Raw genomic sequence first — 56597 nt, 5'->3', positions numbered from 1 at the left:
CACGGCCCAGACTCCTACGGGAGGCAGCAGTGGGGAATATTGCACAATGGGCGAAAGCCTGATGCAGCGACGCCGCGTGAGGGATGACGGCCTTCGGGTTGTAAACCTCTTTCAGCAGGGAAGAAGCGAAAGTGACGGTACCTGCAGAAGAAGCGCCGGCTAACTACGTGCCAGCAGCCGCGGTAATACGTAGGGCGCAAGCGTTGTCCGGAATTATTGGGCGTAAAGAGCTCGTAGGCGGCTTGTCGCGTCGGATGTGAAAGCCCGGGGCTTAACCCCGGGTCTGCATTCGATACGGGCAGGCTAGAGTGTGGTAGGGGAGATCGGAATTCCTGGTGTAGCGGTGAAATGCGCAGATATCAGGAGGAACACCGGTGGCGAAGGCGGATCTCTGGGCCATTACTGACGCTGAGGAGCGAAAGCGTGGGGAGCGAACAGGATTAGATACCCTGGTAGTCCACGCCGTAAACGTTGGGAACTAGGTGTTGGCGACATTCCACGTCGTCGGTGCCGCAGCTAACGCATTAAGTTCCCCGCCTGGGGAGTACGGCCGCAAGGCTAAAACTCAAAGGAATTGACGGGGGCCCGCACAAGCGGCGGAGCATGTGGCTTAATTCGACGCAACGCGAAGAACCTTACCAAGGCTTGACATATACCGGAAAGCATTAGAGATAGTGCCCCCCTTGTGGTCGGTATACAGGTGGTGCATGGCTGTCGTCAGCTCGTGTCGTGAGATGTTGGGTTAAGTCCCGCAACGAGCGCAACCCTTGTCCTGTGTTGCCAGCATGCCCTTCGGGGTGATGGGGACTCACAGGAGACCGCCGGGGTCAACTCGGAGGAAGGTGGGGACGACGTCAAGTCATCATGCCCCTTATGTCTTGGGCTGCACACGTGCTACAATGGCCGGTACAATGAGCTGCGATACCGTGAGGTGGAGCGAATCTCAAAAAGCCGGTCTCAGTTCGGATTGGGGTCTGCAACTCGACCCCATGAAGTCGGAGTCGCTAGTAATCGCAGATCAGCATTGCTGCGGTGAATACGTTCCCGGGCCTTGTACACACCGCCCGTCACGTCACGAAAGTCGGTAACACCCGAAGCCGGTGGCCCAACCCTTGTGGAGGGAGCTGTCGAAGGTGGGACTGGCGATTGGGACGAAGTCGTAACAAGGTAGCCGTACCGGAAGGTGCGGCTGGATCACCTCCTTTCTAAGGAGCATATAGCCGACTGCGATCGAATGAATCGCACGGTTGCTCATGGGTGGAACGTTGATTAGTTGGCACAGTCTTCAAAGCCTTCTGTAAGTACTGCTTCGGCGTGGAACACGGAAGAGTGGCGGGGATTGTGCTTGGCACGTTGTTGGGTATCTGAGGGTACGGCCGATTTGGTCGAACCTTCGCGATGCCGGCCCCAGTGAACTCACTAGCTTGTCTGGTGGGGTGATGGGTGGCTGGTCGTTGCTTGAGAACTACACAGTGGACGCGAGCATCTGTGGCCAAGTTTTTAAGGGCGCACGGTGGATGCCTTGGCACCAGGAACCGATGAAGGACGTGAGAGGCCGCGATAGGCCCCGGGGAGCTGCCAACTGAGCTTTGATCCGGGGGTGTCCGAATGGGGAAACCCGGCAGTCGTCATGGGCTGTCACCCACTGCTGAACACATAGGCAGTGTGGAGGGAACGAGGGGAAGTGAAACATCTCAGTACCCTCAGGAAGAGAAAACAACCGTGATTCCGGGAGTAGTGGCGAGCGAAACCGGATGAGGCCAAACCGTATGCGTGTGATACCCGGCAGGGGTTGCGCATGCGGGGTTGTGGGAATTCTTTTGATCGGTCTGCCGGCCGGTCGGCGAGTCAGAAACCGTTGATGTAGTCGAAGGACATGCGAAAGGTCCGGCGTAGAGGGTAAGACCCCCGTAGACGAAACATCAGCGGCTTGCTTAAGAATCTCCCAAGTAGCACGGGGCCCGAGAAATCCCGTGTGAATCTGGCGGGACCACCCGCTAAGCCTAAATATTCCCTGGTGACCGATAGCGGATAGTACCGTGAGGGAATGGTGAAAAGTACCGCGGGAGCGGAGTGAAATAGTACCTGAAACCGTGTGCCTACAAGCCGTGGGAGCGTCGCGCATTGAGTTTACTCAATGCGTCGTGACTGCGTGCCTTTTGAAGAATGAGCCTGCGAGTTAGCGGTGTGTAGCGAGGTTAACCCGTGTGGGGAAGCCGTAGCGAAAGCGAGTCCGAATAGGGCGATTGAGTTGCACGCTCTAGACCCGAAGCGGAGTGATCTAGCCATGGGCAGGTTGAAGCGGAGGTAAGACTTCGTGGAGGACCGAACCCACCAGGGTTGAAAACCTGGGGGATGACCTGTGGTTAGGGGTGAAAGGCCAATCAAACTCCGTGATAGCTGGTTCTCCCCGAAATGCATTTAGGTGCAGCGTCGTGTGTTTCTTGCCGGAGGTAGAGCACTGGATAGGCGATGGGCCCTACCGGGTTACTGACCTTAGCCAAACTCCGAATGCCGGTAAGTGAGAGCACGGCAGTGAGACTGTGGGGGATAAGCTCCATGGTCGAGAGGGAAACAGCCCAGAGCATCGACTAAGGCCCCTAAGCGTACGCTAAGTGGGAAAGGATGTGGAGTCGCAGAGACAACCAGGAGGTTGGCTTAGAAGCAGCCACCCTTGAAAGAGTGCGTAATAGCTCACTGGTCAAGTGATTCCGCGCCGACAATGTAGCGGGGCTCAAGCGTACCGCCGAAGTCGTGTCATTGCAGCAATAGGGCCAACGCCCGCTGTGATGGGTAGGGGAGCGTCGTGTGCCGGGTGAAGCAGCAGCGGAAGCTAGTTGTGGACGGTTCACGAGTGAGAATGCAGGCATGAGTAGCGATACACACGTGAGAAACGTGTGCGCCGATTGACTAAGGGTTCCTGGGTCAAGCTGATCTGCCCAGGGTAAGTCGGGACCTAAGGCGAGGCCGACAGGCGTAGTCGATGGACAACCGGTTGATATTCCGGTACCCGCTTTGAAACGCCCAATATCGAATCAGGCGATGCTAAGTCCGTGAAGCCGTTCCGGACCCTTCGGGGAAAGGAAAGTGGTGGAGCCGACGAACCAGACTTGTAGTAGGTAAGCGATGGGGTGACGCAGGAAGGTAGTCCAGCCCGGGCGGTGGTTGTCCCGGGGTAAGGGTGTAGGCCGAGGGGTAGGCAAATCCGTCCCTCATTAAGGCTGAGACCTGATGCCGAGCCGATTGTGGTGAAGTGGATGATCCTATGCTGTCGAGAAAAGCCTCTAGCGAGTTTCATGGCGGCCCGTACCCTAAACCGACTCAGGTGGTCAGGTAGAGAATACCGAGGCGTTCGGGTGAACTATGGTTAAGGAACTCGGCAAAATGCCCCCGTAACTTCGGGAGAAGGGGGGCCATCACCGGTGATGAGTCTTGCACTCTGAGCTGGGGGTGGCCGCAGAGACCAGCGAGAAGCGACTGTTTACTAAAAACACAGGTCCGTGCGAAGCCGTAAGGCGATGTATACGGACTGACGCCTGCCCGGTGCTGGAACGTTAAGGGGACCGGTTAGTGACCTTTCGGGGTTGCGAAGCTGAGAACTTAAGCGCCAGTAAACGGCGGTGGTAACTATAACCATCCTAAGGTAGCGAAATTCCTTGTCGGGTAAGTTCCGACCTGCACGAATGGCGTAACGACTTCTCGACTGTCTCAACCATAGGCCCGGTGAAATTGCACTACGAGTAAAGATGCTCGTTTCGCGCAGCAGGACGGAAAGACCCCGGGACCTTTACTACAGTTTGATATTGGTGTTCGGTTCGGCTTGTGTAGGATAGGTGGGAGACTTTGAAGCAGCCACGCCAGTGGTTGTGGAGTCGCCGTTGAAATACCACTCTGGTCGTGCTGGATGTCTAACCTCGGTCCGTGATCCGGATCAGGGACAGTGTCTGATGGGTAGTTTAACTGGGGCGGTTGCCTCCCAAAGAGTAACGGAGGCGCCCAAAGGTTCCCTCAGCCTGGTTGGCAATCAGGTGTTGAGTGTAAGTGCACAAGGGAGCTTGACTGTGAGACCGACGGGTCGAGCAGGGACGAAAGTCGGGACTAGTGATCCGGCGGTGGCTTGTGGAAGCGCCGTCGCTCAACGGATAAAAGGTACCCCGGGGATAACAGGCTGATCTTCCCCAAGAGTCCATATCGACGGGATGGTTTGGCACCTCGATGTCGGCTCGTCGCATCCTGGGGCTGGAGTCGGTCCCAAGGGTTGGGCTGTTCGCCCATTAAAGCGGTACGCGAGCTGGGTTTAGAACGTCGTGAGACAGTTCGGTCCCTATCCGCTGCGCGCGTAGGAATATTGAGAAGGGCTGTCCCTAGTACGAGAGGACCGGGACGGACGAACCTCTGGTGTGCCAGTTGTCCTGCCAAGGGCATGGCTGGTTGGCTACGTTCGGGAGGGATAACCGCTGAAAGCATCTAAGCGGGAAGCCTGCTTCAAGATGAGTATTCCCACCTCCTTGAGAGGGTAAGGCTCCCAGTAGACGACTGGGTTGATAGGCCAGATGTGGAAGCCCGGTAACGGGTGGAGCTGACTGGTACTAATAGGCCGAGGGCTTGTCCTCAGTTGCTCGCGTCCACTGTGTTAGTTCTGAAGTAACGAACCGTGTCTATGCCCGGTTGGTCAACTTCATAGTGTTTCGGTGGTCATAGCGTTAGGGAAACGCCCGGTTACATTCCGAACCCGGAAGCTAAGCCTTTCAGCGCCGATGGTACTGCAGGGGGGACCCTGTGGGAGAGTAGGACGCCGCCGAACAATCATTGTGGGAAAGCCCCGCACCTTATGGTGCGGGGCTTTTCTGCGTTTACGGCCGTCTTCTCGCGGACGCGCAGCGGCAGTCCGCCCGTGACGCGGGCCGTGACACGGCCCGTGACTCCGCGCGGCGGAGCCGCCGAGGCCGGCGCCGGCAGAGCATGGGAGTTGGGCGTGTGATCCATCTACCCAGCAGTAGTGGTGGGGCCTACGCTGTGCCGCCATGACAGATGTGCGCCTGCGGCGCGGCCGGGGTTCCCTGGCTTTCAGCTTCTTCGTCCAGGGGGTCACCTTCGCCCTCCTCGTGACGCGGATCCCCGCCATCCAGGACCAGTACGGGATATCCGACGGCCTACTGCCGGCCTTCCTGGCTGCCGTGCCGATCCTGGCCGGGGTGGCGAGCGTCGGCACCGAGAAGATCGTGAAACGGGTGGCGCCCAGCACCGTGCTGCGGTGGTCGCAGCCGCTCGTGCTGCTCGCCCTGCTCGGGGTGGGCGCCGGCCGCGAGTTGTGGCACGTGGCGGTCGCGCTCGGCCTGTTCGGGCTGGCGGTGGGCGGGCTCGACGCGTCCATGAACATGCTCGGCGTCAGCCTGCAGAGGACGTACGGGCGCAGCATCATGCTCGGCTTCCACGCCACCTACAGCCTCGGCGGGATCGCCGGGGCGTCCGCCGCCTGGGCCGGGGCGCACTGGCACCTGTCGCTGTTCGTGTCCTACCTGCCGGCAGTGGCGCTGCTGCTGCCGCTCGCGCTCGCCGGCAGCCGGTTCTACGTCGACCAGGACGGCCGTCAGGCGCCGGACGGGGCACCTGCGGGCGCCGGAGCGGGCGGGGCAGGCTTCAAGCTGCTGCTGCCGCTGTGCCTGGTGATGGCCTGCGCGTACATCGGGGACTCGACCGTCTCCAACTGGAGCGCCAAGTACCTCCAGGACGTCCTGGGCAGCTCCGAGCAGGTCGCCACCGTCCCCTACAACATCTACATGGTGACCACCCTGCTCGGGCGGGCCGTGGGGGACCTCGGGGTGCGTCGGCTGGGTGCGGTGGCCGTGGTGCGGGGCGGGACGCTCGTCGCGGCCGGCGGGTTCGCGGTGGTGGCCGCGGCGCCCGGGCCGGGGGTGGGGATGCTCGGGTTCACGCTGCTGGGGCTCGGGCTGTGCGTGATCGTGCCGCAGACCTTCGCGGCCGCCGGCCGGCTGTTCCCGCACGACTCCGACACCGCCATCGCGCGGCTCAACATCTTCAACTACGTCGGATTCCTGGTCGGGTCGCCGCTGGTGGGGGCCGTCGGGGACGCGTGGAGCTACCGGGGGGCGATGCTCGTCCCGATGGCCCTGGTCCTCGTCACACTCGCCCATGCCCGCTCGTTCGGCGCGGAGCCCGCCCGATACGGTGGCGGGCATGAGCGGCCGCGGGTTGTTGATGTGGGACGAGGCGGTAACGAGGTATGACTTCGGACCGAGCCATCCGATGGACCCGGTGCGCCTGGCACTGACCATGGGCCTGGTGCGCGCCTTCGGGCTCGACCGCGAGATGGACGTACGGGCGGCCCGGCCCGCGGGGGACTCGACGCTGCGGCTCGTCCACCGCGAGGACTACGTGGCCGCCGTACGGGCCGTGTCCGCCGACCCCGGCACGGCCGACGGGTCGTACGGGCTGGGCACCATGGACGATCCCGCCTTCGCCGGGATGCACGAGGCGTCCGCGCTGATCGCCGGCCAGTCCGTCGCGGCCGCCGAGGCGGTCTGGCACGGGGAGGCCGAGCACGCGGTGAACTTCGCGGGCGGGCTGCACCACGCGATGCCGGGCGGGGCCGCCGGGTTCTGCGTGTACAACGACGCCTCCCTCGCCATCGCACGGCTGCTGGAGCTCGGCGCCGAGCGGGTCGCGTACGTGGACGTCGACGTGCACCACGGGGACGGCGTGCAGGCGGCGTTCTGGGAGGACCCGCGGGTGCTGACCGTGTCGCTGCACGAGCACCCGCGGACGCTGTTCCCGCAGACCGGCTGGCCCGAGGAGACGGGCGGGCCGGAGGCCGAGGGTTGCGCGGTCAACGTGGCGCTGCCCGCGGGGACCGGCGACGAGGGCTGGCTGCGGGCCTTCCACGCCACCGTGCCCGAGCTGCTGGCGGAGTTCCGGCCGCAGGTGCTGGTGACGCAGCACGGCGCCGACACCCACTTCGAGGACCCGCTCGCACACCTCGCGGTGTCGCTGGACGCCCAGCGGGCCGTGCAGGAGGCCTGCCACGAGCTGGCGCACACGTACGCGGACGGCCGCTGGGTCGCACTGGGCGGCGGGGGCTACGCGGTCGTGGACGTCGTACCGCGGTCCTGGACGCACCTGGTGGGGATCGCCGCGCACCGGCCGGTGGATCCCGAGTCGGCGGTGCCGGCCTCCTGGCGGGACGAGGTGTACGCGCGGACCCGGCAGCTCGCGCCGGCCCGGATGACGGACGGGCGCACCCCGCAGTGGCGGGACTGGGACGCCGGCTACGACCCGGCGGACCGCACCGACCAGGCCGTGCTCGCGACCCGGCGGGCGGTGTTCCCGCTGCGCGGGCTGCTCGCCTGAGCGTGCTGCGCGGCCGGCGGCCGGGCCCGTACGGGCGGTCCGCCGCCGGTGTCCGTTGTTAGGCCAAGTGTGGTGGGATTCGCGGGATCTGGTGCCCCGTCACCTCCGGTGCGGCAGCATCGGGAGGGTGTTGAGCACCGGCGCGCTGCGTGCGCATCTGCTGGCCGCCCGGTTGGCCGGCCCCGTGGCGACGTCCCGTGAGGAAAGCCTGCGGAGCTACCGGCTGTTCGCCGCGAGGGACCCGCGGGTGCTGCTCGGGCTCGACCCGGAATGGGGCTGGGGCGAGCGGGACCTGCTGGACCTGATGGCCGACAAGTGCGGGGTGTCCGCGGATCCCGGCCACGTCACCGGACCCGACGTGATCGACCCGGAGCGGACCCTCGCCGCGCTGGACGCCTTCGCGGGCCGGTTGCGCCGCGTGGTCGCCGCGGGGGCGCCCGTACTGCTCGGGACCGGTCATCCGCACCGGCTGCTGGGCTTCTACGCCGCGTTGGCAGACGCCCTGTCGGCGGCCGGATGTGAAGTCCTCACCCCCGCGCAGGGCAGCCATGTCGACATGACGACCCGCTATGGCGTACGTCCGTACACTCTCGATTACGTACGGGGCGTCGCATTGGTGCGGGAACCCGGCGCGCGGCAACCGGGGAGTGCCACCGGCGCACACACCCATTCTCCGCTGCCGGTCCGGCTCGCGCTGGGGGCTCTCGCGGAGGCCGGCAGGGCCCTTCCGGAGCTGGTCATCGGAGATCACGGATGGGTCTGCGGGGCAGGTCAGCTGGGCTTTGAGGCGATCGGCCTGGCCGACACCGACGATCCCGCGCTGTTCGTCGGCGAGGCCGAGGGGCGGGTGGCGGTCGCCGTGCCCCTCGATGACGCGGTGCGCTCGGACTACTACCGGCCGCTCACTCGCTATGTACTCAATCGGGCGAGTCTGTCGGGGTAATTCCGTGGCTGCTGCTCCTCTTCCCCACTCGTATCACCCGCCCCTACCCTGGGGAGTGAGCGTGCGACGACGGGGTGTAACCGGAGGGGGAAGCCGGTGCCCGTCATGCGCGGAAGGTCAAGGTGTGTCATGGCTGCTGGCGAGAGGCCTCTCAGTGAGGTTCAGTTCCTGACCGTGGCGGAGGTCGCCTCGGTGATGCGAGTGTCGAAGATGACCGTGTACCGCCTGGTGCACAACGGCCATCTGCCCGCGATCCGGGTGGGCCGGTCCTTCCGGGTCCCCGAGAACGCGGTCCACGAGTACCTTCGGGAGTCCTACGTGGGGGTGGAGTCGGCCTGACGGTGAACCCCGGATTACAGGCTCGGAGCTTGGGCGGGTAGGCTAGGCCGACGTAGGTCGTGTGGGCCCAGACGCCCCGCACCGAGATCCCCGCTGACGTGGGGGTTTTCCGAGAAGTGAGCGAGGGTAGTCGTGGGCTCTGTTATCAAGAAGCGGCGTAAGCGGATGGCCAAGAAGAAGCACCGCAAGCTGCTCAAGCGCACCCGCGTGCAGCGTCGTAACAAGAAGTAAACGGCAGCTGTACGTGTTCTCCGCAGCCCCTCCACCATCATTGGTGGGGGGGCTGCGGTGTATAAGAACGAGGTCGGTACAAGATCTCGGAGCGCGGTCCGGGACTCCTGCAGAGGGCAAGGGAAGGCGCTGATCGTGGGGAAGGTCGTGCTCGTCACCGGGGCTGCGCGGCAGCTCGGCAGCCGGTTCGTCCGCCGGGCCCAGCGGGATCCCGACGTGGACAGGGTGATCGCGGTCGACGCCCACGAGCCCGCCCAGCGGCTGGGCTCCGCCACCTTCGTGAGGGCCGACATCAGGCAGCCCTCGATCGCCCGGGTCCTCGCCGAGCACGCCGTCGACACGGTGGTGCACCTGGCGGTCACCGGCACCCCGCTCGGCAGCGCCGGCCGGACCTCCGTGAAGGAGGCCAACGTCATCGGCACCATGCAGCTCCTCGGCGCCTGCCAGAAGTCCCCGACGGTCCGCCGCCTCGTCGTGAAGTCGTCGACGAGCGTGTACGGGGCGGCCTCGCGGGACCCGGCCGTGTTCACGGAGACCACCCAGCCCAAGTCCCTGCCCGGCGGCGGCTTCCCGAAGGACGCCTCGGAAGTCGAGGGGTACGTGCGGGGCTTCGCGCGGCGGCGGCCCGATGTGGCGGTGTGCGTGCTGCGCTTCGCGAACATCCTGGGGCCGCGGGCGGACTCCTCGCTCGCCGACTACTTCTCCCTGCCGGTGCTGCCCACGGTGCTCGGCTACGACCCGCGGCTGCAGTTCGTCCACGAGGACGACGTCCTGGACGTGCTGTCGCTGGTGGCGGCCGAGCCTCGGCGCGGCACCCTCAACAGCGGCACCTTCAACATCGCCGGGGACGGGGTGCTGACGCTCGCGCAGTGCTCGCGGCGGCTGGGCCGGCCGACGGTGCCGCTGCTGCTGCCCGCCGTGCAGTGGATGGGGTCGGCGCTGCGCGCGGTGGGCGCGAGGGACTTCTCGCCGGAGCAGATCCGGCTGCTGACGCACGGGCGGGTCGTGCAGACCACGCAGATGCGCGAGGTGCTGGGCTTCACGCCGCTGTATACGACCGCCGAGGCCTTCGCGGACTTCGCGGCGAGCCGGGGGGCGGGGCTGCTGCCGCCGGCGGTGCTGTCGCGGACCGTGGAGCGGGTCGCGGGGATTCTGGACGTGGACCTGAAGGACCGGGTTGAAGAGGGAGCGCATCGATAATGGCGGACGCCAAGGTCATCCCGTTCGACGACGAGGACCGGGAGCGGGTGCGCGGCTCGGCCCAGCAGCGGTCGCAGCGGCGCCGGGGGCCCGTACGGCGGCCTGCGGCCCCCGAAGGCGCCCCGGGGGCCCCGGCGGTGGCCGCGGTCGCCGTGGAGCCGGAGCAGGCCGCCGAACGGGCGGCCCGGCCGGCGGGCGGGGCCGGGGCGGACGGGCCGGGCTGGGACCGGCGGCTCGCGGGCGGGCTGTCCTTCCTGCGGCGCCGGATCACCGGCGAGTACGAGGTCGACGAGTTCGGCTACGACAAGGAGCTCACGGACCAGGTCCTGATGTCCTTGATGCGGCCGCTGTACGACAAGTACTTCCGGGTCGAGGTGAAGGGCATCGAGAACATCCCGTCCGAGGGCGGGGCGCTGATCGTCGCCAACCACTCCGGGACGCTGCCCCTCGACGGGCTGATGCTCCAGGTCGCCGTCCACGACCGCCATCCCGCGCAGCGGCACCTGCGGCTGCTCGCCGCGGACCTGGTCTTCATGCTGCCGGTGGTGAACGAGCTGGCGCGCAAGGCCGGGCACACGCTGGCGTGCGCGGAGGACGCGCAGGCGCTGCTGCAGGCGGGGGAGTTGGTCGGGGTGATGCCGGAGGGCTTCAAGGGGATAGGGAAGCCGTTCGGTGACCGGTACAAACTGCAGCGTTTCGGACGGGGCGGATTCGTCTCCACGGCCCTGAGGGCGGGCGCGCCGATCGTGCCGTGCTCGATCGTCGGGGCGGAGGAGATCTATCCGATGATCGGCAACTCGAAGACGCTGGCGCGTCTGCTGGGGCTGCCGTACTTCCCGATCACGCCGACCTTTCCGTGGCTGGGGCCGCTGGGTGCGGTGCCGCTGCCGACGAAGTGGACGATCCAGTTCGGCGAGCCGATCCCGACGGACGGCTACGCGCCGGAGGCCGCGGACGACCCGATGCTGATGTTCAACCTGACGGATCAGGTGCGCGAACAGATCCAGCACACGCTCTACAAGCTGCTGGTGCAGCGGCGGTCGGTCTTCTTCTGACCGATCCGGCCGGCCGCCGCCGCACCAGAGCTAGTTCACGTCCTCGCCGGAGAGGCCGAGGCCCGGCAGGATGCCGGGGAGGAGCGGCGGGATCGTGATGTCCGGCTCGGCCTCCCCGCTGACGGACGGGCTGGGGTCCGGTTCGGCCGGCGGCGGGTCGAGGAGACCGCCGGTGCCGCCGCCCAGCAGGCCGTCGTCCCCGCTGTCGTCCTCGTGCGAGCCGCTGGGCTGCGGGCGCTCCGGTGCGCCGTCCCGGCCGGGTGCCGGGGACGTGCCGGGTACGGCCGGCGGCCTGCTGGCCTGCTGTCCGGTGCCGTCGTCCGTGGTGGTGGTCGCGGACTGCGACTGCCGGGACTTCTGCACGGGCTTGGGCAGCAGCGACTCCAGCGGCTGGACTTCGTCGTCTATGGCGTCGAAGACCGAATTCACCTGGTCGCCCACGTCGGTCAGCTGTGCGGGCAGCCGCTCGCGCAGCTTGCCCCACGCGTCCCGGTGGGAGCGGGAGAACGAGGACAGCGCCTGGATCGGGCCCAGGGAACCGTCCCGTTCGTACGCTGAGTAGAGAAGGCGGTGGCCTTCCTCGGCGTCGTGCTTCATGCCGGCGAGCGCACGCCGGATTTCGCCCAGGGATTCGTGGTCGAGGGCCCCCGCCTTGTCGCGCTCCATGAGGCGGCGTGCCTCGTGGAGCCGGGTCGAGGCGTGGTCCAGATACAGCTCGCCCCGGTCGCCGTCGCCGTCCGCCATGCCGAGGACGATGTCCTCCATGCCGCGCTTCACCGGGTAGAGCGAATCACCCGGCAGGGCGTCGGTGCTGGCAGCGGCCACCCCGCTGAAGGCTCCCGCGGCCACACCGACCGTGAGTCCGCCCGCTGCGATGCCCTTGGACCAGCGGGAACGGGGCCGCAGTTTCCGGAGCGGGGCCGCCCGGTGGGCGCCGCGGCCCGTCCGCTGTTCGGGCACCTGAGGGTCTGTCGGGGCACCGCCCAGCGTCCCCTCCATCACCATGGCCTCCATGGCGGCGACGAGCTGGGCTCGCTGCACCACTTTGACCTCGGGATCCAGCGCCGGGCGCGGCAGTTCGCCGAGCACATTCGCCAGGGCCAACAGCCTGTTGTGCTCGCCCGGTTCGGCTGCCTCGGCCGGCGCCTCGGACTGTTCGGCCGCCGTCTCTGGAGGATCAGACGGTGTCTGATCCTCCAGGGCCTGGGCGAAGGCGTTCGCCCGCCGGTGCGTCGAAACGTTCGCGATCACTGGCGGCACCTCCTCTCGTCATGACGATCGACTCCCCTGTGTGTCAGGAAGGTTGCCTTGCCCGAGTGCATCCACTCTTTCGAGTGAGTTGCCGCGGGCATGGCGTGTCCACAGGGAGCCTGCATTCCGCACAACGAGCGGCGCGGCACTTGGGTTACGGACGAAGGATGATCGGACCACAGCGTCATCGACGGGTCACCGGGTAGGGGTCGGGGGTCAGCGCGCGTCGTCCGGGAGCAGCCGGGCGAGCGTGCGTACGGCGCGGTACTGGAGGGTCTTGATCGCGCCCTCGTTCTTGCCCATCACCCGGGCCGTCTCGGCGACCGAGAGGCCCTGCAGGAAGCGCAGGGTCACGCACTCCTGCTGCTGGGGGTTGAGCTTGCGGACGGCTTCCAGCAGGGCCGCGTTGGACAGGGATTCGAGGACCGAGTCCTCGGGGGAGCGCTCGACCTCGTTGGCGTCGAGCATCTCGCCGGTGGTGACCTCCAGGCGGAAGCGGCTGGACTTGAAGTGGTCCGCGACGAGGTTCCGCGCGATGGTCACGAGCCAGGCGCCGAAGTCGCGGCCCTGCCAGGTGAAGGTGGAGATGCGGCGCAGGGCGCGCAGGAACGTCTCACTGGTGAGGTCCTCCGCCGTCGCCTTTCCGCCGACGCGGTAGTAGATGTAGCGGTAGACCGTGTCGCTGTACTGGTCGTACAGCCGGCCGAAGGCCTCGGCCTCACCGGCCTGGGCACGTTCGACGAGGTCCATCATGCGGGCGCTGTCGCTGTCCGCGGTGGGACGGCGGGCGGTTGCGGTGCTCGTCGGCCCTGCTGTGCTGCCGCGGCCCCGTCTGCCCACCGTCGCTCCGCCGTCGGTCAGGGCATAGCAGGGGCCGGCAGGGCCGAAGCCGGCAGGGACTGCGGCGAAGGCGGGGGTGGCGTACGCGGTGGGGACGAAACCGCGCAGGTGGTCGAGGACCGTTGCGCGGAGCGTAGCCAGGCCCGAGGCGTCAACCCCGACAGGTGGGTACACGGGACTCCCAGAGGCAGAGCTTCCATCACGTGCAGTGCGGGACCGTTGCCTCGTCGACCAGTCGTGCGGCGACGGAGGGGTGCCCGTATGCGTTTGAGGAGAATAACGCTTCGTACAGGCAGCACTACACCCAGTTGCGGAAATCACCGCTTCCGACACTTCTGTTTCGTGTCGAGGGCATATTCCAGCGCTGTTGGTGATCAGTTCCTGATCATTTCTGCGTGCGGAATGCCTGGTTCCAACGCTGGATGTGGCCGAGTCGGGGGTGCTCGAATGGCCCGCCGGAGCCGCGGGTAGAGCTTGGAGAATGCGCCCCGCTACTTGCGGCGGCGGTGCAGCGCGACGGCGGCGGCGGTGCCGCCCGCCAGGGCGCCCACCCCCGCGGCCGCGGGGATGCCGACCTTGGCCGCCTTGCGGCCGGTGCGATAGTCGCGCAGCCGCCAGTCGTGGGCGCGGGCATGCTTGCGCAGTTTTGTATCGGGATTGATCGCGTACGGGTGTCCGACCAGTGACAGCATCGGAATGTCGTTGTGCGAATCGCTGTACGCGGCGCAGCGCGCGAGGTCGAGGCCCTCGGCGGCGGCCAGGGCGCGGACGGCCTCGGCCTTCGCGGGCCCGTGCAGGGGCTCGCCGACGAGCCGGCCGGTGTAGATCCCGTCGACCGATTCGGCGACGGTGCCCAGGGCTCCGGTCAGGCCGAGCCGGCGGGCGATGATCGTCGCGGTCTCCACGGGGGCCGCGGTGACCAGCCAGACCTTCTGGCCGGCGTCGAGGTGGGCCTGGGCCAGGGCGCGGGTGCCCGGCCAGATCCGCTCCGCCATGTACTCGTCGTAGATCTCCTCGCCGATGGCCATCAGCTCGGAGACCTGGTGGCCCTTGACGATGGACAGGGCGCTGTCGCGCGCGTCCTGCATGTGCTCGGGGTCCTCGACGCCGGCCAGCCGGAACCAGGCCTGCTGCCAGGCGAAGCGGGCCAGCTCGCGGCGCTGGAAGAACTCGCGCTTGTAGAGGCCGCGGCCGAAGTGGAAGATCGCGGCGCCCTGCATGACGGTGTTGTCGAGGTCGAAGAAGGCCGCGGCCTCCTCGTCGCCGGCCACCGGGAATTCCGGCTCGGCCTCGGCTTCGGCGGTGTCCGGGGCCGGTGCGGCGACGGGCTCTTCGAGGTCCTGCGTGGTCTTGCGGGCGGCCTCGGCGGAGGCCTCGCCCGCCAGCACGCTCCGGGCAGTCGCCGGGCGCTTACCTGGGGTGAGCCATCTCAGAGCCGCCATGTGGCGAGCATAGCCACTGTGTTCGGTAAGTCCCGAAACCATCGGGATGCAGGTGCGTGAACACTGCGGGGCGGCGGTGTTACGCCCTCGGCGCGCGAGAATGGGGGCATGAGTCCGCTGCTGCGCCGCAAGGAAAAGAAGAGTCCCGCCGAGCGGATGGTGACGCTCGTGGGGAAGCCCGGCTGCCATCTGTGCGACGACGCCGAGCAGGTCGTCGTGCAGATCTGCGCGGAGACGGGCGCCTCCTGGGAGAAGAAGGACATTTCGCAGGACGAGGAGTTGTACCGGAAGTACTGGGAGCAGATCCCGGTGGTGCTCGTGGACGGCGAGCAGCACACCTTCTGGCGGGTGAACCCGGACCGGCTCCGCCGGGCATTGGTTGGTTGACCGGGGCACCGGTTACCATCATGGGCGATTTGAGCGGTCTCGGGGGCGTATGGATGAGGAGTGTGTTCCGTTTTGCCCCCGTCGGGATGTGGACGCGTGGCGATTGCCGGTAGTTCCCGCAGCGTGCACCACAGATGCGTGACCCCGGTCACTTTGGTCGGACAAAGCGGACACAATCTTTGTGCACGCGTTCACAAAGACATAGCCTGCATTCGACGGGGCGGTCCTGGGACAAGTGGCCGCCTGCAGCCCCGCTCATCCCGCAGGAGCATCGTGGCAACTGGCCGAACTCACCGACCGGCGACCCGCAGCCGAGGCATTCCCGAGGCCACTGTCGCCCGGCTTCCGCTGTACCTGCGGGCGCTCACCGCGCTGTCCGAGCGGTCCGTGCCCACCGTCTCCTCCGAGGAGCTCGCGGCCGCCGCCGGAGTCAACTCCGCCAAGCTGCGCAAGGACTTCTCCTACCTCGGCTCGTACGGCACCCGCGGTGTCGGCTACGACGTCGAGTACCTCGTCTACCAGATCTCCCGCGAGCTCGGCCTCACCCAGGACTGGCCGGTCGTCATCGTCGGCATCGGCAACCTCGGCGCGGCCCTGGCCAATTACGGCGGGTTCGCCTCGCGCGGATTCCGGGTCGCCGCACTGATCGACGCGGACCCGGCGATGGCCGGAAAGCCGGTGGCCGGCATGCCCGTGCGGCACACCGACGAGCTCGAGCAGATCATCGAGGACAACGGCGTCTCCATCGGCGTCATCGCCACCCCCGCCGGGGCGGCCCAGCAGGTGTGCGAGCGGCTCGTCGCCGCCGGCGTCACCTCCATCCTGAACTTCGCGCCGACCGTCCTGTCGGTGCCCGAGGGCGTGGACGTCCGCAAGGTCGACCTCTCGATCGAGCTGCAGATCCTCGCCTTCCACGAGCAGCGCAAGGCCGGCGAGGACTCCGCCGCCGCCACCGTGCCCCCCGCGGTCCGCGGCGGCGCCGCCACCCGCAAGAACGGCCCCGGCCCCGAGGGCGACCTGCCGGCGGTGATGCCGGCATGAGTCTGCTCGTCGTCGGACTGAGTCACCGCAGCGCGCCCGTCAGCGTGCTGGAACGCGCCGCGCTGACCGCGGACGCCAAGGTCAAGCTGCTGCACGACACGCTCGCGGCGGAGCCGGCGACCGAGGCCGCCGTGCTCGCCACCTGCAACCGGATCGAGCTGTACGCCGACGTGGACAAGTTCCACGCGGGCGTCGCCGAGCTGTCCACGCTGCTCGCGCAGCACAGCGGGGTCGCGCTCGAAGAGCTCACCCCCTACCTGTACGTGCACTACGAGGACCGGGCCGTCCACCACTTCTTCTCCGTGGCGTGCGGACTGGACTCGATGGTCGTCGGCGAAGGCCAGATCCTCGGCCAGATCAAGGACGCGCTCGCGCTGGGGCAGGAGCTCCACACCGCCGGGCGCCTCATGAACGACCTCTTCCAGCAGGCGCTGCGCGTCGGCAAGCGGGCGCACTCCGAGACCGGGATCGACCGGGCCGGGCAGTCGCTGGTGACCTTCGGACTGGAGCAGCTCGCCGTCGGCATGCCGGTGGAGGAGTGGGCCGCGGGCAAGCGGGCGCTCGTGATCGGCGCCGGGTCGATGTCCTCGCTCGCCGCGGCGACGCTGGCGCGGGTCGGGGTGGCCGAGGTCGTGGTCGCCAACCGGACGCTGGAGCGGGCCGAGCGCCTGGCGGCGATCCTCGCGGGTGGGGGGTCGGGCGTGGTCGCCCGGGCCGTTCCCATGGACTCCGTCCTGGACGAGCTGACACGAGTCGATGTCGCGGTGTCCTGTACCGGGGCCACCGGGTTGGTGCTGGGTGGGGACGACATCGCCGGGGCGGTGGGCCCTGCGGGGCTGATCCCCTCCCCGCCCCTTCCCGTCACCGGGGCTGCGCCCCGGACCCCCTCTCGGGGCTCCGCCCCGGACGCCGCGCCTCAATCTCCCCCGGACTCCGTCCGGGGGTACCCCCGGGCGAGGCTGGAAGTCGCCGATCTTGAGGCTGTCGCTCGGCTGGCCGAGGCGGCCCGGGTGCGCGGGCGGATCCCCGATGCGGGGGCCGCTCGTACGCTCGCCGCTCCCGTCGTCGTCGACGCGGACGGGTGCCCGGTCGGGCTCGACAACCTGACCGACGGGCGGTCCGCGCTGGCCGGGGTGGATGCCGGGTCGCTCGAACTGCACGGGGCCTGGGCCGACCAGGGTGAAGCCGCCGCGCAGCGGGGGCCGCGCAAGGGGGCCCGGGCGCAGCACAGCAACGGGGCGCCGGTGCGGCTCGCGCTGCTCGACCTCGCCATGCCCCGGGACATCGACGCCGCGGCGCACCGGATCCCCGGGGTGCGGCTCGTCGACATCGAGTCGCTCGCGGAGGCCTCCGCCGACGCGCCGATGGCCGCCGACGTGGAACTCGTACGCGAGATCGTGGCGGCCGAGGTCGCCGCGTTCGGGGCCGCCCAGCGCGCCGCGCACATCACGCCCACCGTCGTCGCGCTGCGCGCGATGGCCGCGGAGGTCGTGGCGAGCGAGGTCGCGCGGCTCGACGGCCGCGTGCCCGACCTGGACGACCGCCAGCGCGCCGAGGTCACCCAGACCGTGCGCCGCGTCGTCGACAAACTCCTGCACGCACCGACCGTGCGGGTCAAGCAGCTCGCGAGCGAGCCCGGCGGCGCCGGGTACGCGGAGGCGCTGCGGGAACTCTTCGACCTCGACCCGGAGACGGTCGCATCCGTCAGCCGGGCCGACCTGACCGACGGTGACGTACAGAGCGTCACGAACACAGGACGGGCATCATGAACTCAGGCCCTGCCCAGCAGCCGCTGAAGCTCGGAACGCGGCGCAGCAAGCTGGCCATGTCCCAGTCCGGGCACGTCGCCGAGGCGGTGCGTGCCGTCACCGGCCGGCCCGTCGAGCTCGTGGAGATCACCACGTACGGCGACGTCTCGCGGGAGAACCTCGCGCAGATCGGCGGGACCGGCGTGTTCGTGACCGCACTGCGCGACGCCCTGCTGCGCGGTGAGGTCGACTTCGCCGTGCACTCGCTCAAGGACCTGCCGACGACGCAGCCCGACGAGCTGGTGCTCGCCGCGATCCCGCGCCGCGAGGACCCGCGCGACGTCCTGGTCGCCCGGGACGGGCTGACCTTCGAGGAGCTGCCCGACGGTGCCCGCATCGGCACCGGCTCGCCGCGCCGGATGGCCCAGCTGAACGCCTACGCAAAGCAGCTCGGCAAGACCGTCGAGACCGTCGCGATCCGCGGCAACGTCGACACCCGCATCGGTTACGTGCGCGACGGTGAGCTCGACGCGGTGGTCCTCGCCGCCGCCGGCCTCAACCGCCTCGGCCGCGGTGCGGAAGCGACCGACTTCCTGTCGGTCGACCATGTTCTGCCCGCCCCCGGCCAGGGGGCACTGGCGGTCGAATGTCTCGCGGACAACGCGGAACTGATCGCCGCGCTCGGCGCGCTCGACGACCCGGACACCCGGGCCGCCGTGACCGCCGAGCGGTCCCTGCTCGCGGCTCTGGAGGCCGGTTGCAGTGCGCCCGTGGGCGCACTCGCCGACCTGCAGGCCGACGTGTCCGGCCACGGGCAGGCTGTCAACGAAATGCGCCTTCGGGGCGTCGTCGGCACGATCGACGGCTCCTCGCTGGTGCAGCTGTCCACCACCGGTCCCGTGCCCCAGTCGTACAACGAGGCAATGGCGCTCGGCCGCGAACTCGCGGACGAGATGCTGGCCAAGGGCGCGGCCGGTCTGATGGGGGAGCGAGCACTTTGAGCCCCACAAGGTCCACCACCTCCGCACTTCCGGCGTTCGCCGCGCACGGGCACGTCACCTTCCTCGGTGCCGGCCCGGGCGACCCGGGACTTCTCACGCTGCGCGCCGTCGAGGCCCTCGCCGCCGCGGACGTCCTGATCGCGGAGCCCGAGGTGCTCGACGTCGTACGCACCCATGCGCGCACGGGTGTCGACACGCCGCAGCTGACGGTCGCTGACGAGGCGTCAGCAGCCGCCGGGGTCCCGGTGATCCGGGATGCCGCCAATATTGTCATGGAGGCCGCACGCTCCGGCAGGCGGGTGGTACGTGCCGTGACGGGCGACCCCGGCCTCGACGGCAGCGCCGCCGAGGAGATGCTGGCGTGCGCATCGGCGGGCATCCCCTTCGAGGTGGTCCCGGGCGTCGCGACCGCGGTCGGCGTACCCGCGTACGCCGGTGTCCCGCTGCGCGACAAGAAGGGCACCGACGTGCGCTTCCTCGACGCGAAGACGGCCTCGGCGCGCTGCTGGGCCGAAGCGGGCGCCAGCGACGGAACGTTGGTCGTGTCGGCGACGCTGGAGACGGTCTCGGCCGCCGCCGCGGAGCTGGTGACGGCCGGCCGCAAGCCCGACACCCCGCTGACGGTGACCGTCGGCGGTACGACGACCCGGCAGCGGACGTGGAGCGCCACGCTCGGCTCCATCGCCCAGGTCTTCAAGCAGGGCAAGGTGCTGCCGTCGCCCGAGGGCCACCAGTCCGTCATAGCCGTGGTCGGTGAGCACAGCACCTCCGCGCGCCGAGACGAGCTGGCGTGGTTCGAGTCGAAGCCGCTCTTCGGCTGGCGGGTCCTGGTCCCGCGCACGAAGGAGCAGGCGGCCTCGCTCTCCGACCAGCTGCGGTCGTACGGCGCGGTGCCGCACGAGGTCCCGACGATCGCCGTCGAGCCGCCGCGGACCCCGCAGCAGATGGAGCGGGCGGTCAAGGGCCTGGTCACCGGCCGGTACGAGTGGATCGCCTTCACGTCGGTCAACGCGGTGAAGGCGGTACGGGAGAAGTTCGAGGAGTACGGGCTCGACGCGCGCGCCTTCGCGGGCATCAAGGTCGCCGCGGTCGGCGAGCAGACGGCCGCGTCGCTGGTCGAGTTCGGCGTGAAGCCGGACCTCGTGCCGAGCGGCGAGCAGTCCGCGGCCGGACTGCTGGAGGACTGGCCGCCGTACGACCCGGTCTTCGACCCGATCGACCGCGTCTTCCTGCCGCGCGCGGACATCGCGACGGAGACGCTGGTCGCCGGGCTCATCGAGCTCGGGTGGGAGGTCGACGACGTCACCGCCTACCGGACCGTGCGGGCTTCGCCGCCGCCGGCGGACACGCGCGAGGCGATCAAGGGGGGCGGGTTCGACGCCGTGCTCTTCACGTCGTCGTCCACGGTCCGCAACCTCGTGGGCATCGCGGGCAAGCCGCACAACGTCACCGTCATCGCGTGCATCGGGCCGGCCACCGCCAAGACGGCGGAGGAGCACGGGCTGCGGGTGGACGTGCTGTCGCCCGAGCCGAGCGTTTCGAAGCTGGCGGAGGCGCTGGCAGAGTACGGGGCGGCGCGCCGGGAGGCGGCGAAGGAGGCCGGGGAGTCCGTGTTCCGGCCGAGTGAGCGGCGGCCGGGGGCGCGGCGGCGCCGTACGACCTGACGGGTCGGGGGCTCGACGCTTCGAGCCCGGGGCTGCGCCCCGTACCCCGCGCCTCGAACGCCGGCGGGGCTGGATTCGGACCCCGGAGGGGTTTGGATGCCCAGCCCCGCCGGCGTTTCGTGCTCTCGGGTGGGCTCTAGGCTTGGGGCGACTGCTGTCGATGCTTCGAAGAGGCGACTGAAGATGAGCGTGTACGGATCCTTCCCCGGCTCGCGGCCCCGCCGGCTGCGCACCACGCCCGCCATGCGGCGGATGGTCGCGGAGACCCGGCTGCACCCCTCGGACCTGATCCTCCCGGCGTTCGTCCGGGAAGGCATCAGCGAGCCGATCGCGATCTCCGCGATGCCGGGCGTGGTCCAGCACACCCGGGACACGCTCCGCAAGGCCGCCGCGGAGGCGGTCGAGGCCGGGGTCGCGGGGATCATGCTGTTCGGGGTGCCCGCCGACGAGAACAAGGACGCGCTGGGCACGGCGGGCACCGAGCCGGACGGGATCCTCCAGGTCGCGATCCGCGACGTGAAGGCGGAGGTCGGCGACGAGCTCGTCATCATGTCGGACCTGTGCCTGGACGAGTACACCGACCACGGGCACTGCGGGGTCCTCGACGAGCACGGCCGGGTCGACAACGACGCGACGCTGGAGCGGTACGCGGAGATGGCGCAGGTCCAGGCCGACGCGGGCGTCCACATGGTGGGCCCCAGCGGCATGATGGACGGCCAGGTCGGCGTCATCCGTGACGCGCTCGACGAGACCGGGCACGAGGACGTGTCGATCCTCGCGTACACGGCGAAGTACTCGTCCGCCTTCTACGGGCCGTTCCGCGAGGCCGTCGCGTCGAGCCTCCAGGGCGACCGCAAGAGCTACCAGCAGGACCCGGCGAACGCCCGGGAGTCGCTGCGGGAGCTGGCGCTCGACCTCGAAGAGGGCGCCGACATGGTCATGGTGAAGCCGGCCGGCCCCTACCTCGACATCCTGTACCGGGTCGCGCAGGCCGTGGACGTGCCGGTCTCCGCGTACCAGATCTCCGGCGAGTACGCGATGATCGAGGCCGCCGCCGAGAAGGGCTGGATCGAGCGGGACCGGGCGATCATGGAGACGCTCCTCGGCATCAAGCGGGCCGGGGCGGACACCATCCTCACGTACTGGGCGACCGAGGTCGCCGGCCGGCTCAAGCGGCAGTAGTGCCGCGAGGCCCGGGACCGGCCGCCGCGAACGTGGTGCGGTAGGCGGTGGGGGAGACCCCGATGTCGGCGGCCAGGTGCTGCCGGAAGGCCGCCGCCGTGCCGAACCCGGCCCGCGCCGCCACCTGGTCCACCGGCAGGGCGGTCGTCTCCAGCAGCCGGCGGGCGTAGTCGAGGCGCTGCCGGGCCAGCCACTGGCCCGGCGGCATGCCCACCTCCTCCCCGAAGCGGCGGCAGAACGTCCGTACGCTCATGGCCGCGTGCCCGGCCAACTCGGCCAGCGACAGCGGCCGGTGGAGCTGCTCCAGGGCCCAGGCGCGGGTGGCCGCCGTCGTGGCCGCCTCGGGCGCGGGCACCGGCCGCTCGATGTACTGGGCCTGGCCGCCCTCCCGGTGCGGCGGTACGACACACAGCCGGGCCACCCGGTTGGCGACCTCGCTGCCGTGGTCGCGGCGCAGCAGGTGCAGGCACAGGTCGACCCCGGCGGCCACGCCGGCCGCGGTGAGCACCCGGCCGTCGTCGATGAACAGCACGTTCGCGTCCACCTCGACGTGCGGGAAGGCCTGTTGGAAGGTCGCGGCCTCGCTCCAGTGGGTGGTGGCGCGCCGGCCGTCGAGGAGGCCCGCGGCGGCCAGGACGTACGAGGCCGTGCAGATCGACACGATGCGGGCGTGCGGCGGCAACAGGGCGAGGGCGGCGGCCAGTTCGGCGGGCAGCCAGTCGCGGGGGCCGTCCGGGGCGCAGGCGAACGGCGGGATCACGAGGGTGTCCGCGGTGGCGAGGACCGGCGCGCCGTGGTCGACGGTGACGGCGAAGTCGGCGCTGGTGCGCACGGATCCGCTCTCCAGACCGCAGGTGACGACCTCGTACAGCTGCGCGCCGTCCGGGGCGGCCGCGGTGCCGAAGATCCTTACCGGGATGCTCAGTTCGAAGGGATAGACGCCTTCGAGGGCGAGGACGACGACGCGGTGCGGGGTCGCGGGCGCGGGCGCGGCAGGAGTGGGCGGGGCGGGCGTGGCGGGCATGGCAAGATCTTTGCATGTATTGACATTCTTGCCACTCGTGAGGGGGTGGGCCGCTGCGGAAATCTTCTTCCTGCGAGGCCGGTCCGGGAGGGGCCGGCCGCCACGGAGGGCGGCGGACATGCAGGCGGTACGGGCGACCAAGGCGGTAGCGACCATGCGGGCGGTCGGGCAGGACGCCCTCGGCGGGCCCGAGGTGCTGAAGGTCGTGGAGGCGGTCCGCCCGGAGCCCGGCTTCGCCGAGGTCCTCGTACGCGTCCGCGCGGCCGGCGTGAACCCGACCGACTCCTGGCACCGGGCGACCGGCGGCATCGCGGGCCTGTCCGGCGAGGCCGTCCCCCCGGTCCGGCTCGGCTGGGACCTCAGCGGCGTGGTCGAGTCGGTCGGGCCCGGCGTGACCATCTTCCGGGCGGGCGACGAGGTCTTCGGCATGCCCCGCCACCCCGTGCCGGCCGGCACCTATGCCGAGTACGTGGTCTCCCCGGCCCGCCACCTCGCGCACAAGCCGGCCGCGCTCACGCACACCGAGGCGGCGGCGCTGCCGCTGGCCGCGCTCACCGCCTGGCAGGCCCTCGTGGACACCGCCGGCGTCCGCCCCGGGCAGCGGGTGCTGATCCACGCGGCGGCCGGCGGGGTCGGGCACCTCGCGGTGCAGATCGCCAAGGCGCGCGGGGCGTACGTGATCGGCACGGCGAGCGCCGCCAAGCACGGGTTCCTGCGGGGCCTGGGCGCGGACGAGCTGGTCGACTACACGACGGCCGACTTCGCGGAGACCGTACGGGACGTGGACGTGGTCCTCGACGCGGTCGGCGGTGCGTACGGGCCGCGCTCGCTGCGGACGCTGCGGGCGGGCGGTGTGCACGTCGCGCTGGCCTCGCCGGCCGAGGCGTATCTGGCTGCCGAGGCGGAACTGCTGGGGCTGCGGGCCGGGTTCATGGCGGTGGAGGCGGACGGGGCGGGGTTGCGGGAGATCGCGGCGCTGGTGGAGCGGGGGTTGTTGCGGGCGGCGGTCGAGGCGGTGCTGCCGCTGGAACGGGTGGGGGAGGCGCACGCGTTGATGGATACGCGGCGGACGTCGGGGAAGATCGTCCTGACCGTGTCCGAGTGACGACACCCTTGGCCTCACGGCGGCCTGGGGCGTGACCGCCGGCTTCGCCGGTGCCCGGGGGTGCAACCCGCCCCAGCTTCGTCGGTGCCTGGGGCGCAACCCCCAGTTTCGTCGGTGCCCTGATGGGCAGTTCCCAGCTTTGCCGGTGCCGTGGGGTACAACTTCCAGCCTCGCCGGCGTTTGAGGCGCGGGGTTTGGGGCGGAGCCCCAAGACTGCAACCCGGCTGGCGCCGGGCACCGGGCTCTGCCCGGACCCGCGCCTCAAACGCCGGCGAGGCTGTAATGCCCCGGGCGTCAGCGGGGCTGGGGTGCCGACGGGCCGGGGGTGCGGGCCGAGGGTGCCGACGGGCCCGGGGTGCCGGCGGGGCGGGGTGTTACGTCAGGGTGTTGGTGAGGTGGTCGGCGACGTGGGGGAGCCAGTCCGGCTGCGCGTTGCCCAGGAGGTGGTCGCCGTGGGGGACGGACAGGTAGGCGGCGTGCGGGGCGTGGCGGGCCAGCGGTTCGCCGTTCGTCGCGCCGGGGATGACGTCCTGGCCGCCGTCCACCACCAGTAGCGGCGCCTCGATGCGGGGCGCCAGGGCGGCCAGGTCCACCTGGCGGGTGAACGCCCGGGCCGGACCGGTGCCGCCCGCCCGCTGCGCCAGGATGTCCCGTACCGGCTGGGGCAGTTGCTCCCAGTCGAGGCGGAAGGGGCCGCTGACGGTCGCGACGGCCGCCACGCGCGGGTCCAGCGCCGCGGTCCGGGCCGCGTAGTAGCCGCCCAGGCTGAGGCCGACGAGACCGATCCGCGGGACGCCGAGGGCGTCGACGACCCGGCCGACGACCCGGTCGTAGTCCGCCTGCACGACCGTCGTGGCCGTGAGGGCGCCCTGTCCGGGCCCGTCCATCGCGAACACCGCCAGCCCGCGGGCCAGCAGCGCGGACGCCAGGCCCAGGAACTCCTCCTTGGCCGAGTCCAGGCCGGGGACGACGACCACGGTGCCCGGCGCGTCGGCGGGGCCGCGCAGCCAGCCGGTGAACCCCTCGCCCCGCACCCGCCGGGCTCCGGGCTCCAGAACGGCGAGCGCGCGCCCCATGGCCTCGTCCGCCTCGGCCGCGGCGTGATGTGCCTGCGCGTACGGAGCCAGTGTGGCGAGGTGGTACCACCGGGCCGCCATCAGCAGGCTCTCACCCGCGGTCACGGCCGATCCCGCGTCCGCGGCCCGCGCGACGTACGCCCGTCCGGTCCGCCGGAACGACGGCCCCCAGTCGGCGACCGACCCGAGGCCCCCGGTGACGCGCCGGTACTCGTGCGGGTCGACCCCCGCGCCGGTGGCCCGGCGCCACTGGGCGTCGGCGAACCCGGCGGCCTCGGTGGCCGGCTCGGTGGCGATCTCGGTGGTGGCCGGCTCGGTGGCGCTCATCGCGTTGCCCCCGTTCCCGTATCCGTACCCGTTCCCGTTCCCGTACCCGCGCCCGTACCCGTCTCCGTTCCCGTTCCCGTCAGGAGGACGGCCTTGCCGCGGATGCGGCGTTCGCGCAGGTCGATCAGGGTGGTGGCGGTGTCCGCCCAGTCGGCGGTCCGGCCGATCTCCGGGTGCAGCCGGTCCCGTTCCACGAGCCGCACCAGCGTCTCCAGGTCGGCGCCGTAGTGCCCGCCGGCGTAGTGGAAGTGACGGATCGTGACGCCCTCGGGTCCGCCGAGGAGGTCGAAGAAGTCGAGGGTCGCCGGGGTGCGGCTCGCCTGCCCGAACCAGACGAGCAGGCCGCCCGGCCGCACCTTGGAGAGCGCGACAGGCAGGTCCGGCCCGCCCGTGGACTCCAATACGACGTCGAACTCCCCCCGGGCCGCCGCCACTTCGTGCACCACCTCGGCCCCCAGGTCGCCGAGCCGCGCACCGCGTTCCGGCGTGGCCGTGACCGCGGTCAGCTCGGCGCCGGCCGCGACGGCCAGCTCGGTGACGTAGTGGCCGACGCCCCCCGAAGCGCCGGTCAGCAGCACCCGCCGCCCGGCCAGGGCGCCCGCCGTGCGCAGCAGCCGCAGCGCGGTGATCCCGGCCAGCGGGAGCGCCGCCGCCCGTACGGAGTCGATGCCGTCGGGGAGGACGGCGAGGGAGTGCGTGGGCACGGCCGCGTACTCGGCCCAGCCGCCCTGCGCCGGATGCCCGACCACCCGGGTCCCGACGCGGGGACCCGAGCCGTCCGCGGCGGCCTGGACGACCAGCCCCGCGATGTCCTTGCCGGGCAGCAGCCCCGGACGGGGGCGTTCGAGGAGGAACGTCTCGCCCCGGTTCGGCGCGAACGCCTCGACCTTCACCAGCGCCTCGTCGGCCTCCGGAACCGGCTGGGGCACTTCGGCGAACGCGACCGGTCGCGCCGCGTCTCCCGTGGGAATCAGTCTTCGCATGACGAGGATGCAACCTCCCCGGCCACCCCGAGATCCAACAACGAGCGGGAGAATCCGACAACTTCCGGTTGTCGCCTATGGTGACAGCCATGGATCTGGACGGCGCACAGCTACGGGCGTTCGTGCGCGCCGCCGAAGAACTGCACTTCGGGCGGGCGGCCGGGACGCTCGCGATCTCCCAGCAGGCGCTGTCCAAGCGGATCGCGCGGCTCGAATCCCTGCTGGGGACCGCGCTGTTCCGACGCGGCGGCGGCCACGGCGTACACCTCACCGACGCGGGGCGCCGCTTCCTCGAACCGGCCCGCCGGACCCTGGCCGCCGCCGACGCCGCGGTGGCGGCGGCCATCGGCACGAGCCGCCCCCTGCGCGTGGACGTATGGGGCCACCTCTACGCCCCCATGCGGACCCTGGCCCAGGTCGCCGGCCGGGTCGCGGGGCGAGACGGACAGGACCAGAGCCCGCCGCCCGGGCCTGACGCGGGCCGGCTGCCCGGGTCTGACGCGGGCCGGCTGCCCGGGTCTGACGCGGGCCGGCTGCCCGGGTCTGACGCGGGCCGGCCGCCCGGCCTGGTGCCCGGCCACGGGCGCGACCTGCCGTCCGTCACGGCAGCCCTCCTGCACGGCGACATCGACGCCGCCTTCGGCCGGGTCCACCCGCCCCTGCCCGCAGGGCTGGCCCACCGCCTGGTCCGCCTCGAACCCGTCGACGCCGTCCTCAGTGCGGACCACCCCCTCGCCACCGCACCGGCCCTGCGGCCCGACCAGCTGCGCGACAGCGTCCTGTGGTCGCCCGGCGCGCTCGACCGCCTCGACTTCCTCCACCGCTTCGCCGACCACTTCGGCATCCGGGAACGCGCCGCCGGCGTCAACCTCGGGCTCGCCCACTTCCTCACCGAAGTCGCCCAGGACCCCCGCCGCTTCTCGCTCGTGCCCGCCGACGTGCCCCTCCCGGAGATCCCCGGACTGCGCACCGTCCCCCTGATCGACCCCACGCCGCTGTACGCCTGGTCGCTGCTGTGGAACTCCGCCAACGGCCACCCGGACCTGACCGCCCTCACCGCCGCCTGCGCCGCGGAAGCGGGGGCCGGTCGCTGGCTGGAATACGACCCGGCACGCGACTGGCTCCCCCTCCCGCCCGACGACGCCCCCGGCCCCGCCCCGGCCCCCGGCCCCGGCGCAACCCGCTGGTGACCTGGGTCAGCTCTCCAGCCGGACCGGCATCAGCAGCGAGAACGTCTCCTCGCTGTCGGTCCGCCGGACCGCCAGCGGAGCGGTCGGCGCGCCCAGCTCCAGCACCACCCGCTCCCCGCCCCCCGCGGCGAGCGCGTCCAGCAGGAACTCCCGGTTGACGGCGACCCGGTCCCCGCCGTCCCCGTCCCCGTCGCCGTCCCCGCAGACGGACACCACACCGTCGGCCGTCACCGCCAGCACGCTGAGGTCGGCGCCCCCACCGTCCCGCTCGCGCACCGGCCCGGTCTCCAGCGCCTCCCGGAAGGCCGGTACGTCGACCACGGCCCGGCGCCCTGCCGGCAGCCGGACCAGGCGCCGGTAGTCGGGGAAGTCGTGGTCGAGGCACCGGCCGGCCGTCTGCCGGTCGCCCGCCTCCAGCGCCACCCGGCCGTCCTCCACGGTCAGCCGCGCGGACGTGTCGCCGTCGGCCAGCAGCGCCCGCATCGCGTCGGCGAGCGGCGACGGCACGATCACCTGCACGCGCGGCCCGTCGTGCCCGGCCGTCACGGCGTGCCCGACGGCCAGCCGGTACCGGTCGGTGGCCACGACCCGCAGCGCGTCCCCCTCGATGTCGAACAGGACCCCGCCGAGCATCGGCAGCTCCGGGTCGGCACTCGCGGCGAAACGCACCGCGTCGAGCGCGGCGGCCAGCCCGGCCCCGGGGACGTCCACACGGGCGGCGGCGTCGGTACGGATCGAAGTCATGGTCTTCTCCCTGTGCGCGAGTAGTGCTCGGACCGCGGAGAACTCGCTGCGGGCATCGGCCAGCCCCGCTTCGAGGCGGCGCAGGTGCGCCCGGAGCAGCTGCCGCACCAGCACGGTGTCCTCACCGGACCAGCCGGCCAGCACGAGCCGGATGTCCGCCAGCGGCATCCCGGCCCGCCGCAGCCGCGCCAGCAGCCGCGCCTCCTCCAGCTGCTCCGGCCCGTACCACCGGTACCCGCTCACCGGATCCACCCGGTCCGGCACCAGCACGCCCGACCGGTCGTAGAACCGCAGGGCACTCACCCCGAGCCCGCTGTCGCGGGCCGTCTCGCCGATACTGCGCATCTCGCTCTCCACACCCAGGACTCTGAGCCCTGCACCAAGTCGAGGGTCAAGCCGAACGATCACGCCTCCTCCGCCGCCTCGCGGACCGGACGGGCCGGGCGCACCCTGGAGGGTAGAGAGGGCGACCTCCGGAGGTGATCCACGATGTCCACGCACGTGGGATGGCACGTAGAGAACGAATTCACGGACGAAGGCCACCGCACCACCGCGGCGTGCTTGCTCAGGCTGTCGGACGGCACGGAACTGAAGGGACGCGGCTACGCCCTGCGCCACCCTTCCGACCCCGATCAACTGCGGGTCGGCGAGGAGATCGCGGGCGCCCGCGCGCTCATGGACCTGGCGTCGAAACTCCTGCAGAAAGCGCACGCCGAGATCGACGAGGTGAGCGGCCGGCACTCGTACCCCATCAACCGCTGAGGCAACGAGGCGGGGAAGGAGCCCGGCCGGTCAGAGCCGGGCTCCCTCCGCGGCGGTCTCCGCTTCGGTGTCGGCGGTGTCGGCGGTCTCGGAGCTGTCCGTGCCGAGGTCGATCGTCGACGTCACGCTGCCGCCCTCGCGGAGGGCCACCGCGCCCAGCCCGTCGAGCAGCCGCAGCACGGCCGTGTTCTCCGGCTTGGTGCTGATGAAGAACGCGCCGAACCCCGCCGACCTCGCGAGCGAGATCATCCGCTGGAGCACCGCCCCGCCGACCCCCGCCCCGCGCTGCCCGCGCACGATCCACACGCCCGCCTCCACGGTGCCGGCGGGCTCGTCGAGCGGACACAGCCGGGCCGCACCGATGACATCCCCGTCAACGGCGATCACGTACGTGCACTCCACGGGCTCGACCGCGAGCGCCCGCGACCGGTGGAACGCGAGGAACGCGGCTTGACGTTGCTCGGTCCATCCCGGCGGCCCGTCCGGATCCACCGGCGGCATCACCTCGAACGGATCCGCGTCGGCAACGGCGGCGCCGAGCAGCGCCTGAAGGAGCCCCTCGTCAAGTGGGTGGAGACTGACGTCAGTTCTCACGATTTCCCCAGGGTCGAAGACACGAGCCCGCAGCATCGCACACCCCGCGCGCCGCATTTCGCCGGTCCGGCGGCCGTCACCTGGGACGGGGCGGCCGCGGCTTGCGCCCGGCATATGTCACCGGCTAGTCGAGTGGTCCTGCACGGAACAACGTGGTGTTGCCGACAGGCCGGTCACGGAGGGTGATCGGATGACCGCGGACCGGCCGCGAGGGGTGGCCGGCGACAGCGGCAGGAGTGTGTGATGCGGGCGAAGTCCTTGGCACGGGGCGCGATGGTGGCGGCGACGGCGGCGGGGGTGCTGCTGTCCGGGACGGGGGCGGCGTGGGCGGGCGCCAGCGCCCCGGACGTCGAGGTGACCGGGGTCGGCGTGCCGATCGGCGGGGGCTCGGTCCAGCTCGGGGTCCCCTACGCCAGCACCGGCACGATGCGGGCCAACACCACGGCCAACGAGATCCTTGGGAAGTCCCACCGCATGTGCATTCTGGAGGAGGAGGGGACGAGTTACGACATTCACCACTGCAGCATCACGTTCGTGTTCTCCAGCAGCGAATCGCAGATCTCGGTCGACATCCTGCTGAGCCTTCCGCACCCCGGTTCGGGCGCGGAGCCCAAGAGTTCCACGGGCGCTGTGACGGGCGGGAGCTTGGTGTACGCGGGTCACTCCGGGAATGCGAATTACACGCCGCTCAAGAACGAGGACACCGGAGCGTACGTGCCGAACGCTTACGTGGTGTCGTTCGGCGGCTGAGTACGGGAAGCGGAGTCATGAAATCAGCGAAGCGGGTCCTGGCCCTCGTCGTGGCGGGCATGGGCCTGATCGCAGCCCTGGCCGGCCCGGCCGCGGCCGACGAACCACCTGAAGAGACGGGGGCCGTGCTGCAGGCGGAGGCTGTGGAGGAGGAGCCGGAAGTGCTCGTCCCGGGCTTCACGGTGGACCCCGTGGGCAGGGCGCCGGTGTCCTGCGCCCTCGGCCTGCCCGGCGTCGGCGTTCCGTGCGGCAGCAACGGAATCATGACGTCCACGGTGCCCGGTACCCGCAAGCGGGCCGGCACCGTCTACCGGGTCTGCACCCTCCAGAAGGTGGGCGCGAAGTACGACACCTCGCAGTGCAGCCTCACGTTCGACTTCGACAGCGGCAGCCAGATCGGTGTGAGCGTGCTCGTGCCGGTTCCGCGCGCCAAGGTCGAGCCGAAGGGCTTCGACGGCTTCGTGACGGGCGGCAACGGCCTGTACGAAGGCCGGTCCGGCACGGTCCATTTCGCGCCGGTGACCGGCAAGGCGGGCCAGTACCACGTGTCCTTCCACTGACCCGCTGTCCGGGGCGGAGCTGCCGCGTCCGGCTGCTCCGCTTCGAGAACCCCGTACGGGTCGAGGTGCACGACAGCGGGCCGGGGTGGCCGGCCGTGCGCGCGCCGGTCGCGCACGGCGCGGAGGGCGGGCGCGGGCTGGTGGCCGTCGGCGCGCTCGCGGACCGGTGGGGTGTCGGAACGCGTCGGCTCCGGCAAGGCCGGTGTGGTGCGAGTTCTTCGATCCGCCGCTGGGAGGCTCGTACGAGGACCGGTTCGACGGCGCGCCTAGACTCCGCCGCATGACGGAGAACACGCAGATCAGCGCGGACATCGTGGCGGACCTGGCACCGAACGGGGTGCTGCGGGCCTCGATCAATCTCGGGAACCCGGTGCTCGCCCAGGGCACCCCGGAGGCGCCCGCCGGCATCACCGTGGACATCGCGCGGGAGTTGGCCGCCCGGCTCGGGCTGCCCGTCGAGTTCCTGTGCTTCGACGCGGCCCGCAAGTCCTTCGAGGCGATGGCCGACGGCCGCGCCGACATCTGCTTCCTGGCGGTGGAGCCGGCCCGCGAGGCGGAGGTCGCGTTCACGGCGCCGTACGTCGTGATCGAGGGCGTGTACGCGGTGCCGCGCGCCTCGGACATCAAAGCCGTGGCGGACGTGGACCGGACGGGCGTGCGGATCGGCGTCAAGGAGGGCTCCGCGTACGACCTGTTCCTCACGCGGACCCTGGAGCACGCGGAACCGGTGCGCGGGGCGGAGGGCGTGGACGTCTTCCGGGAGCGGGGGCTGGAGGTCGGGGCCGGGATCCGGCAGCCGATGACCGCGTACGCGGCCGCGCATCCCGAGGTGCGGCTGATCGACGAGGGCTTCATGCAGATCCGGCAGGCGCTGGGGACGACGGTCGGGCGGGCGCCCGAGACGGTGGCCTTCCTGCGGGCCTTCGTGGAAGACCTGAAGGCGACGGGCTTCGTCACCGAGTCGCTGCGCCGCGCGGGGCAGCCGGAGAACCTGGCGGCTCCGGGAGTCTGAGGGGACGTCGGCGGGGTCGGGTGCGGGGGTCTACCTCGGGAGGTCGGGACGGTGGCGGGTGGTCCCAGGTTCCCTGACCGACCCCGCCCCGCCGGCCTCCCGCCCCAGGCCCCGCCACCAGCCGTACCCCGTATCGCCGCATGCCCTCCGGGACGCTGCCAGCAGAATGCTTGCAATGCGACTAGTCTTGTTGCATGGCCACTCTCTACGTCCGCGACCTGTCCGATGAGGCGCTCGCCGAGCTGAAGATACGAGCAGCCCGCAACCGCCAGTCCCTCCAGGCGTACGCCCGCACGTTGCTGGAGGAAGAAGCCGCGACGCCCTCGATCGAGGACGTCGTCATGCGGATCCGCTCGCGCGTCTCGGCTCACCTGAGTGCTGACGAGGTCGTGGCGGACCTGGACGAAGGGCGGCGGCGCGGGTGATCGTGATCGATGCGAGTGCCGTCGTGATGCTCGTGGCCGATGCAGGGCCGGTGGGCGAAGCAGTCCGTGAGCGGACGCTGGGCGAACGGCTCGCGGCACCGTTCCTTCTCGACGTGGAGGTCGCACAGGCGTTGCTCGGCCGCCACCGGGGCGGCAAGCTGTCGGACCATCAACTTGACGTCGCATGGGAGCACTTCGCTGCCCTGCCGGTCCGCCGGATGGAGCACGTGCCGGTGTTGCCCAGAGTGCGTGAGCTGTACGCGAACCTGTCCGCGTATGACGCGACGTACGTCGCCCTCGCTGAAGGGCTTCAGGTCCCGCTGATCACCTGTGACGCCCGGATCGTCCGCTCGGGCAGTCCTCGTTGCAAGATCGACGTGTTTGGCTGACGCTTTGCGCTCCGGACGTGCCTTCCCCCGGGTGGGGCGCCGGGGGAGGTCACAGGGGTGCGGCGGTCAGCTCGGGTCGGGCTGCTGGGGGGCGTCGCTGGTCTTGATGACGGCGAAGACGGCGCCCTGGGGGTCGGCGAGGACGGCCATCCGGCCGACCGGCATGTCGAAGGCGGGGGCCAGGACGGTTGCTCCGGCGCGTTCGGCGGCGGCCTGCACGCTGTCCGCGTCGTCGACGTCGAAGTACACCATCCAGTGCGGCGGGGTGCCCTCCGGGTGCTGGTCGAGGCCCATGATCCCGCCCACCGCACGGTCGTTGACCTTCAGTTCGGTGTAGCCGTACTCCTCGGTGCCGGGAATCTCGGACGGCGCGGTACCGACCGGGAGGACCGCCTCGTAGTACGCGGCGGCGGCCTTCGTGTCGGTGGTGGCCAGCTCGTTCCAGATCATCGCGCCCGGCTCGTTGACGATCCCGGCGCCGGGGAACGTGCCCGCCTGCCAGACCCCGTACGCGGCGCCGGTCGGGTCGGCGAGGACGGCCATCCGGCCGAGGTTCATGACGTCCATGACGGGCATGACCGTGTTGCCGCCCGCGGCCGTGCTCGCGGTGGCGACGGCGTCCGCGTCGTCGGTGGCGAGGTAGGTGGTCCACGCGGCCGGGGGCAGCGGGTCCGGGACGGTGCCGTCGGGGTTCATCGCCTTCATGATCCCGGCGACGGGCTGCCCCTTGAGGGTGCAGACGGAGTAGCCGCCCTGCTCGGCGGGGCCGATCTCGCCCTGCCAGCCGAAGAGATCGCGGTAGAAGTCGAGCGCGGCCTGCTGGTCGGGAACCATCAGGTCGGTCCAGCAGGGGGTACCGGGCCGGTAGGAGCCGGACATGGTGGGCACGAGGCCTCCAGGATCGGGTGGGTACTACGGGGGAAGGACGGCCCGTCCCCTACCCGTGCCCAGGGCCCGGAATCGGGCCGTTCGGGTTAAGCATCGCCGGACGCACCTGAACTCATACCGGTGCGGGAGAACCTTTCCGGATGGTGGTCCCGCCGGATCACTGACGAACACCGCCTCGTGTACCGGGTCAGAGACGAGGCGGTGGAGATCGCCCAGGCTCACTACCACTACTGAACGCTGAAACGGGACGGCCCCCGGGGCGGGTGCGCCGGGGGCCGTTCTCGTGGTGCCGGGAGCGTCAGAGGCGCTCGGGGGTGCGGATGCCCAGGAGGGACATGCCCTTGGAGAGGGTGCGGGCGGTCAGGTCGCACAGGAACAGACGGTTCTCCACCTGCTCCGCGGTGTCGGCCTTCAGCACCGGGCACTCGGCGTAGAACGTCGTGTACAGCGACGCAAGCTGGTACAGGTACGCGGCCAGCTTGTGCGGGGCGTACTCCGCGGCCGCCTCGGCGATCAGTTCGCCGAACGCGTCCAGGTGCAGGCCCAGCGCCCGCTCCGACGGGGCCAGCTCCAGCTCGGGGTGCGCGGTCGGGCTGCGGTCGCCCGCCTTGCGCAGGATCGACTGGATACGGGCGTACGCGTACTGGAGGTACACGGACGTGTCACCGGTCAGCGACACCATCTGGTCCAGGTCGAACTTGTAGTCGCGCGCCGCCGACGTGGACAGGTCCGCGTACTTCACCGCGCCGATGCCGACCTGCGCGGCCCGCTCGGCGATCTCGTCCTCGGTGAGGTCCTGGGCCTTCTCGCGGACCACGGACGCGGCCCGCTCCACCGCCTCGTCCAGCAGGTCCACCAGCCGTACGGTCTCGCCCTCGCGGGTCTTGAACGGCTTGCCGTCCTTGCCCAGGACGGTGCCGAAGGCGAGCTGGACGGCCTTGGTGTCCCCGGTCAGCCAGCCGGCCCGGCGGGCCGTCTCGAAGACCATCTTGAAGTGCAGCGACTGGCGGGCGTCCACCACGTACACCAGGTCGGTCGCCTTCAGGTTCCCGACGCGGTCGCGGATCGCCGACAGGTCGGTGGCCGCGTACCCGAAGCCGCCGTCCGACTTCTGGACGATCAGCGGGGTCGGGTTGCCGTCCGGGCCCTTGTACTCGTCGAAGAACACGCACAGCGCGCCGTTGGAGCGGACCGCGACACCGGATTCCTCCAGCAGCTTGCAGGTCTCCACCAGCATGTCGTTGTAGCCGGACTCGCCGACGACGTCCGGGTCCTGGATGTCCATGTCGAGCTTGTTGAAGACGGAGTAGAAGTAGATCTTCGACTCGTCGACGAACCGCTGCCACAGCGCGAGGGTCTCGGGGTCGCCGGCCTGGAGGTCGACCACCCGGGCGCGGGCCCGCGTCTTGAACTCCTCGTCGGAGTCGAAGAGCGCCCGCGAGGCCTTGTAGAGGCGGTTCAGGTTCGACATCGCCTCCTCGCCGGAGACCTCCGCGTCACCCTCCGTGCCGTCCGCCTTGTGGTCCAGCTCGTGCGGGTGCTCGATCAGGTACTGGATGAGCATGCCGAACTGGGTGCCCCAGTCGCCGATGTGGTGGCGGCGGACCACCTTCTCGCCGGTGAACTCCAGGATCTCGACCATCGCGGCGCCGATCACGGCGGACCGCAGGTGCCCGACGTGCATCTCCTTGGCCACGTTCGGCTGCGCGTAGTCGATCACCGTGGTGCCGGCCGACGCGTTGACGGGCACACCGAGCCGGTCGTCGGCGGCGCGGGCCGCCAGCGTCTCGATGATCGCCTTGTCGGAGACGGTGATGTTGAGGAAGCCGGGGCCCGAGACCTCGATCTCGGCGATCACGTCGCCCTTGTCGAGGCCGTCGAGGACGGTGCCCGCCAGCTCGCGCGGATTGGCCTTCGCCTTCTTCGCGAGCGCCAGGATGCCGTTGGCCTGAAAATCGGCCCGGTCGCTTCGTCGCAGCAGCGGGTCGGCGGCCCCGGCCTCCGGCAGAGCGGAGGAGAGGGCGGCGGAGACGCGCTGTTCTACGGCGGAAGCGAGGGAAGGGACCGAGGCCATGAGCTGCCGTTCCTGTGAGACGTCGTGGGTGGTGCGGCCGGAGCATGGGTATGCGCGCGGCCCGACGAGTATCCCACGCGGGACCAAGGACCATCCCGTGGATAAAAGCAACCCCGGAGCGGCTGCTTCCGTCTGGGAGAATGTTTCAGCCAGCATTCGAGCAGAAGGACGTGACGTGGCTCAGAGCGCCCAGAGCAGCACCGAGACCGACTGGGTCTCCCGTTTCGCGGACGAGGTCATCGCCGAGGCGGAGCGGCGTGCGCCGGGCAAACCTGTCGTCGTCGCGTCCGGCCTCTCCCCCTCCGGCCCGATCCACCTCGGCAACCTCCGCGAGGTCATGACCCCGCACCTGGTCGCCGACGAGGTCCGCCGCCGCGGGTACGAGGTCCGCCACGTGATCTCGTGGGACGACTACGACCGCTACCGCAAGGTCCCGGCGGGCATCGCCGGCGTCGACGAGAGCTGGGCGCAGCACATCGGCCGCCCGCTGACGGCCGTCCCCGCGCCCCCCGGCTCCCCGTACCCGACCTGGGCCGAGCACTTCAAGGCCGCCATGGTCGAGTCGCTCGCCGAGCTGGGCGTCGAGTTCGACGGCATCAGCCAGACCGAGCAGTACACCTCAGGCGCCTACCGCGAGCAGATCATCTTCGCGATGAAGCACCGCGGTGACATCGACGCGGTCCTCGACCAGTACCGGACCAAGCAGAAGCCGGGCGGCAAGAAGCAGTCGCAGAAGCCCGTCGACGAGGCCGAGCTGGAAGCCGCCGAGGGCTCCGGCGCCGCCGCCGAGGACGACGGCAGCAGCAGCGAGTCGGGCTACTTCCCGTACAAGCCGTACTGCGGCGCCTGCAACAAGGACTTCACCACGGTCACGTCGTACAACGACGAGACCACCGAGATGACCTACGTCTGCACCGAGGACGAGTACACCGAGACGGTCAAGCTCAGCGAGTTCAACCGCGGCAAGCTCGTCTGGAAGGTCGACTGGCCGATGCGCTGGGCCTACGAAGGCGTGATCTTCGAGCCCTCCGGCGTCGACCACTCCTCGCCCGGCTCGTCCTTCCAGGTCGGCGGCCAGATCGTGCACATCTTCGGCGGCGAGCAGCCGATCGGACCGATGTACGCGTTCGTCGGCATCAGCGGCATGGCCAAGATGTCCTCCAGCAAGGGCGGGGTCCCCACCCCGGCCGACGCGCTGAAGATCATGGAGCCGCAGCTGCTGCGCTGGCTGTACGCCCGCCGCCGCCCCAACCAGTCCTTCAAGATCGCCTTCGACCAGGAGATCCAGCGCCTCTACGACGAGTGGGACAAGCTGGAGGCCAAGGTCGCCGACGGCACCGCGCTGCCCGCCGACGCCGCCGCCCACTCGCGTGCCGCCCGCACCGCCTCCGGCGAGCTCCCGCGCACCCCGCGCCCGCTCCCGTACCGGACGCTCGCCTCGGTCGTCGACATCACCGCCGGCCACGACGAGCAGACCCTGCGCATCCTGACCGACCTCGACCCGTCGCAGCCGATCGGCTCCCTCGACGAGGTCCGCCCCCGCCTGGACCGCGCCGAGAACTGGATCACCACCCAGGTCCCGGCCGACCAGCGCACCCTGGTCCGCGAGGAGCCCGACACCGAACTCCTCGGCTCCCTCGACGAGCAGGGCCGCGAATCGCTGCGCCTGCTCCTGGAGGGCCTGGACTCGCACTGGTCCCTCGACGGCCTCACCACGCTCGTCTACGGCGTGCCGAAGGTGATGGCCGGCCTGGAGCCCGAGGCCAAGCCGACGCCCGAACTCAAGGTCGCGCAGCGGACGTTCTTCGCCCTGCTGTACACGCTGCTCGTCAGCCGTGAGACCGGCCCGCGGCTGCCCACGCTGCTGCTGGCGGTCGGCGCCGACCGGGTGCGCAAGCTGCTCGCGGTCTGACGCGCCCGAAGCGAAGGAGGGCCGCCGCCCCGGACCGATCCGGGGCGGCGGCCCTCCCTCTTCGGGCGCCGGTCTCTAGAACAGCGCCTTGTACGCGTTGAGGCCGATCATCGCCTTCGTGCGGGCGGCGAAGGTGCCCTTGCCCGTGCCGAGGTACCGGTAGAGGTTCCCGGCCGTGTCGCGGGCGAGCATGTCGGCCTTGCCGTCGCCGTTCAGGTCGCCGGGGCCCAGCAGCAGGTTGTACGAGGAACCCCAGTCGTCGGCGAGCTTGACCCGGGTCTTGAACGTGCCCGCGCCGGTGCCGTCCAGGCGCCACAGCTCGTTCGACTTGTCCTGCGCGATCAGGTCGCCCACGCCGTCGCCGTTGAGGTCGCCGGTGCCGATGACCTTCTTGTAGCCGCGCCAGTCCGCGAACAGCTTCACCCGGGCGGCCAGCTTGCCCTCGGCGGTGCCCTTGTACAGGTACACGGCGCCGGTGGCTGCGGTCCGGGCGAGCATGTCCGGCCGGCCGTCCTTGGTGACGTCGCCGACCGCCGTCATCACGTCGTACTGCCCCCACCCGGCGGTGCCGAGCACGGTGTACGCCGTGTTCGTCGTCGGAGCCGCCCCGCAGGCCGGCTTGTACAGCCGCAGGCTCTCGCCCGTACGCACCAGCAGGTCGTTGCAGCGGTCCCCGGTCAGGTCCCCGAACGGCACGACCTTGATGGAAGAGGACCAGCCCGTACCGGACTTGCCCACCTCGAAATCGCCCTTGGGCAGCTGGCCGTACAGGTACTCGAGCTTGCCCGTCGACGTCAGCGTGAGGATGTCGCCCAGGCCGTCCGGGACGTCGTTGTGGCCGCCGAAGTCACGGAAGACGGCCGCGCCGCCGGTCACCGACAGGGGGCCGGTCGCCACGGTGGACGAGACGCCCGAACCGGCGTGGACGGCCTTCAGGGTCCAGGTGTGCCGGCCGTTGGGCGCCAGGGTGCCCGAGGACGTACGGCCGTTCCAGGCCGCGGCGATGGTGGTGGTGCCCGCCGCGCCGGTCAGGGTGCGCAGGGTCTTGCCCGCCGGGTCGGTGAGGGTCAGGGTCCACGAGGAGACGGGGGTGTTCATCGTCCAGGTGGGCTGCCACACCAGGCTGGTGCTCGTGGAGCCCTTGAGGTCCGCCGTCGGCTGGACGAGGGAGTACTCCACGGCCAGCTTCGGCCAGGCGGTGCGGGCCGCGACGATGACCCGCGTGGACTGGCCCGCGTGCCGGGGGTCCCACACGGCGGTGACCTTGTCGGCGGTCACGGCGGCGATCTCACCGTGCAGGGCGTCGCCGTCGCCGCCGCTGCCGATGGCCGGGAGCTCCTTGGCGGCCGACCACGAGCTGCCGCCGCGCACGGCGTGCAACAGCTCGGTGATCGACGAGCTGGGACTGGACTGCGGCCACACCACGTGGACCGAGCCGTCCCGGGCCATCGACACGTCGATCTGCTGGTTGGGGAACGCGGTGTTCAGGTTCTGCGGACCGCCCCACGTGCCGTTGCTCGACTCGAAGCTCGCCGCGCGGACGCCGCGGTTGGCGGAACTCCGGTCGAACCACACCAGGCTGATGTCACCGTCGGGCGCGAGCAGCGGCTCCGGGGTCTTCAGCGGGTCGCCGACCCCGGAGACGACCGTCTGCGGCTGCGACCAGTCGGCCCCCGCCGAGCTGCGGTGCGTCATCTGGAAGGTGCCCGCGGCGTCCCTCCACACCATGTACGTCCAGCCGAAGGGGTCCGTGGCCAGGGTGGGCTCACGGGTGCCGGTCGAGGGCGTGGTGAAGCGGGCCGGCGTCCCCCACGCACCGGTCTCCGCGGCCCGGCTGTTCGTCATGACGGTCGCGTTCGCCGACTCGTTCATGGTGTACGCGACCACCGCGCCGCCGTTCGCGTCCAGCGTGATCTGCGGAGCGGACGCGACCGCGCCCGGGTACTGCGCGATGTTGCTGACCACGCCCGCCGGCGTCCAGGTGCCGTCGGTGCCGCGGGTGGTGGCGACGACCTCGGCCCGCATCGTCTGGATCGTCGGGATCGACAGCCAGGTCGCGCCGAGCCGGCCGCCCGGGCCCTCGACCAGGTCCACGGAGGAGATCTGCACGCCCGCGTGCTGCGGGCCGATCAGGTCGTAGGGCGCGGACCAGCCGGTGGTGGCACCTGCGGGCAGCGTGGCGGTCCGGACCAGGGTCTCCTTGGTGCCGGTGTACTCGGACGGCTGGTTGGGGCGCTCCGTCCACAGCGCGAGCACGGATCCGTCCGCGCGCGCCAGCAGCTTGACCTCGCGCCCGGTGATCTTGGAGGTGCCCAGCTCCGTGCGCGGGCCCCAGGTGTCGCTGTCGGCGGGCCGGGCGGCCACGTACAGGCGGTACAGCCCGGCGGTGGCGTCGTACTCGTCCCACGCGGTGACCGCGATGCCCGAGGTCGCGACCACGAGCTCGCGCATCACGGAGTTCGCGGAGGACAGGCTCTTCACGCCCGACCACGGGGCCGGCGCGGCGGCGGCGTGGGCCGTGCCCGCCGGGAGCACGGCGGCGGCGCCGAGGACGAGCGAGGCGGTGACGAACGCGGCTGCCCCACGGTGGTGGCGGCGCTGCGGGCGGGCTGTTCTGCCCATGCTGGAGATCCCCCTTCTCGGAGGGCACCGTGCCCCCCGACGACAGCAGCACGGGGAGGCGGACGTCACGCGGCTCCCCCCGGCGCTCCTGTGACTCCCGAGATGATCGAACGCATGCGCCCGGAAAGGCAAGAGCGTTCCATTTGGGGCGTGTTCGGGCGCGGAGAGGGCGCAGGCGTGGGGCGCGCCGCGGGCGCGCGCCCGCGGTTACGCGATGTGCTCGGCTTCCAGCTCCGTCTGGTGGCGCTGCTTCAGCGCCGGGAGCATCGACCGCAGCAGGGAACCGCTGCGCGGGTGGTGGATGCCGTGCAGGTCGGCCAGGTATATGTCCAGCTGCTCGGCGTTCGGGAAGCTGTTGCGCTCCTCCACGTACGAGCGGAACACCGCGTACGCCGCCTCGAAGAAGCTCGCCTCGTCCAGGAGGTCGCCCTCGTCCGTACGCTGCCCCGGTATGGGCAGCTCGGTCTGTGCGGGCTGCGCGGCCGGCGCTGCGGCGTACGGGATGTCCGGCTGCTGCGGGTCCTCCGGACCGGCCGGCGCCATCACCGGGGTCGGCTCCAGGCCCTCGACGAACTGCGGTGCGTACGCCGCCTCACGGGTGACCTGCGGATCCGCGTGCGCCGCGAACCAGGAACTCGGGTGCGGGCCGGGCATCTCCGTCGGCGCGAGCGGCTCGGGCGCCGGCTCGGCGGCTACGGGCGCGGACGCCATGGCCTGGAGACCGGTCTGCTGCGGCTGCTGACCCTGCGGCGGCAGCTGCTGGAACGGGTGGGCGCCCGCCTGCTGGGGCTGGGCCAGGGGCGAGCCCTGGGCCTGGGCCTGCGGTTGGGGCTGGGCCGGGGCCTGGATCTGACCCTGGGGCTGCGGGTGGCCGTGCGCGGCCTCGGGGGCCGGGAAGCCCGCCGCGCCGTGATCCTGGGCCGCGGACTGAGCCTGGGCCTGCTGGTGGGACTCGGGCCCGGCCGCGCCCTGCGCGTGGTCACCGGCCTGCGCAAGAGCCTGCGGGGCCTGCTGGGACTGCGGGGCCTGCCGGGCCGGGGACTCCGCCGCGGCCGCCGCCAGTGCGGGCGCCTCGGATCCCGCCGGCACGGCCGGGGGCAGCAGCAGCGGTTCGATGCCGGCCGCCGCCAGACCCGAAGGCCCGGTCTGCGCCAGCGGCACACCGATCCGCGCCAGCCGCAGCGGCATCAGCGCCTCCACCGGTGCCTTCCGCCGCCACGCCCGCCCGTACCGGGCCTGAAGGCGTGCCTGGTAGATCAGCCGGTCCTGCTCCATGCCGACCGCCTGCTCGTACGAACGCAGCTCCCACAGCTTCATCCGCCGCCACAGCTTGAACGTGGGGATCGGGGAGAGCAGCCAGCGGGTGATGCGGACGCCCTCCATGTGCCGGTCCGCGGTGATGTCCGCGATCCGGCCCACCGCGTGCCGGGCCGCCTCCACCGTGACCACGAACAGCACCGGGATCACCGCGTGCATGCCCACGCCCAGCGGGTCCGGCCAGGCCGCCGCACCGTTGAACGCGATCGTCGCGGCCGTCAGCAGCCACGCCGTCTGACGCAGCAGCGGGAACGGGATCCGGATCCACGTCAGCAGCAGGTCCAGCGCGAGCAGCACGCAGATGCCCGCGTCGATGCCGATCGGGAAGACCAGCGAGAAGTCCCCGAAGCCCTTCTTCAACGCGAGCGCCCGCACGGCGGAGTACGACCCGGCGAAACCGATGGCCGCGATCACCACCGCACCGGCCACCACGACGCCGATGAGTATCCGGTGCGTACGCGTCAGCTGCATCGCGGCCACCCGCGATCCCCTCCCACTTATCCAGCTCTGGCGGGCACAGCCTGGCACATGCCCGCCAGAGGTGTGCCGTGCGGGGACTACTTCCCGGCTAGGCCGTCTTGTTGGCGGCCGCGATCGCGGCCACCGACTCCTTGGCCGCGGCGATCGCGTCCGCGAGCAACTCGGCCACGTCCGGAGCCTTCGCACCCTCGTACGCGGCGCCGTTGTAGTCGAGCGTGATCACCACGTTCTCGGTACGGGCCACGACCGTCTGGTTGAAGAACTCCACGTCCTTCTTCACGCCGTACGTCAGCGTCGTCGCCTGGTTGCCGATCCCCGCCGCGGGCGCGACCTTCAGGTTCTTCGCACCCTGCGTGGCCTTCGCCGCGTCGACCTGCTTCGTGTACTGCTCCTCGGCGCGCTTGTTGCCGCTGCCCAGGGACTCGTGCGAGTCGTAGCGGGCCAGCGAGACCGCCAGCCAGCGGTAGTCCGAGCCCTTCAGACCGTTCTCGTCGAGACCGTTCCAGGAACAGGTGGCACGGCTGGACAGGTCGTTCGACTTGGCCGCCGTACCGTCCTCGTCCTTCGCCTCCGCGACCAGCTTCTCGATCGTCTTCTGCGTGACGACCTTGCAGGGCTCGGGCAGCTTGGCGAACGCCGCCTTCTCCAGGGTCGGCGTCGGCTTCGGGGTCGGCGTCTGCGACGCCGCCGAGGAATCCTTGGACGTACCGCCGCCCGAGGACGAACCCGAACCCGAACCGGAATCGCTGCCGGAGTCGGAGGAGCAGCCGGTGGCGACAAGGATCACCGGGACGGCTGCGCAGGCGAGAACGCGGGTGAGGCGCGAGGCTGAACGGTGCATGGTTCCTTCTGTCGGTCGTCGGCGGGACCGTGCAACGGTAGCCCGGACGAGTGGTGCACTGCTGTGCGAGACGTCACGCGCGGACCCTCGCGGGCCCGCGCCCGACCCCTGTCAGTCCTCGAACTCCTCGGCCAGCCCGGCCGCCAACTCCTGTGCGCTGACCTGCGTTTCCTCGCTGTCCGGGGTCACCCCGCGCTGCGTCGGCTGCACGGTGTACTCGACGGTGACGATCACATTGGATGTGCGGAACACGATACGGACGGTCCGCGCCTGAGCCGTCGGACCGGCCGCGCCGAGCTTGTCCTCCAGGAAGGCGGAGTCGGCGAGGTTGTCGAGACGGCGCGAGCCGAGCGGGGGCGCGCCCGGACCCGTGGAAGAGGACGGGGAGCCGCCGGGGGTGCCGGCGGCCCCGCTGCCGGGCGCGCCCGAAGCCGGGGCGCCGGAGGCCGGGGCGCCCGAAGCCGATGTCGTCGCAGCGGTCGGGGCGGACGCCGCGCCCGACGAGGGAGCCCCCGAAGCGCCCGTCGCGGGCGGGGTCGTCGCCGCGGCGACCGGCAGGTGAGCGGCTTCCAGCTGGCGCTCGTACACCTCCCGCGCCCGGTCGTCGTCGCTGACCGCCGAGTCGTACGAGACCACCCGCTCGTAGCCGACGTACAGCAGCCGGGTCGCGTCGGAGGTCTCCGACTTCCACCGGCAGCCGACCCGCCGGTCCGCGTCGTACGACGGGTCCGCCTTGCCCGCGTACAGCTGCTCGACCTGCTCGGTGGTGAGGGCCGGGGACGCCGGGAGCATCTCCTTCAGCCGCTTGGAGCCGACGGAACGGCAGGGCTCGGGGAGGCTGCGGTACTTGCCGGGCGGCGCGACGGCGGCGGTGCCGCCGGCCTTGTTGTCGGTCTGCTGCCCGTCGGCCCCGGAACCGGCACTGCAACCGGTCACGAGGGCCGCGAGCACCACCGCGATGCCCGGCAGGACGACTGCCTTCCGCTGCACGCTGCACGCTCCTTCGACCCGAAAACCGTTTGCCCCGCCTGGGCGGTGGCCGGACACAATGTCTATCGCACGCACTGCTGCTGACGCCGGTCCGATGTCTCTTTCGGCCCCAAGAGCGAGGCTTTTGCGTTTCAAGGCTTTTGATCTGATTCCGGGGGAATGGGTTAGTTATGTCGTATGTAGAGGTACCGGGGGCGGAAGTCCCGATCCGGATGTGGACGGATCCGTCCACGGTGGACGACGGCGCCATGCGTCAGCTGCACAACACCGCGACCCTCCCGTGGATCAAGGGCCTGGCCGTCATGCCGGACGTCCACTACGGCAAGGGCGCGACGGTCGGCTCGGTCATCGCCATGAAGGACGCGGTCTGCCCGGCGGCGGTCGGCGTCGACATCGGCTGCGGCATGACGGCGGTCAAGACCTCCCTGACGGCGAACGACCTGCCGGGGGACCTGTCCCGCCTCCGCTCGAAGATCGAGCAGGCCATTCCGGTGGGCGCGGGCCTGCATCGCGACCCGGTGGATCCGGCGCGGCTGTACGCCTTCCCGACGGCGGGCTGGGGCGGGTTGTGGGAGCGGTTCGACTACATCGCGGACGAGGTGAAGTTCCGGCGGGACCGGGCCGCGAAGCAGATCGGAACGCTCGGTGGCGGCAATCATTTTGTTGAATTCTGTACGGACTCGTCCGGTTCCGTGTGGCTGATGCTGCACTCCGGGTCCCGGAACATCGGCAAGGAGCTGGCCGACCACCACATCGGGGTCGCGCAGAAGCTCCCGCACAACCAGGGGCTGGTCGACCGTGACCTCGCCGTCTTCATCGCGCAGACCCCGCAGATGGCGGCGTACCGCAACGACCTCTTCTGGGCGCAGGAGTACGCCCAGTACAACCGGGCGATCATGATGGCCCTGTTCAAGGAGGTCGTCCGGAAGGAGTTCCGGAAGGCGAAGGTGCAGTTCGAGCCGGAGATCAGCTGCCACCACAACTACGTGGCGGAGGAGCGGTACGACGGCATGGACCTGCTGGTCACCCGCAAGGGCGCGATCCGGGCGGGGAGTGGGGAGTACGGGATCATCCCGGGCTCCATGGGCACGGGTTCGTACATCGTGAAGGGTCTCGGCAACGAGAAGTCCTTCAACTCGGCCTCGCACGGCGCCGGCCGCAAGATGAGCCGGGCGGCCGCCAAGCGGAACTTCTCCACGCGCGACCTGGAAGCCCAGACGCAGGGCGTCGAGTGCCGCAAGGACTCGGGCGTGGTGGACGAGATCCCGGGCGCCTACAAGTCCATCGAGCAGGTCATCGACCAGCAGACCGACCTGGTCGAGGTCGTCGCCAAGCTCAAGCAGCTCATCTGCGTGAAGGGCTGAGCCGCGCCCCGCGTGCGGGGTCGTCGGGGGGACGGAGGAGCCCGGACCGATACGGTCCGGGCTCCTCCGTGCGTGTGGGGTGTGTCAGTCGGCGTCCCCATCGAGGAGGAGGTCCACCGGGAGCTCCAGTGATACTCCGAGGTACTCGGGGACGGTGATCGAGGTGCCTCGCTTGTAAGTCCTGCGGACGCGGTACGTGCCGTTGCGGGGGTCGCAGCAGAGGACGGCCTCGTCGTGGTGGCGGTCGGCGATGATGTAGACGGGGACGTCGGCCTTCGCGTAGCTCACCACCTTGACGCCGATGTCGTCCGACCAGTTCGACGAGGTGACTTCCAAAACCATGCGGAAGACGTCTGCTGCGTAGCAGTTCTTCACGACCTTGTGGTCCAGGAAGTCCGCGGTGACGAGCGAGAAGTCCGGAACTGCGAAGTCGTCCTCGCCGGTGGGCAGCCAGATCCCGATGTTCTGGACGTAGCGCAGGCCGGCCTTTTTCGCGCCGGCGTCGTAGAAGCGCTCAGTCAGCCACGTGAGCGACAGTGCATGCTCGCCGTCGGCCGGTGGTGTCGCAGTGAGCCTCCCCTGGAGAATCTCCACGCGATGTCCGGGAAGCTCCCTGGAGAGACGATCGGCGGCCTCCGCGATCGTGGTCTCGTGCTGCATCACGGCCATGGCTCCCTCCCTATGAGGGCTCACGCTTCCGGAGCGTAGCGGGGCCGGGTGGCATTCCGCACTCATTCACCCATATGGGGTCGTGGGGCGGGCGGCCCGTCAATTGGCGGGCCGTGCACGGGGGTTGACGGGTGAAGTTGGTCTAGACCAAGGTGTGCGGCATGTGGAGATCTCGCGTTGTGATTGGCATGCTCGCGTCACTTTCGTTGGCGTTCGGGGCGGCTGGGTCCGCCTCGGCGGGGGTCGGGCTGCCGCCCGTCGTGGCGCAGGTGCCGACGTCGGAGAAGGTCGTGTTCATCACGATCGACGACGGCTGGTTCCACGACCCCGAGGCGGCCCGGACGCTCGTCGACAAGCGGGTGCCGGCGTCGCTCTTCCTGCTGCCGGGGGCGACCGCGTACGACACCTCGTACTTCACCGACCTCGTCCACGACGGCCGGGCCACGGTGGAGAACCACACCGTCAACCACCCCGACCTGACCACGCTCGACGCGGCCGGCAAGGACGCCGAGGTGTGCGGGGCCGGGGAGCGGCTGGCGGCCGTCTTCGAGCGGACGCCCAAGCTGCTGCGGCCGCCGTACGGGGCCGTCAACGACGACGTCCGGCTGGCCGCCAAGGCCTGCGGGGTGAAGGCGCTCGTCACCTGGACGCACGACTTCACGACGTGGGGCGACGCGCCGCCCGCGACCCCGCGGCTGCGGGCCGGCGACATCGTGCTGCTGCACTTCACTCCGACGCTGGGCGCCGACCTGAAGCGGGCCCTGGACGCGGCGAAGGCCGCGGGCCTGAAGCCCGCGGCCCTGATGCCGCACCTGAAGGCGGCCGGACTCGTCTGAGTTCGGCCGGCCGGCCGCCCGTACGGGTCCTACAGCTCGCGGTGGACCTTGGTGTTGGAGGCCTGGGCGCGCGGGCGGACCACCAGCAGGTCGATGTTGACGTGGGAGGGCCGGGTGACGGCCCAGGTGACGGTGTCGGCGACGTCGTCGGCCGTGAGCGGCTCGGCCACTCCCGCGTAGACCTTGCCGGCCTTCTCCGTGTCGCCGCGGAAGCGGGTCTTCGCGAACTCCTCGGTCTTGACCATGCCGGGGGCGATCTCGATGACGCGGACGGGCTGGCCGACGATCTCCAGGCGGAGGGTCTCGGCGAGGACGCGGGCGCCGTTCTTGGCGGCGACGTAGCCGGCGCCGCCCTCGTAGGCGGAGTGGCCGGCGGTGGAGGAGACGACCACGACGGTGCCGTCGCCGCTCGCGACGAGGGCGGGCAGCAGGGCCTGGGTCATGTGCAGGGTGCCGAGGACGTTGACCTCGTACATGGTGCGCCAGTCGGCGGGGTCGCCGGTGGCGACGGGGTCGGCGCCCAGCGCGCCGCCGGCGTTGTTGACGAGCACGGTGAGGGTGGGGAAGCGGTCGAGGGAGGCGGCGAGGGCGTCGACGGCGGCCCGGTCGGTGACGTCGACGGCGTGCGCGGAGGCGCTGTGGCCGGCCGCGGTGAGCTCCTCGGCGAGGGCCTCGATGCGGTCCTTGCGGCGGGCGGTCAGGACCACGTGGTAGCCGGCGGCGGCGAGCTGCCGGGCGGTCGCGGCGCCGATTCCGCTGCTCGCCCCGGTGACGACGGCGGTACGGGCGGGGGCGGTGGCGCTGCTCATGGGGGCTCCTCGGCGGGTGCGCGGCGGGGCGGATGTGCGTTCGGTACGGCCAGGATAGGCGGGCGTACGGGGGAGCGGCTCGTCCTCGATCGGGTGGTGATCCGATGAGCGGATCATGTGCGTGCGTACGGTGCGGCCATGTGGAAGAGGCTGATGGCGGCTGCTGCCGCGGCGGCGGTGCTGGGCGGGCCGGGGGCCGCGTCCGCAGCCGGTGACGGGGTGGCGGCGGACGTGGCGTACCACGGCCGGCTCACGCTGTCGGGCGGCCGGCTGGGGGTGTGGCTGGTGCCGGAGAACCACGGGCCGGCCGCGCTGCCGAACGTGACCGTGCGGCTGACGCTGTCGGTGGACCTCGCCGACGCGCAGGAGCTGGACGCCGGGTGTGCGCGGACCGCTCAGCGGGTGATCGTGTGCGAGACGGGCGCGCTGCCGGTGCGCGGTTCGGGGCGCCACATCGCGCTGGTGCTGCCGCTGAAGGTGCCGACCACGGAGGTGGTCGTACGGATCGACACCCTCTGGAACGGCGGGGCGACCGACGGGAACCCGGCCGACAACCAGCACGCGGTGCTGGCCCTGGACACGGGCGACGCGTACGCGTTCTGAGCGGTACGCGCCCTGCGCCCGCCGCGCGGCGGGGGCTTGGGCGTCAGCGGGTGCGGGTCGTGGTGTCGCCGAACTCCTCGACGGCTTCGCTGACGATCCGTTCCAGGCGGGCGTGGTGGGCGCCGCGCCAGTAGACGCGGGCGCAGTCGGCGCACTGGGCGAAGACGTCGTACGAGCGGTGGGTGCCGTCCTCGATGCGGTCGACGACGGTGTCCTTGGCGGCCCGGCTGAGCGGGCCGTTGCAGGCGGTGCAGCGGGTCCACGGGCGCAGCTCGGGGGCGAACCGGCCGAGTACGTCGCGGAGCTGCTCGTCGGGGCGGTCGCTGTAGACGTACCCGCCGGCGAAGATCTCGCGGCGGCGCAGGAGACCGCGGTCGCGGGAGAGCAGTACGCGCTGCTCGGCGGCCGAGCGGGTGGCGAGGGCCGGGTCGCCGATGTCCTCGCTCTCGTACGCGGCGTCCACGCCGAGGAGGCGGAGCCGGCGGGCGAGGGTGCCGAGGTGGACGTCGAGGAGGAACCGGAGCGGGGCGCCGGGGACGTGCTGCGGGCGGGCGACGGGGAGGACCTCGACGGATTCGCCGCCGTGGGGCACGTGGGAGACGGGGACCTCGTGGCCGTCGACGAGCATGCGGCCGACCTCGGTGAGCGGGACGCCGGCCGATTCGACGACGTGGCCCAGGCTGGAGGTGCCGTCGATGACGGTGCGGGCGTGGGCGGTGCGGCGGTCCGGGGCGGCGAAGAGGCGTAGCTCGGGGGCGAGGGTGAGGTGGATTTCCGGTCGGGCGTTCACGCGGCCAGCATGCCACCGTTCCCCGACCCGGCCCGAACATTTTCCCCCGCCCGCCCCCGACGCCCCCGGGCCTTGCCGGTGCCCTTGCGGGCAACCTCCAGCCTTGTCGGCGCTGCGTGCGGCAAATCCCAGTCTCGCCGGTGCCCCGGGTGCGCAACTCCCGGGCTTGTCGGCGCTGCGTGCGGCAATTCCAGCCTCGCCGGCGTTTGAGGCGCGGGGTTTGGGGCGGAGCCCCAAGGCAACCCGGCTGGCGCCGGGCACCGGGCCCTGCCCGGACCCGCTCCTCAAACGCCGGAGGGGCTGGAGTTGGCCACCCGGGCGCCGGAGGGGCCGGGGGTCAGGGTGGCGGGGGTGTGGAGCGCCAGTTGTGGGTGGGGTGCCAGTGGCCCGGGGGGTATTCGAAGTCGGTGGTGCCGAGGAGACGGAAGCCGGCCGCCCGGCAGACGGCGTTGGACGCGGCATGGTCCACCGACGGAAACGCGTGGACCGCCCGCGCCGCATCCAGCGCGCCCACGTGCGCGACGACCGCACGGGCCGCGGCGACCGCCACCCCCCGTCCCTGGAATTCGGGCAGCACGCCCCAGCCGGTCTCGTAGACGTCCTCGCCGTCCCACACCCGCGGCCAGTATCCGACCGAGCCGGCCGTCTCGCCGGTCTCCACCAGTACGACCTTGAACATCCGCCCGGCCTCCGGCGCGCCCGCGCTCATGGCCGCGTACCGGCGCTGCCGGGAGGCCAGCTTCTCGGCGGTTTCGGGGCCGCCGAGGTGCGCGGTCATCTCGGGCGTGTTCTTGCGCTCCAGGAGCCAGAAATCGTCTTCTCCCCAGGGCTCAAGTCGTACGTGTGTGTCCATACCGGGCAACTTAGCCCGCGGGGCCCGGCGGGGACATGCGTTTTCGGCACCCGCCCGACAGCGGTTCGTCGGCCATCCGGATGATGACCTGCATGTCGAACAACACCCGCCCTGCCGGTACCTCCCGGCGCAGCCTGCTCACCGCGCTGACCGCGACCGCGGCCACCGTTCCCCTCGCTTCCCTCTCGGCCGCCCCGGCCAGCGCCGCCCCGGCGGCCGCCCCCGCGGCACCTGCCGGTCTCGCCGTACAGCCTCTTGCCGCGGGCGCGGGTGCCGGCCTGACCAGCCCCCGCTCCGCCGTGACCATCACCGACCTCGGCGCCGACTGGTTCGCGGGCGTGGCCCTCGGCCCGCTCGGCACCAACGTGCTGTCCGGCACCCCGGCCCGTACCGAGGTCACCTCCGGCGGCAAGCGGGTCGCGCTCCTGACGCAGGGCGCGCGCACCGTGGTGCTGACCGGCCCCGAGCGGACGTTCACCGAGAACAAGCGGCCGTTCGCCGACGACTTCCAGCGCACCCTCCCGGACCTGGCGCTGCCCGTGGCGGACCGGGTGTACTGGGGCACCGCCCCGGCCGGCGGTGGCTGGACCACCCTCGGTGGCGCGGACACCGACTTCTCGGTGACCCCGGGCGCCGGTGTCATCAGCCTGACCACCGACTTCGCGAGCCGCCACGCCAGCCTCCGCGACGGCGAGATCACGGACGTGGACGTCCGCTCGGTGGCCAAGTTCGACAAGGTGCCCACCGGCCAGGCGTGTTCGTACGCGCTGTCCTTCGGCTACCAGGACACCCACAACAACTACCGGGCCCGGCTGTCCTTCACGACCGCCGGTGCGGTCGAGCTGCGCGTCGAGAAGGAGGTCGCCGACACCGTCACGCAGCTGGTGCCGACCGTCGCGCTGGCCACCGGCGTGCCCGCGGGCACCAACTGGACGATCCGGGTGCGCCGCGAGGGCTCCCACATCCAGGCCAAGGCCTGGCGCTCCGACCTGGCCGAGCCGGCCGCCTGGTCCGCGGAGGCCGACGACACCACCTTCGCCAAGGGCCGGGTGGGCCTGCGCGCCCTCGCCAACAACGGCGTCACCAACCTGCCGGTCAAGCTGACCGTCAGCCGCTTCGAGGTCACCGCCGCGACCTGGGAGACCCTGCCGACCGTCACCCACACCGACTGGGTGCGCGTCCTGGACCAGCCCTTCGACGGGACCTGGACCCCGGCGCTGGAGACGCAGATCCGTGCCTGGGCCGGCTCCACCGCGCCCGACGTGCTCGCGTACGCGGCGATGTTCCTGCCGGGCGCCCCCGCCGTCACGGCGGGCACCGGCAAGGCCGCGGGCAAGCAGGTCCTGGGCCGGGCCGGCTACGGCTACCTCGACCCGCAGGGCAACCGCTACGAGGGCGCCGACTTCCACGAGTACATGAACCTCGGCTGGACCTTCCCCGACGGCACGTACACCGGCCCGTCGAGCAAGCAGGTCGGAAACCTGGACTGCTCCGGCTACACCCGCATGGTGTTCGGTTACCACCACGGCGTGCCGGTGGCCGCGGGCTCCGACACCTCCAAGACGCGGCTGCCCCGCAAGTCCCGCGACATGGTCGACTACGCGCCGGGCGTCCGGATCGACCAGACGAACGGCACCACCCCGCCCGCCGCGGCCCTGCTGCAGCCCGGCGACCTGGTGCTCTTCAACGCGGACTCGGGTGACGACAACCCGACGATCACCGTCGACCACGTCGGCATCTACCTGGGCAAGGACACCGAGGGCAAGCGCCGCTTCGTGTCCAGCCGCAAGACGGGCCACGGGCCGACGATGTCGGACCTGGCGGGTGCCTCGACCCTCGACGGCACGGGCACGTACGCCACCAAGCTGCACACCGTGCACCGCATCTGACGCACCGCATCCGACGCTCCACAGCCGAAATGCGCCGGGCGGGTGCGTACGGACATCCGTACGCACCCGCCCGGGTGCCGATCAGGCGGGCAGTACGAGGACGTACTCGTCGGTGTCCGCGGCGCGGGCGTGCGCCCAGTTGGTCTCGCGGCCCGTGACCTGGAACCCGCACCTGTCGAGCACGCGCAGCGACCCCGCGTTGTCGGCGGCCGCCCGCGCGTGCAGCGGCCGCTCGGTCACCTCGGCGAGCAGCGCGGCGAGCGCGGCCGTGGCCAGCCCGCGGCCCCAGTGCGCCCGGACGATCCCGTACGACACCGTGCGCTCCTCGGCGGGCCCGTGCACGGCGGTGTTCCCGACGACCTCGCCGTCCGTGTCGACCACGGTCCGCAGCACGATCGACGCGTCGGCGCGCAGCCGCGCCCAGTGCGCGTCGAAGCCGGCCCGGTCGTACGGGTCCTTGGTGGTGAAGGCGGCCATCCGGTTCGCCTCGGGGTCGCTCGACATTCCCCAGAAGACGTCGAGATCGCCGTCCTCGACGTCCCGTAGCCGGATGCCCGTACCCGCGCTGGTGTCCATGTGCGTGCCGTCCCGTCCTCGGGCGCGCTCGGCGAGCGCGGCGACCCCCGACCAGCATGCCCTGCGGCCGGGGGCGGGAAGGATCAGGGCCAGACCAGGCAGTACGGCTGGTGGCCGGCCTCGTGGAGGCGGATGGAGAAGTCCTGCCACTCGTGGAGCGAATGACGGGCCCGTGGCCCTGACCTGGGGTTTCCCGGTGGAATGTGTGCTGACCAGCGAAAACGCTCCTCGGTAGTTCTCACAGGTCCGCGCCTCTTCCCGCGCTCATGTGCCCTGGATGTGCCCTCCTGTGGAGGGGCGGGGCACCATCCAGACCGATGAGCGACCGGCCGAATAGGAGAGGAGGGTGCTGCACGCCGGTACGGCGTGCAGCACCCTCCCCTATGAGCCATTCCAGCGCATCACACGGTCTGCTCAAGCAGAAGCCAGGAGACACTTTCGGGCCGATCGCCCGTACGAGTCCGGCAGAACTCTTCAAGGGCTTCGCGGACCTGCGCCACGGGAATGGCAGCCTCAGGCGGGTAATAGCTGGGCGTACCGGAATCCGAGATCAACTTGGGACTAAACGACGGAGGGTTCGGGTTACCAGAGGTCCAGATGAACCTGGACACGTGGTTATCGTCTGCACCCTCAGGCGTGTCCGAAGTCCACCACTTGAGTGCCCCGTATCCGTTCCCGGTATTCACGCTCACATACAGAAAATTCCTTGCCCACCTCTCGTCGGTCTCCTCAGGATATTTTCCCTTGACGATACTCACCACGGCCTTTTCAGGCATGACGGCGAATCCATCTGGAGTCGTCGATCCTTGGGGCAGGTCGTTCATAATGTGATCGACGAGGGCGCCGATCTCATCGTCAGTCCTAGCGTATGTGGGACCTATGTGCGTGGTGCCGAGGACAATCATGCTGCTACATCCATCCTTACGGCTTCCGCTTGGCCGTGCCCTTGAGTGGAATGCCCTTTGCCATGCCCGGGTAGTGTACCCACAAGGTCTGGTCCTCGTAGAGGATGGCCGGAACGGCCTGTCGACAGCCTGCGGCGTTCGCTCCAGAGACCCTCGGGCAGACATAGTTCTTGTTGATCACGATATGCATATCCCCAGAGCCTCCCTTGTTTCGCATTTCCCAGGCAAGTTTCACCTCGGCGTGATGCGACACGCTCGCATATCCCCTGAAGGGCGGGAAGTCATCCGAAGCCTGTAGGAATCTATTTACATCTTCCGAGTTCGGACCCTTGCCGCTCTTTACAGTCGTATCCCACAGCGGCTTGCCATCAGGGTAGAAAGCGTAGCCTTCCGTCGGAAAACCTTCCGGCGAGGCAGGGAGCTTGTCGAATGCTTGCTTGACCCAAATCGGGCACGTTTCGTCGGTGTTGTGGACAAGGACGTCGGTCGTGCCGGTGTTGACGTAGTACGTGTGGAGGTCATCGACCGTGAGGTCGTAGGCGGGCTGGAGGCCCTTCCAGTGGCTGGTCGCGCCGACCTGTACCGCGGTGCCGACCGGGGTTCGTAGGGCGTCGCCGACGCGGAGGTCGACGGCGTCGATCCAGCGCTTGCGGTTCTCCGCCCAATACGGGTGGTGGTCGGTCGAGGTCAGACCGGATCCGTCCGTGAGCGTGACGTCCGTGAAGTCGCGGTCGTCTGGGGTAGCGATCGTGCGGGTGACCGCGCGTGGTCCGGTTTCGCCGTCGACGGGGTCGGTGGCGGTGACGAGGTCGCCGGTCTGGATCTGCTCGATGGGGCGGTAGGAGCCATCGGCCATCAGCACCTTGGTGCCCGCGGGGAAGCTGTGTGCCGCGGCCCCGATGAGGCAACCGACGGAGCGGAGGGCCTGCCGGTTCCCCAGAACGCTCTCGATGCCGTCGCCGATCTTGCCGACGATCTTGAGCTTGCCCACGGGCAGGGCACCGGCCGCAGCCATCAGGCAGTTGAACCCGGTGGGGTTCTTGATGCACTCCTTGATGTCGTTGATGCCGGCGAGTTCGAACACGATCGACCGCATGGTGGGGTCGATCTCCGGCATCTTGATGATGGAGTCGTCTGGTGAGGCGAGACAGGGCATGAGCGGTGCCAACGTGTCCCGAGTTGGGTGGGGGACGCAGACGCGCTTCTTGGAGCGTGCCTGTTCCTGGTCGCGCTGCTCGGCGGCCTGCCGACGGGCTTCGGCGAGCTCCTTTTCGCGCTTGACGAGGGTGGTCTGCCAGGCGTTCTTGGCGTGAGCGGCGGCTTCGGCGCTGCTCTTGCCTGCGGCGATGGCTGACGTCCGAGCCTGGGCAGCGGAGGCAGTGGCCTGGACTGCGGACTGGCGCGCGTAGTCGGCGGAGAACTGTGCTTCGATTGCGGAGTTTTCCGCGGCGATGGCGTCGGCATCGGCGCGGTCGGCTGCGGCGCGGGCAGTCGCTGCGGATTTCGCGGCATCCCGGGCGCTTGCCTCGGCGGCTTCGGCGGACTTCTTCGCCTTTTCGGCGTAGCCCTTGGCCTCGTCGGCTGACGCTTGGGCCTTCTTGGCTGCGGCGTCGGCTTCCTTGTCGGCGTTGGCCGCGTCGGCGGCCGCCTTCGCGGCGAGCCAGCTGTTGCCGTCAGCCGTGGCCGTGATGACCCTGCCTTCGGCGAGCAGGACGCTGATCTGAGCGTTGTGGTAGGCGGTGAGGTTGTCCTTGCGCTGGGCCATGTGACGGCCCGTGGCGATGAACTCGTGCAGCAGCTGGGGCGGGCCGGCCAGGGCGATCTTCGCGGCGGAGGAGAGTTCCGTGAGCTGCTTGTCGGGGGTGCTGGTCAGCTGGGCTGCGACTACCTGTTCGTCGGTGAGGCGCTCGGCGTACTGGGTGACCTGGAGGAAAGTGGCCAGCGCCTTGCCCGTGCCGTCGGCCAGGGCTGCCTTGGCGGCTTCCTTGACGCCGGTGCCGCCGGTGTTGGTCAGACGCGCGACGTCGACCTTCATGTCGTCGGCGCCGACGGCGTACTGGCCAGTGGTGTAGAAACCGTTGATCTGCTCAGGTGTGCCCTTGAGCGCTGCGGTGGCGGCGGTACGCACCGACGGGTACGGGCTTTGTGAACCGAGGTGGACGACCTTGGCACGGATGTCATCTTCGTTGGCCTGCTTCCACCGAGTGCGCAGGTAGTCAAGGACGTCCTGGTCGGTACCGGACAGCGCGCGGGCTGCGGCCTCCTGGTGGAAGGGGCCGAGAAGCTTCATGGCCTGCACGGCCAGCTCGCGGCCCTTGGCTGCAGTGGCCTTGACGTCGACATCGGGCCGGCCGGCCTCGGCGGCAAGCGAGGCGGCCGCGTCGTCGAGGGCAAGAGCCTGGACCTGCTGGGCTGCCAAGGAGGAGATGCTCGCTTCGCTGGCGGCTTTGAGGGAGCGGGCGCGTTCGATGCCGGCTTCGGTGCGGGTCTGCAGGTCGTCTGCTTCGGCTTCGCGGGCCAGGGCGTGGACGCTGAAGGCGGTGGCGACCGCGATCTTGGCGTCCGTTGCGGCCTCCCTGGCAGCGTCCGCGTTCTTCTTCGCGGTTGCTGCGTACTTGCTGGTGATGCCCGCTTGCTTGGCAGCTTCCCGCGCGAAGACCGCAGCGTTCGTGGCGTGCTTGGCGGCGGAGTTGGCGGCGTCCCTGGCCTGGAAGGCGAGGGCGGCCGAGCGTTCAGCCATCCTTGCGGAACGGTCGGCGGCGCGGTCGGCCGCTTCGGCGTGGCGCCGGGCCTCAGCAGCCGCCGCGCGGGCCTCGCTCGAGTGCAGGCCTGCGGCTTCGGCGTACTTCTGTGCGTCGTCGGCATTGTCGGCTGCGACGAGGGCGTTGGCGCTGGCGCTCTTGGAGGCCCTCGCTGCGACACCGGCGGCCAGTGAGGCCTTTCCTGCCATGTTGGCAGCCTCGGCCGAGGTCTTCGCCAGCTTTGCGGCTTGGTCTGCCGTTGCTGCGGCCTTGTTCGCGACGTCCGCCTTGGCGGCATCGCCGGCCGCGGCGATGGCTGCCTGGTAGGCGTTGTTCGCAGCGTCGGATGCGGCCGCGGCAGCCGATGCCGTCTGGGCGGCGGCCAAGGCGGCACGCCGGGCGGCACGGTTGGCGGCGTTCGCTGAACCGATCGCCTCCTGCGCGGCCTGCGCGGCCGCACGGGCCGCATCCGCGGCCTGAGCCGCCTTCACGGCTGCCCGCTTGGAATCGTTCTTGGCAGCCAGGGTCTCCTGAGCGGCCTTCTTCGCAGCTTCCTTGGCCAGGTTCGAGGACTCGATCGCCTTCTTCGAGGCCTCCTGCGCCTTCTTGGTGGCATCCTCAGCCTGCTTGCCCGCCGCAGCAGCCTGGTCGGTCAGCTGCTGGATGGAGGCGTGCTCCTGGTCGCGATTGCGGGCGGTGAACTGCCCGATCTCCAGGAACTCGACGATGTCCTCGGGCGTCCCCTGAAGCGCCACCTTGGCGGCAGCCTTCACGTTCGGGCCACCCAGGGTCGCAAGCCGCGCCG

48 protein-coding genes and 3 rRNA genes (2 of these 51 cut by a window edge) are annotated in these 56597 nt (G+C 70.6%); 30 read left to right on the top strand and 21 right to left on the bottom strand.

Annotated elements, in window-relative coordinates:
* From OG764_RS16285 to OG764_RS16240, 10 genes are all read left to right on the top strand, one after another.
* Positions 1-1205 (top strand): 16S ribosomal RNA (locus tag OG764_RS16285) (it extends 319 nt beyond the left edge of the window).
* Positions 1206-1490: 285 nt separating this feature from the next.
* A 23S ribosomal RNA gene (locus OG764_RS16280) occupies positions 1491-4613 on the top strand.
* 74 nt (positions 4614-4687) lie between these two features.
* Positions 4688-4804 (top strand): 5S ribosomal RNA (gene rrf, locus OG764_RS16275).
* The 16S, 23S and 5S rRNA genes sit together here, the layout of an rRNA operon.
* Before the next feature lie 220 nt (positions 4805-5024).
* Entirely contained in the window at positions 5025-6248 is a 1224-nt protein-coding gene (locus OG764_RS16270) for an MFS transporter (RefSeq protein WP_328969134.1), read from the top strand.
* Positions 6199-7368 (top strand): acetoin utilization protein AcuC, encoded by a 1170-nt coding sequence (locus OG764_RS16265; protein ID WP_328969133.1) that lies wholly within the window; start codon positions 6199-6201, stop codon positions 7366-7368. Before OG764_RS16270 ends, OG764_RS16265 begins: the two co-directional genes overlap by 50 nt.
* Positions 7369-7495: 127 nt before the next feature.
* Positions 7496-8311, top strand: coding sequence for a phosphatase (locus tag OG764_RS16260; protein ID WP_328969132.1), 816 nt, complete (start codon positions 7496-7498; stop codon positions 8309-8311).
* Positions 8312-8440: 129 nt separating this feature from the next.
* Positions 8441-8650, top strand: coding sequence for a helix-turn-helix domain-containing protein (locus OG764_RS16255; RefSeq protein WP_008738568.1), 210 nt, complete (start codon positions 8441-8443; stop codon positions 8648-8650).
* 132 nt (positions 8651-8782) lie between these two features.
* Positions 8783-8881, top strand: coding sequence for a 30S ribosomal protein bS22 (locus tag OG764_RS16250; protein ID WP_003948845.1), 99 nt, complete (start codon positions 8783-8785; stop codon positions 8879-8881).
* Positions 8882-9016: 135 nt separating this feature from the next.
* Positions 9017-10081, top strand: a complete 1065-nt coding sequence (locus OG764_RS16245) for an NAD-dependent epimerase/dehydratase family protein (protein ID WP_328969131.1) — start codon at positions 9017-9019, stop codon at positions 10079-10081.
* Positions 10081-11136 carry a lysophospholipid acyltransferase family protein gene (locus tag OG764_RS16240; protein ID WP_328969130.1) on the top strand — a complete coding sequence of 352 codons (1056 nt, stop codon included), beginning with the start codon at positions 10081-10083 and terminating at the stop codon, positions 11134-11136. Before OG764_RS16245 ends, OG764_RS16240 begins: the two co-directional genes overlap by 1 nt.
* Positions 11137-11166: 30 nt before the next feature.
* Here OG764_RS16240 and OG764_RS16235 read toward each other — a convergent pair whose 3' ends face one another.
* From OG764_RS16235 to OG764_RS16225, 3 genes are all read right to left on the bottom strand, one after another.
* Entirely contained in the window at positions 11167-12387 is a 1221-nt protein-coding gene (locus OG764_RS16235) for a DUF5667 domain-containing protein (RefSeq protein ID WP_328969129.1), read from the bottom strand.
* A 216-nt stretch (positions 12388-12603) separates the two neighbouring features.
* Entirely contained in the window at positions 12604-13401 is a 798-nt protein-coding gene (locus OG764_RS16230; protein WP_328969128.1) for an ECF subfamily RNA polymerase sigma factor, BldN family, read from the bottom strand.
* Positions 13402-13718: 317 nt separating this feature from the next.
* Entirely contained in the window at positions 13719-14669 is a 951-nt protein-coding gene (locus OG764_RS16225) for an HAD family hydrolase (protein ID WP_328969127.1), read from the bottom strand.
* Between the two features lie 108 nt (positions 14670-14777).
* On the opposite strand from OG764_RS16225, the gene OG764_RS16220 reads away from it, so the two are divergent.
* The 6 genes from OG764_RS16220 (at position 14778) to hemB (ending at position 21692) form a co-directional block, all read left to right on the top strand.
* Entirely contained in the window at positions 14778-15056 is a 279-nt protein-coding gene (locus OG764_RS16220; RefSeq protein ID WP_328969126.1) for a glutaredoxin family protein, read from the top strand.
* Between the two features lie 273 nt (positions 15057-15329).
* Positions 15330-16097, top strand: coding sequence for a redox-sensing transcriptional repressor Rex (locus OG764_RS16215; RefSeq protein ID WP_328969125.1), 768 nt, complete (start codon positions 15330-15332; stop codon positions 16095-16097).
* A complete protein-coding gene (locus OG764_RS16210) occupies positions 16094-17866 on the top strand; it encodes a glutamyl-tRNA reductase (RefSeq protein ID WP_328969124.1) in 1773 nt (590 codons plus the stop codon). Before OG764_RS16215 ends, OG764_RS16210 begins: the two co-directional genes overlap by 4 nt.
* Positions 17863-18846, top strand: coding sequence for a hydroxymethylbilane synthase (gene hemC, locus OG764_RS16205; protein ID WP_328969123.1), 984 nt, complete (start codon positions 17863-17865; stop codon positions 18844-18846). Before OG764_RS16210 ends, hemC begins: the two co-directional genes overlap by 4 nt.
* The gene (locus OG764_RS16200) at positions 18843-20510 is read left to right on the top strand and encodes a bifunctional uroporphyrinogen-III C-methyltransferase/uroporphyrinogen-III synthase (protein WP_328969122.1); all 1668 of its coding nucleotides are present in this window, start codon (positions 18843-18845) and stop codon (positions 20508-20510) included. Before hemC ends, OG764_RS16200 begins: the two co-directional genes overlap by 4 nt.
* 183 nt (positions 20511-20693) lie before the next feature.
* Entirely contained in the window at positions 20694-21692 is a 999-nt protein-coding gene (gene hemB / locus OG764_RS16195; RefSeq protein WP_328969121.1) for a porphobilinogen synthase, read from the top strand.
* Here hemB and OG764_RS16190 read toward each other — a convergent pair.
* Positions 21679-22716 (bottom strand): GlxA family transcriptional regulator, encoded by a 1038-nt coding sequence (locus OG764_RS16190; RefSeq protein WP_328969120.1) that lies wholly within the window; start codon positions 22714-22716, stop codon positions 21679-21681. The genes hemB and OG764_RS16190 overlap by 14 nt on opposite strands.
* Before the next feature lie 118 nt (positions 22717-22834).
* On the opposite strand from OG764_RS16190, the gene OG764_RS16185 reads away from it, so the two are divergent.
* Entirely contained in the window at positions 22835-23821 is a 987-nt protein-coding gene (locus tag OG764_RS16185; protein ID WP_328969119.1) for an NADP-dependent oxidoreductase, read from the top strand.
* A 374-nt stretch (positions 23822-24195) separates the two neighbouring features.
* Here the strand turns inward: OG764_RS16185 and OG764_RS16180 are convergent, their stop codons facing one another.
* Together OG764_RS16180 and OG764_RS16175 are read right to left on the bottom strand one after the other, a co-directional pair.
* Complete coding sequence (locus OG764_RS16180) at positions 24196-25224, bottom strand: alpha/beta hydrolase family protein (protein WP_328969118.1); 1029 nt, start codon at positions 25222-25224, stop codon at positions 24196-24198.
* The gene (locus tag OG764_RS16175; protein WP_328969117.1) at positions 25221-26207 is read right to left on the bottom strand and encodes a zinc-binding dehydrogenase; all 987 of its coding nucleotides are present in this window, start codon (positions 26205-26207) and stop codon (positions 25221-25223) included. The genes OG764_RS16180 and OG764_RS16175 overlap by 4 nt, the downstream gene beginning before the upstream one ends.
* 89 nt (positions 26208-26296) lie before the next feature.
* Between OG764_RS16175 and OG764_RS16170 the strand changes: the two genes are divergently transcribed.
* Positions 26297-27397, top strand: coding sequence for a LysR family transcriptional regulator (locus tag OG764_RS16170; protein ID WP_328969116.1), 1101 nt, complete (start codon positions 26297-26299; stop codon positions 27395-27397).
* A 6-nt stretch (positions 27398-27403) separates the two neighbouring features.
* Here OG764_RS16170 and OG764_RS16165 read toward each other — a convergent pair whose 3' ends face one another.
* Positions 27404-28486 (bottom strand): DNA polymerase III subunit beta family protein, encoded by a 1083-nt coding sequence (locus OG764_RS16165; protein WP_328969115.1) that lies wholly within the window; start codon positions 28484-28486, stop codon positions 27404-27406.
* Positions 28487-28630: 144 nt separating this feature from the next.
* On the opposite strand from OG764_RS16165, the gene OG764_RS16160 reads away from it, so the two are divergent.
* Positions 28631-28903: a DUF1876 domain-containing protein gene (locus OG764_RS16160; RefSeq protein ID WP_328969114.1), complete on the top strand. Its 273-nt coding sequence runs from the start codon at positions 28631-28633 to the stop codon at positions 28901-28903.
* A 30-nt stretch (positions 28904-28933) separates the two neighbouring features.
* Here the strand turns inward: OG764_RS16160 and OG764_RS16155 are convergent, their stop codons facing one another.
* A complete protein-coding gene (locus OG764_RS16155) occupies positions 28934-29497 on the bottom strand; it encodes a GNAT family N-acetyltransferase (protein ID WP_328969113.1) in 564 nt (187 codons plus the stop codon).
* A 243-nt stretch (positions 29498-29740) separates the two neighbouring features.
* Here OG764_RS16155 and OG764_RS16150 point away from each other — a divergent pair, with 243 nt between their 5' ends.
* The 5 genes from OG764_RS16150 to OG764_RS16130 all read left to right on the top strand — a co-directional run bounded on the left by OG764_RS16150 (position 29741) and on the right by OG764_RS16130 (position 32633).
* The gene (locus OG764_RS16150; RefSeq protein WP_328969112.1) at positions 29741-30247 is read left to right on the top strand and encodes a hypothetical protein; all 507 of its coding nucleotides are present in this window, start codon (positions 29741-29743) and stop codon (positions 30245-30247) included.
* Positions 30248-30264: 17 nt separating this feature from the next.
* Positions 30265-30807: a hypothetical protein gene (locus OG764_RS16145; protein WP_328969111.1), complete on the top strand. Its 543-nt coding sequence runs from the start codon at positions 30265-30267 to the stop codon at positions 30805-30807.
* Positions 30808-31087: 280 nt separating this feature from the next.
* Positions 31088-31819, top strand: coding sequence for a transporter substrate-binding domain-containing protein (locus OG764_RS16140; RefSeq protein ID WP_328969110.1), 732 nt, complete (start codon positions 31088-31090; stop codon positions 31817-31819).
* 194 nt (positions 31820-32013) lie between these two features.
* Entirely contained in the window at positions 32014-32244 is a 231-nt protein-coding gene (locus OG764_RS16135; protein ID WP_328969109.1) for a FitA-like ribbon-helix-helix domain-containing protein, read from the top strand.
* The gene (locus OG764_RS16130) at positions 32241-32633 is read left to right on the top strand and encodes a type II toxin-antitoxin system VapC family toxin (protein ID WP_328969108.1); all 393 of its coding nucleotides are present in this window, start codon (positions 32241-32243) and stop codon (positions 32631-32633) included. The genes OG764_RS16135 and OG764_RS16130 overlap by 4 nt, the downstream gene beginning before the upstream one ends.
* A 66-nt stretch (positions 32634-32699) precedes the next feature.
* Here the strand turns inward: OG764_RS16130 and OG764_RS16125 are convergent, their stop codons facing one another.
* Positions 32700-33512 carry a VOC family protein gene (locus OG764_RS16125; protein ID WP_328973035.1) on the bottom strand — a complete coding sequence of 271 codons (813 nt, stop codon included), beginning with the start codon at positions 33510-33512 and terminating at the stop codon, positions 32700-32702.
* 129 nt (positions 33513-33641) lie between these two features.
* Here OG764_RS16125 and OG764_RS16120 point away from each other — a divergent pair, with 129 nt between their 5' ends.
* Positions 33642-33755 carry a Txe/YoeB family addiction module toxin gene (locus OG764_RS16120; protein ID WP_328969107.1) on the top strand — a complete coding sequence of 38 codons (114 nt, stop codon included), beginning with the start codon at positions 33642-33644 and terminating at the stop codon, positions 33753-33755.
* Between the two features lie 64 nt (positions 33756-33819).
* Here OG764_RS16120 and argS read toward each other — a convergent pair whose 3' ends face one another.
* The gene (argS, locus tag OG764_RS16115) at positions 33820-35595 is read right to left on the bottom strand and encodes an arginine--tRNA ligase (RefSeq protein ID WP_328969106.1); all 1776 of its coding nucleotides are present in this window, start codon (positions 35593-35595) and stop codon (positions 33820-33822) included.
* Positions 35596-35770: 175 nt separating this feature from the next.
* Here argS and lysS point away from each other — a divergent pair, with 175 nt between their 5' ends.
* Complete coding sequence (lysS, locus tag OG764_RS16110; RefSeq protein WP_328969105.1) at positions 35771-37507, top strand: lysine--tRNA ligase; 1737 nt, start codon at positions 35771-35773, stop codon at positions 37505-37507.
* Positions 37508-37582: 75 nt separating this feature from the next.
* Here lysS and OG764_RS16105 read toward each other — a convergent pair whose 3' ends face one another.
* The 4 genes from OG764_RS16105 to OG764_RS16090 all read right to left on the bottom strand — a co-directional run bounded on the left by OG764_RS16105 (position 37583) and on the right by OG764_RS16090 (position 43757).
* A complete protein-coding gene (locus tag OG764_RS16105; protein ID WP_328969104.1) occupies positions 37583-40129 on the bottom strand; it encodes an FG-GAP repeat domain-containing protein in 2547 nt (848 codons plus the stop codon).
* A gap of 207 nt (positions 40130-40336) precedes the next feature.
* Positions 40337-41917, bottom strand: a complete 1581-nt coding sequence (locus tag OG764_RS16100; RefSeq protein WP_328973034.1) for a DUF2637 domain-containing protein — start codon at positions 41915-41917, stop codon at positions 40337-40339.
* Between the two features lie 97 nt (positions 41918-42014).
* The gene (locus OG764_RS16095; protein ID WP_328969103.1) at positions 42015-42767 is read right to left on the bottom strand and encodes a DUF3558 family protein; all 753 of its coding nucleotides are present in this window, start codon (positions 42765-42767) and stop codon (positions 42015-42017) included.
* A 111-nt stretch (positions 42768-42878) separates the two neighbouring features.
* The gene (locus OG764_RS16090; RefSeq protein ID WP_328969102.1) at positions 42879-43757 is read right to left on the bottom strand and encodes a DUF3558 domain-containing protein; all 879 of its coding nucleotides are present in this window, start codon (positions 43755-43757) and stop codon (positions 42879-42881) included.
* Between the two features lie 170 nt (positions 43758-43927).
* Here OG764_RS16090 and OG764_RS16085 point away from each other — a divergent pair, with 170 nt between their 5' ends.
* Positions 43928-45121: an RtcB family protein gene (locus OG764_RS16085; RefSeq protein ID WP_328969101.1), complete on the top strand. Its 1194-nt coding sequence runs from the start codon at positions 43928-43930 to the stop codon at positions 45119-45121.
* Positions 45122-45205: 84 nt separating this feature from the next.
* On the opposite strand, the gene OG764_RS16080 is transcribed toward OG764_RS16085, so the two are convergent.
* A complete protein-coding gene (locus OG764_RS16080) occupies positions 45206-45790 on the bottom strand; it encodes a Uma2 family endonuclease (RefSeq protein ID WP_328969100.1) in 585 nt (194 codons plus the stop codon).
* Between the two features lie 188 nt (positions 45791-45978).
* Between OG764_RS16080 and OG764_RS16075 the strand changes: the two genes are divergently transcribed.
* Positions 45979-46626, top strand: a complete 648-nt coding sequence (locus tag OG764_RS16075) for a polysaccharide deacetylase family protein (RefSeq protein ID WP_328969099.1) — start codon at positions 45979-45981, stop codon at positions 46624-46626.
* 29 nt (positions 46627-46655) lie between these two features.
* On the opposite strand, the gene OG764_RS16070 is transcribed toward OG764_RS16075, so the two are convergent.
* Positions 46656-47435: an SDR family NAD(P)-dependent oxidoreductase gene (locus OG764_RS16070; protein ID WP_328969098.1), complete on the bottom strand. Its 780-nt coding sequence runs from the start codon at positions 47433-47435 to the stop codon at positions 46656-46658.
* 138 nt (positions 47436-47573) lie between these two features.
* On the opposite strand from OG764_RS16070, the gene OG764_RS16065 reads away from it, so the two are divergent.
* Positions 47574-48038 (top strand): hypothetical protein, encoded by a 465-nt coding sequence (locus tag OG764_RS16065; protein WP_328969097.1) that lies wholly within the window; start codon positions 47574-47576, stop codon positions 48036-48038.
* A 43-nt stretch (positions 48039-48081) separates the two neighbouring features.
* On the opposite strand, the gene OG764_RS16060 is transcribed toward OG764_RS16065, so the two are convergent.
* Together OG764_RS16060 and OG764_RS16055 are read right to left on the bottom strand one after the other, a co-directional pair.
* Positions 48082-48828 (bottom strand): Mut7-C RNAse domain-containing protein, encoded by a 747-nt coding sequence (locus OG764_RS16060; protein WP_328969096.1) that lies wholly within the window; start codon positions 48826-48828, stop codon positions 48082-48084.
* A gap of 337 nt (positions 48829-49165) precedes the next feature.
* On the bottom strand, positions 49166-49681 hold the full coding sequence (locus tag OG764_RS16055) for a GNAT family N-acetyltransferase (protein WP_328969095.1): 516 nt from the start codon (positions 49679-49681) through the stop codon (positions 49166-49168).
* Positions 49682-49773: 92 nt separating this feature from the next.
* On the opposite strand from OG764_RS16055, the gene OG764_RS16050 reads away from it, so the two are divergent.
* Positions 49774-51570: an NlpC/P60 family protein gene (locus OG764_RS16050; RefSeq protein ID WP_328969094.1), complete on the top strand. Its 1797-nt coding sequence runs from the start codon at positions 49774-49776 to the stop codon at positions 51568-51570.
* 81 nt (positions 51571-51651) lie between these two features.
* On the opposite strand, the gene OG764_RS16045 is transcribed toward OG764_RS16050, so the two are convergent.
* The 3 genes from OG764_RS16045 to OG764_RS16035 all read right to left on the bottom strand — a co-directional run.
* Complete coding sequence (locus tag OG764_RS16045) at positions 51652-52146, bottom strand: GNAT family N-acetyltransferase (protein WP_328969093.1); 495 nt, start codon at positions 52144-52146, stop codon at positions 51652-51654.
* A 401-nt stretch (positions 52147-52547) separates the two neighbouring features.
* Positions 52548-53051, bottom strand: a complete 504-nt coding sequence (locus OG764_RS16040) for an Imm1 family immunity protein (RefSeq protein WP_328969092.1) — start codon at positions 53049-53051, stop codon at positions 52548-52550.
* 16 nt (positions 53052-53067) lie between these two features.
* A protein-coding gene (locus tag OG764_RS16035; RefSeq protein WP_328969091.1) for a polymorphic toxin-type HINT domain-containing protein crosses the window boundary here: on the bottom strand, positions 53068-56597 show its 3' portion. 589 nt of this gene lie beyond the right edge of the window; only the last 3530 of its 4119 coding nucleotides appear in the window; its start codon lies beyond the right edge, outside the window; the stop codon is at positions 53068-53070.

This window comes from Streptomyces sp. NBC_00239, from assembly GCF_036194065.1.
In the GTDB taxonomy this organism is placed as follows: Bacteria; Actinomycetota; Actinomycetes; order Streptomycetales; family Streptomycetaceae; genus Streptomyces.
Note: the sequence above shows the minus strand (reverse complement) of the source record. Positions and strands in the feature narration are given on the sequence as shown.

What these genes read in the sequence shown, in the direction of transcription:
- OG764_RS16135 (WP_328969109.1), top strand. Translation starts at nt 32,014, where the DNA reads ATGGCCACTCTCTACGTCCGCGACCTGTCCGATGAGGCGCTCGCCGAG.
- OG764_RS16055 (WP_328969095.1), bottom strand. Translation starts at nt 49,681, where the DNA reads ATGGACACACACGTACGACTTGAGCCCTGGGGAGAAGACGATTTCTGG.
- OG764_RS16180 (WP_328969118.1), bottom strand. Translation starts at nt 25,224, where the DNA reads ATGAGCGCCACCGAGCCGGCCACCACCGAGATCGCCACCGAGCCGGCC.
- OG764_RS16165 (WP_328969115.1), bottom strand. Translation starts at nt 28,486, where the DNA reads ATGCGCAGTATCGGCGAGACGGCCCGCGACAGCGGGCTCGGGGTGAGT.
- OG764_RS16255 (WP_008738568.1), top strand. Translation starts at nt 8,441, where the DNA reads ATGGCTGCTGGCGAGAGGCCTCTCAGTGAGGTTCAGTTCCTGACCGTG.
- OG764_RS16085 (WP_328969101.1), top strand. Translation starts at nt 43,928, where the DNA reads ATGTCGTATGTAGAGGTACCGGGGGCGGAAGTCCCGATCCGGATGTGG.
- OG764_RS16070 (WP_328969098.1), bottom strand. Translation starts at nt 47,435, where the DNA reads ATGAGCAGCGCCACCGCCCCCGCCCGTACCGCCGTCGTCACCGGGGCG.
- OG764_RS16210 (WP_328969124.1), top strand. Translation starts at nt 16,094, where the DNA reads ATGAGTCTGCTCGTCGTCGGACTGAGTCACCGCAGCGCGCCCGTCAGC.
- OG764_RS16095 (WP_328969103.1), bottom strand. Translation starts at nt 42,767, where the DNA reads ATGCACCGTTCAGCCTCGCGCCTCACCCGCGTTCTCGCCTGCGCAGCC.
- OG764_RS16075 (WP_328969099.1), top strand. Translation starts at nt 45,979, where the DNA reads ATGCTCGCGTCACTTTCGTTGGCGTTCGGGGCGGCTGGGTCCGCCTCG.
- OG764_RS16265 (WP_328969133.1), top strand. Translation starts at nt 6,199, where the DNA reads ATGAGCGGCCGCGGGTTGTTGATGTGGGACGAGGCGGTAACGAGGTAT.
- OG764_RS16220 (WP_328969126.1), top strand. Translation starts at nt 14,778, where the DNA reads ATGAGTCCGCTGCTGCGCCGCAAGGAAAAGAAGAGTCCCGCCGAGCGG.
- OG764_RS16160 (WP_328969114.1), top strand. Translation starts at nt 28,631, where the DNA reads ATGTCCACGCACGTGGGATGGCACGTAGAGAACGAATTCACGGACGAA.
- OG764_RS16175 (WP_328969117.1), bottom strand. Translation starts at nt 26,207, where the DNA reads ATGCGAAGACTGATTCCCACGGGAGACGCGGCGCGACCGGTCGCGTTC.
- OG764_RS16270 (WP_328969134.1), top strand. Translation starts at nt 5,025, where the DNA reads ATGACAGATGTGCGCCTGCGGCGCGGCCGGGGTTCCCTGGCTTTCAGC.
- OG764_RS16105 (WP_328969104.1), bottom strand. Translation starts at nt 40,129, where the DNA reads ATGGGCAGAACAGCCCGCCCGCAGCGCCGCCACCACCGTGGGGCAGCC.
- OG764_RS16040 (WP_328969092.1), bottom strand. Translation starts at nt 53,051, where the DNA reads ATGATTGTCCTCGGCACCACGCACATAGGTCCCACATACGCTAGGACT.
- OG764_RS16225 (WP_328969127.1), bottom strand. Translation starts at nt 14,669, where the DNA reads ATGGCGGCTCTGAGATGGCTCACCCCAGGTAAGCGCCCGGCGACTGCC.
- OG764_RS16045 (WP_328969093.1), bottom strand. Translation starts at nt 52,146, where the DNA reads ATGGACACCAGCGCGGGTACGGGCATCCGGCTACGGGACGTCGAGGAC.
- OG764_RS16185 (WP_328969119.1), top strand. Translation starts at nt 22,835, where the DNA reads ATGCAGGCGGTACGGGCGACCAAGGCGGTAGCGACCATGCGGGCGGTC.
- OG764_RS16145 (WP_328969111.1), top strand. Translation starts at nt 30,265, where the DNA reads ATGAAATCAGCGAAGCGGGTCCTGGCCCTCGTCGTGGCGGGCATGGGC.
- OG764_RS16140 (WP_328969110.1), top strand. Translation starts at nt 31,088, where the DNA reads ATGACGGAGAACACGCAGATCAGCGCGGACATCGTGGCGGACCTGGCA.
- argS (WP_328969106.1), bottom strand. Translation starts at nt 35,595, where the DNA reads ATGGCCTCGGTCCCTTCCCTCGCTTCCGCCGTAGAACAGCGCGTCTCC.
- OG764_RS16100 (WP_328973034.1), bottom strand. Translation starts at nt 41,917, where the DNA reads ATGCAGCTGACGCGTACGCACCGGATACTCATCGGCGTCGTGGTGGCC.
- OG764_RS16240 (WP_328969130.1), top strand. Translation starts at nt 10,081, where the DNA reads ATGGCGGACGCCAAGGTCATCCCGTTCGACGACGAGGACCGGGAGCGG.
- OG764_RS16080 (WP_328969100.1), bottom strand. Translation starts at nt 45,790, where the DNA reads ATGGCCGTGATGCAGCACGAGACCACGATCGCGGAGGCCGCCGATCGT.
- OG764_RS16150 (WP_328969112.1), top strand. Translation starts at nt 29,741, where the DNA reads ATGCGGGCGAAGTCCTTGGCACGGGGCGCGATGGTGGCGGCGACGGCG.
- OG764_RS16190 (WP_328969120.1), bottom strand. Translation starts at nt 22,716, where the DNA reads ATGCCCGCCACGCCCGCCCCGCCCACTCCTGCCGCGCCCGCGCCCGCG.
- OG764_RS16125 (WP_328973035.1), bottom strand. Translation starts at nt 33,512, where the DNA reads ATGTCCGGCTCCTACCGGCCCGGTACCCCCTGCTGGACCGACCTGATG.
- OG764_RS16170 (WP_328969116.1), top strand. Translation starts at nt 26,297, where the DNA reads ATGGATCTGGACGGCGCACAGCTACGGGCGTTCGTGCGCGCCGCCGAA.
- OG764_RS16065 (WP_328969097.1), top strand. Translation starts at nt 47,574, where the DNA reads ATGTGGAAGAGGCTGATGGCGGCTGCTGCCGCGGCGGCGGTGCTGGGC.
- hemC (WP_328969123.1), top strand. Translation starts at nt 17,863, where the DNA reads ATGAACTCAGGCCCTGCCCAGCAGCCGCTGAAGCTCGGAACGCGGCGC.
- OG764_RS16050 (WP_328969094.1), top strand. Translation starts at nt 49,774, where the DNA reads ATGTCGAACAACACCCGCCCTGCCGGTACCTCCCGGCGCAGCCTGCTC.
- hemB (WP_328969121.1), top strand. Translation starts at nt 20,694, where the DNA reads ATGAGCGTGTACGGATCCTTCCCCGGCTCGCGGCCCCGCCGGCTGCGC.